This is a genomic window from Snodgrassella sp. B3088, assembly GCF_026535815.1.
GTDB classification, from domain to species: domain Bacteria; phylum Pseudomonadota; class Gammaproteobacteria; order Burkholderiales; family Neisseriaceae; genus Snodgrassella; species Snodgrassella alvi_E.
Window position 1 is genome coordinate 1 of sequence record NZ_JAFNPG010000038.1, and the last position, 57,671, is coordinate 57,671.

Sequence of the window (57,671 nt, forward strand, 5' to 3'; positions counted from 1 at the left end):
ACGGATGCGGATGTTTGCGGCAAAGTATTTTGTCGTCATCTCTGGGTTCTGCTCTGGGATCGGGTGAGGCGACTGTTGGCCTTACCATTTCTTTGACAGTATGCCATAGTCCGCCTAAGAAGCCAGCCGCAACATCTACAAAACTTTTAGGTTGTTGTGGTTTATCACTGTTTGAAGTTTGCTGTGGTTCCGGTTTGATTATCCCTGCTGCTCTAGCGGAAGGTTTTGTATTGGTGCGGGTATTGGGCGATCCTGTTTTAATTTTGCCATCTTCAGATGGCGGAAATAAACCGCTAACCGAGTCTGCTAACTCTGAAATTTTGTTGCTACCTCCTGATACACCCATTACGACACCCACTACAACACCTAAAGCAAAGCCAGCAAGTCCGCCAGTGGCTAATGTTCCGAATACAGCAAGACTAGCTGCAGCTGTAATAGCAGCATAACAGGCCATTTCAACAGCTGCACCTGCTATATCTGCCAGTAATGAAGTATGCAGAAGTATATCTCCCTCTCGGGCAGCCCAATATGCCTGTCCCATGGTTGCTCCTCTCTCAAGTCATTATTTTTTAAATTCAAAATTTTGTTTAATTAATTCCCAATGGGCTAATTCCGCTTCGCCCAGATTGGTATTTTTTACATAACTCATCGCAAACATAGTTCGAGTACCGGGAATAAGACATACCAACTGATACTGGAAAACTTTTTCTGCACCCTTAATAAACTGGTTACTTAACTCAAATGCCTCAATATTCTGATTTTTTCCGAAACTGATTTTGTTTTTCTGATGAAATTTCAATCCTTTTACAGAGCTTTCAAGTCGTTTTAACTGGTCATCCAGACTGGATTCGAGTGTTTCTTCTTCTCCAAGTTCGCTGCGACTCAAAACCAATGATGTACCTAAATTTTTGAATTTGATAATATTTAATGAAACATCTTTAATGTCAGGGTCTGGAATCTGAAATTCGGTATCATTTGTTTGGTATTGCATTAAGTTGCCCTTTATGTTTTTTTATTTTATGCCGGTGGTGAAAATATCTGATTTACTGCACTATCAATATTGCCTTTATCTCCATCAGAACCAGGTTGAGCCGCAGCACTTCCCCCGTCCATATTCAAATCCAGTAGTTTACCAAGTGTATTAATCTGGCCACTTTGTGCTGCCGTGATATTGAAATTTTCACAGGTAATATTAAATTGCCCATCGGCATGGAGCTCAAGTACAGTTTTTCCGCATGACAAGCGTATGGTTGTCCCTGCAGCAAGTACAAAATCATTACTGACACTAGTCGATTTGTTTTCTCCAATCAAAACTGTGTCATTGGCTTTAACAGCACGAAGACAATCATTACTGATCAAAGTTGTACGGTCGTTGCCTACGCTAATGACTTCATCATTACCAATTGATTTTGTACGATTATTTGCTACTGAATGACTTTCATCATTATTAACTTCAATACGCTGGTCTTTTTCAGCATGCAACCAGAGCTCCTCTTGCCCCGGTTTATCTTCAAATCGCAAAGCATTGGCATTATCAGGCCCGCCTCCGATCGAATGACTGAACATTCCGCTTTGAGTTTTGTTGTCAGGTAAACCCCATGCTGGCATGGTATCAGCGTTGTACACTCGGCCAGTGATAATTGGTAAATCCGGATCACCATTTTTAAAATCAACAATGACTTCCTGACCTATTCGCGGTATCTGCATACCGCCGAACCCCTTACCTGCCCACGGCTGTGTAACACGTACCCAACACGAGCTGTTTTCATCCCACTGGCCGTAACGATCCCAGAGAAATTGCACTTTCACTCGGCCATATTTGTCTGTCCAGATTTCCTCTCCTGCCGGACCTGTCACAATGGCACTTTGCGGGCCATGGGTATGTGGTTTTTTTATAGTACGCTGCGGACGGAAAACTTCACTGGTTGGTAATAGTTCAAAACTTGTGTTGTATCCGAAATGTTGTCCCTGACCACTGTATTCCCCCATATCCTCAATCACAAGCACACTTTCAACAACCAGATATTCTTGATTTGCTTCAACTGTAGGGCAGTTTTCTAAATTGAAAGTACAGCCTGTCACCAGGGTACGTATATTGCCACTGCCATAAACTCGGCTGCCTAAAGATTTCTGCGCTTCCATACGTACTTTAGTCAGGAATTCGCCTTCGTCTTTTTCAAAATAATCACCAGGCCATTCATAATGCTCATAATCAGGATGCCCAGTCTCACGTGGTTTAGCTACTGTACTTGTAAGTTTGGCTTTTGGTTTCTGAAAATCGAAATCATCTAATACCCATTTACCGGTACGCAGGGATTCTTTCGCTGCAATAGTATGGATAAACTCTTCATCCAGCTTTAAACCCTGCTGATGAAAACTTACAGATGCAGCTCCGGGACAAGGTTGATGAGAACCAATAGCATCGACTAACACCAGTTTATGACTACCAGCACTATGTTCAAAGAAATAATATATACCGAATTCTTGCATCAAGCGTTGCAGGAAATCATAATCGGTTTCACCATACTGAACCTGAAAATTGCGCTTCGGATAAGTTTCAGTAAGTCGTTTTTCCATCTCAAATGGATACTCACTTAAAACTTCATCGATAATCTCTACTACGCTTTTATTCTGAAATATCTTGTAATCACTGGTACGGGTAGCCAGCTCTAGCCATGGCTCAAGACGCAGCTCATAAACCACACCCCGTCCCTGATGCCCCACAACGCGAGCAGCCGTAACCAACCCGCTGATATAGCGTTTACTACCGTTTTCAAGCTCTATATCAACAGTCAGATCCTTACCTACCATTGATTTTAATGGCAAATTAGAACCAGGCGCGAAGTAGCCAATATTCAGCTTATCAGGAGTCTTAAGTTGAATGGTGTAGCTAAATAACTCACTTAAAGTTTCTTGTCCGTTCATACTGGCAAAAGTAAGCATACCGGCAGGGACGGCAGCACCACTGACATTCACTGTACGTGTACCACCACTGCTTCCACCAGTTACAGCATCCACAATATCCTGTGCACTAACAGGTACCGAACTACCTGCTACTGCTGCCTGTGCTGCTTTCATCAGTGGAGATGCTGTCCCTATGCTTCCTATAGCCTCCATTGCGTCTGTAGCTGTATCTATGGCTTTTTTAGTTTGAGCGATAGTCGTATTAGCTTTTTCTGCCAATTTGTCCGCCACCTGTTCAACACCATTTTGCACCAGCTCTCCAATATCTGGAGATACTGTTTGGTTGCTTACAAACCCAGGTGTACGGGTAAGTGAACTCACCGGCAGAAGCTGTTCATCTGACTCTGGTTTTATACTCATGGTTTTTCCCCATCATTATTGCGCCATAGATTTAATTACATGCAATATCGGCGCATGTTTCAGTATTGATTACTTATTCAGCGGACGGTATTTTTCCAACATGATATGCAAACCCATTCTAAATGGTTTAAATCAAATAATTATTTAGAAAATGACTTTCTGAACCAGATTATTTCTTCCAGCAAGTGCGATTATTGACGTTTCTTGAATAGCAAACTAAACCGGTGCATAAAAGACAAAAATATTTTTATCTGGACGCGTCTACCGTTAACTTATGTACTATCTCCATCTCTCCAATATTGACTGATTAACCCGCCTGAATACAATTTACATCTGGCTATAATTTTGGCTATTTCATATTGCAAATAAGTTTGTACTACTCTATTCAATATTCACACCGCACTTTAATCTCCCAACAATAAAACCTTTATTGAAGAAAAAAAGATGCAAAAAATGTTTAATCATTCAGCATTAATTTAGCATAAATATTTGAAACACCTTTTAACCAAATAAAACCTTATTATATATAATATTTACACAATATAAGACATTATTTTTGAAATAAAGCGAATTTATAGATTTCTAAATTAATCTTTTACAACAACTTAACTATCTGCAAATCTGGTTGATTTAGAAAATGATAAGCACAGGCATCTATGATTTAATTTAGTTTTCAATTTACAGCAAACAGAATAATAAGATTTTGACATAATTATTAATATCTAGTCATAATGACAAATTCAAAATTCTGTATTTTTTACTAGTGGCAATAGCTATAAATCATATATCTTTGAATGCCAGTATATGAGGTATTCTCCAGACTTATTTCTTGGGCGACAGTTTTAATACATCATATTTTCACTTTATAGGAAAATTATCCGAACCATCACAAAACAAATTTCTATTTTGATTGTAATGGTTATTAATATAAGGCTAATGTTTAGAATTAATCATAATTGTTTCTTCATAGTACTCTGAAAGCAAACGATTACATCTACCGCTGTAACCAACCCGTAAATATTAGATATAATACAATTTTCTAAGACAATGCCATTTTAATAAGATTACTTTACCTTTTTTGGTTCTCAAAATTGCTTTTTGCTGAAAATAATAATTGCAATTTAAAATCATGATTATTTTAATTTATTTTCGTTTAATTATATTTTTTTTCTCTCATATTCCATTTAGTAAAAATTTAGCTAGATTATCTATATTTAGATTTGTCTTGGTTCGAACATCTTTTGTTCTAATTTATTTGATATATTTGGATTTTTCTCCCGTGGACAGCCTATATAAAATTATTGAATAAACAAAAGCTTTTAAAATTGAACTCAACCCTCAAACATACTGCTGAGTGAACATAATATATTTCAATTAGGCAGAATACTACTCGAAATGTATTTGCTTAAATATTAATTATAATTCTTAATTAAAGAGCCAAATTCATTTGATAGTATAGAAATATGGTTTTTATTTATTTATTTTTTTCTAGCACTAGAATCTAACCATAATTCAACATTACCATAATTATCTTTGAAAATACGAAATTCTCTTGCCCATGTTTTTTGCGTCATATCCTTTGATTCATCGTTTCCTCTGATACTTGATTCAAAATTGATTGAATACACAATATTGTTCTGAAAATGATAGTCAAAGCGTATACACTCTCCTTTCACAACATAATATTTTTTTGGTAAGCTAAAATTTAGCGGATCAAAATAATCTTTCATCCATAATTGCCCGACACCTTCTTGAAATACCTCTGTCGTTATTATGTCAAACTGTTTTTACGATCAAAATTTACCAGTGGCGCCGGTATACTAATGCATGGCAGTCCATTATTTTTTAAAATAATATCTGGTTTAGAAACCATCGGGCGATGAAAATAACACCCAGTTATGTACAATAATATGAAACTAACCAACAGGTACATATTCAATCTTAGTTTCATTTGAATAACACTTTTCTATCTATTGGATATTCCAAAGGAGCTAGACTAAATTAAAGATGCAGATAAAATAAAACTATCTGTAAAACTCTTCAATTGCAGATAAATTTTCTATTAGATATTTGATTTATATAATTTTTTTACAAGAAAAGCAAAAATTCAAAACATACTATTTGTAGATTATTTTTATTTAATTATTTTCTCTAGCTTCAATATCTAATAAAAGTTTTGCCGAGCCATCAGTATTAGTTGTAATTCGCAAATCTCTAGCCCATATTTTTTGGTCGCCATTTTCAAACTCCTTGCTTCCACTGGCTGCAGATATAAAACCAATAGAATAAACGATATTTTTTTGAAAATGGTATTCAAAACCTATGCACTTACCTGCTTGAATTTTATAAGGTTTTGATGAGTCATAATATTTTTTTTCCCAAAGCGTGCCAACACCTACTTGAAATACGTCTGCTGTTATTAAATCAAACTGCTTGTTTTTATTTAAAAAATTAACTTCGTGCAAGGGTATACTGATACATGGCTGACCATCTTTTTTTAGAGTAATATCAGGCGTATACATCATTTTTCGATGACAACTAAATCCTGTGACTAAAGGTAATATGCTCACTACCAATATCCAGTTTTTCAATTTGCTTTTCACTCGAATAACGCCTTTTGATCTTTCGGATTTTTTAGAAATAGTGACAGCGTGTTGCTATATATTTTCATCCAAAAATCTTTTCCATATTGTTTATTTGTAAAACGGTCACCTTTATGCTTTTGTCTTGTTCGGTCATACCAAGAATCAAACCCAAATCGATCCAAAATATAATAATCAGACAAAATGCATGCCTGTTGTTCCATTCTATATCCAGACAATAAATTTCCTTTTTCTAAATCATAATTGTACTCTATCGCAAAACTAAACAAACCGCGAATTTTAACTGACATTCCCATTTGATATTGCCAAACATGTGTCATTTCATGCATAAACCAGTGAATATAATCAACTGTTTCAATTGAATAATCCTCTCTAAAATGTGTTTGTGGCCAATATAATTCTCCATTGGGTGTCATAGCTGTATTTTCGTCCTGAAATCGTAAATATTTATCGTTATGAATTCTGACAGCGCTTGTCGTGATTGCCGTTTTAAATAACGATGTCACCATAGATATTTCTCCTGTTGTCAATAACCGGGACGCTCCTTTTTTAGTTGGCATTTTTATTCCTTCCAAACACTATTGCCTAGGCTTCTTGCATCTAGAAATCCGCCCCTTCCATCTTGCTGCCAGAACCACCCTTCTGCGGACAATGACTCCCAAACCACGTGCGGCCAATTAGCCCAAGGCAAATAATGTACACCGCAAAATTCGGTATCTTCCTCTTTTGTCTTACCTGTCAGTTCGCGACAGGCCGTCTGATTTCCTACTTGTGCTCTGGCAAACCAGCCACCCCATTTTGGACTATGAATTTCCCACAATTTATCTAATTGACTAGCTAGATCTTTTGTATTTTTTTTGGTTGGTTTGACATATCCTGCCACTAACTGTGCCAGCCAATATAGCCAGCCCAATGGTGTGTTCAGATATCGTTGCAGCCATGACTGATTGACTGTCTGATAAATCACCAAAGGATAAGAACGACCAATGCTGTCTGCAGAAGGACTCATCACCCCGATTACCCAGGATCGTCCTGAAAATGGCAATATTCCGGGAGCTAACACAAAACTCCATGGTAAAGCATGCAGTACGGGACTTTCCTGCCCAAAATCGGGCGTCAGGTACAGCCAATCATGTTTATCCTTAATATTATCTTTTTGAGGCTGCAGCCATTCCTGCTTATTCAACCATATCCGCCATTCATCAATTTCCTGTCCTTGTGCTCTATAGCGAACATAATCGCCCCTGTCGGGTAATTTTCCCCAAATAGCAGGTGACGAGATGCGCGGTATACCTATCATGGCGTACTACCTCCTACTGGGCAGGTAAATCCACGTAATGGGTTGTTTGCACTCTGTAGATTAAAATCTACACTGGAAGATATTTCGAGCACTACACGGCGACCATCAAATTTAAACTCAACCAAATGGCGGCTGTCACTCATACTGCTGATGATTCGGCCTTTGTTTAGCAGCCGGAAAAGCGCCCATGGCCCGCTGGTGATAATTGTTGAGCTATCCTGACGTATGCGCGGATTGGCCGTTATTTCAGCCATGGAACCATTTCTCGGACCTGGCCAGGTAATGTGTAGTGGACGCACCGGTCCATGCATATAACGTTGTGATTGTCCGTCAATATCTATAATCAAGTCTGTAATTGTGGGATCCAGTTCAACAACTTTAATATCCATACTCCAAGACATTTTCCGAGCTCCCTGCTCCTGAAAAAATGCTTCCCGAATGCGTTTTGCCTGCTGGAACGGTGCCAAACTTGGTCCCGGTAAAGGTGTGTTGCTTCCTTCAGATTGTTTGTAACGCCATGGATTAGAAGTGATGTCTACTTGTGATGCGAGCTGTTTATTGAAAAAATCGTCAAGCAGTCCGCCACTGGCAAATATACGGTTAAAATCGTCCGCACTTACTTCCTGATTACTGGCCGCAAAGGGATAACGGCCATCAATTACATTGCGACAATTTCCGCCTATCATGGCCTCCATTTGCCGGCTAAGTACCTCTCCTGATGCCAGATTCAGTTTACGGGCCCCTTGATTGGTTAGATCGAGCAAGATATTTTGTAAAGGTGCTGGCATTTTGACTGCTTCAAGCCGTAATTTTTCTGCAGCATCAATTTTGGGAGGTAAAGTGTTAGCAGCTAAAGCATTATCTGCTATCATTAATTGATTGTAATATTCATTGAGCAGACTCAGTACGTTGTCTAATTTCTGCGGCCTGCTGCCTGCATTACTGTTTTGCATATCGGCAGCGCCGGTGACAACTTCGCGTAATGCAGCAAATCGATTATCGACTAGTGTTTTTTCTAACTGCTCTTCAGGACGTACATTTTTCAACAATTTGGCTGTCTGTACGGCTTCACGGGTATTGCCTGATAATCGTTGCTCGGCTCGTTCAGCCAGAATTTTTTGACTGGTATTTTTGTCCATAGGTGGTACCAGCGTTGTTTGTTCTACAACTGCTTTGGAAAGCCGCATCAGTGGCGAATCGGGAGCAGCAAATGTACGCAATGTCTGTAAGTCAAAAGCCAGACTGGGACTATTGTCAGCACCGGTACTATTCACGCTGTGAATATCTTCAAGAAAAGCCTGCCAGCGCGAAGTGTATTCTGTTAAATAAAGCCGCCGCACCTCTTTGATTAAAGGGTCATCATCTCCGTTAACCTTCTGAACCAGCTGCTGGGCACGTTCAGCAGTTTTTTTTTGAGAAGCAGCAGTTTCCCTGCCCATAACCCATTCGTCATCTGCATAAGCGGCAGCAACAAATTCAGAGATGCGTTTATCAAATAAATCCCTATAACCCTGTACAGTAAACAGGCCAGGAATACCGCGATCAAGCGGTTCGCCACTGGCACGAACAAAAACCATACCGGCATCAGCACCTACTGCACGTACAATCGTAAAGTCTTCTGGTGCCTCATCACTCATGGCAACTTTGGCTCGGTCGTAGATTCGCTCGGTACTGGTACTACCTTCCAACAACTCCCTTGCACTACGAATCAAGGCATCATTTTTGGCAAATGGCGAATGTATGACACGGCTACCATCAAAAAGTGCACCCAGATGCTCATAAATACTGGCACTTCCACCAAAAGCTGCAGCGGTATCGTTTTGTTGCCAGTCTTTCAATATCCATGCCTGAATTTCAGCAGCGTTAAACTTATCCTGATGATCTGCATCCAGATTAAGTAGCAGATAGACACGTAAGGCATCATAGGTTGCTTTAGTATCTTTCTGTGCAATAGCATTGGAAAGGGTACTTTCAACACCACGAACCACAGGTGGCAGTAGCAGCTGATCCAGTAGCTGGTCATAAGTGGAGGCGGCGCTACTGATTACCGGCGGTACGCTATACAAACCATATCGGAAACTGGTTGGTGGTTTATCCGGATCTAGTCCGGGGTATGCAGCCAGCTCACGGGCTGAATTCAAAATATCTGGTACAGCTGTTGTAGTAGGCTTACGGGAATAAACGCGCACTTTTTCAGCAAGCGCAGCTGCTTTAACATTAACTGCTGCAAGATAATTACTATTTTTACCATAACTGGTATACATACCCTGTACTAGCCAAAGGAATATAATCAGTACCAATAAATGACCGGTAAATCGCATTACGCGATAACGCATTTCCCATTGTAGATTGGGTTGAACCAGGTTTGGCTCCTGAAAAATGAGTTTGGTCAGCAAATCATGTAGAAAATAGCTGCGATTGCCTGTAGGCGGTACTGTATTTGCATAAAGGCTGTTTTTTTCAGTATATGCTGGGTCACGCTTGATAGCCCGCCATAAACGTTGCATTAGGGATAGGCGATCAGCTGTAGCATGAGCTGGCGCTTGAGCTGCACTAGTAAAATACACACCTCTGAGCGTATTGTGCAATTGGGTTGCATCAAATTTAGAATCAAGAAATACGCGTTCTATAATATCTAGTAATGGTTCAGCAAGCGCAGCAAATTCCTGTGGCAGAGCATAAAGATTACATCTGCGCTGTACATCGTATTCTTCCTGTAAACGATTATCTACACCCTGATCTAGTCTTTGCGTTAGTAGCTTCAGCTCACTTTCACAATTTGAACGCAGCTTATCAAAATCATTTTTTTGCTGTTTCTGATCATACGGTAAAGTGAAACCCCATATTTGTGCACGCCCCTCAGTAGTTAGGGAGTTAAAGTAATCGGTGAAACCAGGCAGAAGATCCATTTTGGTTACCACCAAATATACCGGAAACTGAATACCTAATTCGGTTCGGAGCTCTCCCAGACGCGCTCTTAATGCTGCCGCAGCAGTGATACGCTCAGCTTCAGATTTACCGGCCAGATCAGCTACATTGACTGTTAAAAGTACACCATTAATTGGTGCGCGCGGACGATATTTGCGCAGAAGACCGAGAAACCCAAGCCATTCCTCAGCATTACGGGAAGTAGTATCAGCAGAACCGCCATCATCATGGCGAACATAACGTCCAGCAGTATCAATTAACACGGCTTCATTGGTAAACCACCAGTCACAATGTACCGTGCCGCCTTTGCCGGGCACCGCAAAGGCTTCCGCTGATTGTCCCATTTGCTCTGCCAGTGGAAATTGCAGGCCAGCATTCATTAAAGCTGTTGTTTTACCATCACCGGGCGCACCAATAATCATGTACCACGGCAGCTCATATAAATAGCGTTTACCTTCAAAAATACGGCGTATACCAAGTCCCGGCTTACCAATACGCAATTGCTTAAGCTGCTCAACGGCACGTGAGACAATATTGGTAACCGCACGCTGATCTTCACGAGCTTCAGAAACAACAGGTTTATCGCCACGCGGACGCAGAATTTTTTGCAGCAACTGCTCATCTACACGTAAAGCCAACCATAGTCGGTACAAACCATACAGCGCATAACAAAACAAAACGATGCCAATCAACATGGCTCGAGTCCATGCTGGTGCAAATGGTTTGGTCTGACCATATGCAAGCAGAGGCGCTGCTTTCCATATCAGTACACATAAAGCTGCAACCCAGATAGCCGATAACGACCAGTTCTTAAACCATAGAAACAGAAATGCGAACAGAATCAGAATGGTGACAATGCGCGTAGACATTGATGCAAAAGGATGCAATCCACCAAACGTCAGCAAAGGTCCCACAAACCAGACTATCAGTGCTAATAAAATAATACCGATAATTGCCAGCATGCGGCGGGAAAAAAGAAAATCTAAAATTTTTTGCATGTTATTTGCTTTAGCTATCTATCTAGGCGGGTTGATAATAAATTTTTACTGAGGTATATGACCTCTGCACAAATTCAGTTGCTACCACCTATGGGTTTATGCCCTACAACCTTTTTAAATTAATACTATTTTTTAACTGGAAGTTTCCAAGTTCTTGTCTTAATACTTCGAAAATTTATCAATAATTGCTTGTGCGCGACGGCTTCCGGCGTTTTCAGTAAATAAAATCTGTAATTTACTTCCTATCATGACTACAGAAAATGGAACCAGAATTTTGCTGTGCTTAAAAAAACGAGTTTTGCCCAGTGATTTTATAGCTTGTGCAGCGGCTGTTTCGTCTGAATAGCTGAGTTCTAAAAATCCCACTTGTATAGGTGCAAGTGCATTATCTGATGAAATGCTTTGTAAATTAATGCCATAGGCATTATGCAGTGATGTTCCAAGCCTGCTATCAAGATTATGACGAATAATATCTTTTACCTGAGCATCCGAAATTCTTGCTGCATTTACTGGTTCAGCCAACTGCTGCCTGATTTGTTCAACGATAATTGGTTCATCATTATCCAAAACAGATGCAAAAGATATAACACTAAACAAGCCTAACCAAATACATAAAGAAAGCTTGACAATATTATTCAGTAACCGCATTTTCATACCTTTTTTAACGGCGAATGTAATTAATACAAAATTTGGTTCACTCAGTTACCAAAATATCTACACGACGATTTTTTGCACGGCCTTCTGCTGTATTGTTATCTTCTACTGGTGCACTATCACCCAAACCGACAATTTTCAATCGTGATTCCGCTACCCCTTTGTTTACTAACAAAGCGGCCACTTCTGCTGCCCTTTTTTCAGATAAAACCTGATTAGAAGGAAATTCAGCAGTATGAATAGGTTGATTGTCAGTATGTCCAGTTACAGTCACAGTACCTGATACTTTGTTTATTTCACTGGCTACTTTATCCAGTACTGGCATTATTTTGGGATTTACTGTTTTCTTGCCCGGAACAAACATGAAATCACCAAGAAATGTTACCTGACTTTGCTGAGCATTTTCATTAACGCTGACTACACCACGTTCAATTTCATCTTTAAGTAAAGCTTTCAGCCGCAATACACCAGTCGTTACTGGTGGTGGCACCGCTTTACCTATAGCAGCAATTCGTTGTTGTAATCTTGTATCAGTATCCACAATCTGAAATTTAAACCAGACAAAAATGGCCAATAACAGACAGCAAAAAAATACAGCACTGATCCATACTGGCAACGAACGCAGTCGACGAAACTTACCAGATGCATCTGCATACCAGTGTGGAGATAAATCCCGGGCAACCGGATCCCGGCCACTGCTGATGATGGATAGCAATTGCTGACGAATCAAATCAAGCTGTTTACGCCCATCCGGACGAACACTATACCGCCCTTCAAACCCCAAACTTAAAATTCGGTAGATGACTTCTAATACGTCTCCGTATTCAATTGGATTTGGAGAAAGACGGCCAATTAATAGAAATATTTTTTCGCCACCATAGCTTTCGTTATGAAAAACAATGAGCAGGCTTTTTCTAGCCCATGCTCCTCCACCTCCCCATGATGTTTTATTGGCAGCCTCATCCAGAGCTGTGCAAACACAATAACGTACCGCCAGTACGTGTTCACGCCTCAAATTTGCCCGATCACATAAAGTTTGATAAATGTGCACTTCGCGTATAAGCAGTTCACGCAGACTTTCAATGCCATTATCGTATGAATCAAGTTGAGCCGGCATATTGGCCAGTGCGAGCAACAAGGGCTGTGCTGCTTCCAGCAGAGGATTATCGGCCGCTTCAATTGCTGCCAGACGTAATTTACTGTCTGGTCCTGCATCGATATTGTCTGCCAATTTGGCTGATTGTTGTTCTCCGAACCAAGATGTATCCGCAAGACGCTCAAACTCATAACCATGTTGTGATTGTGATAAAGACTCTGTAGCTGAAGCATCAGGTATTTGCTCTTTCTTAGCGCCTGTACCATTGAGAATGGTATCGAACTCATTCATTGATCACGCACTCCCCAAAGTTCAATTAGTAAGCCAGGAAATTCACCGGCAATGTGCATGGCCAATCCACCGTAATGAGCAATATGTTCCCATAACGGACCATCACGTAATAGCTCAAAATAAACATAGCCGGCATTAAAAGGAATCTGACGGGGAGGTACAGGTAATGCCTGCAATGCCATCCCCGGTAGATGAGAACGAATCAGCTCCGGCAAACGATCTGAAGGACCTATTTTGGTCTGTGCAGCAAATTGATGTACCAAAATATCTGGAGGGATCTGAGCCTTAACGGCCAATACCAGAGCATTAAAGCCACGCAGTTCTGTGGGTTCAACCACTGCATTCTTGACTCCGTAAGCCGCATCCTCTAGTCGAATATGCTGCGCACTACGAATCAATACTGCATTTAACAAATGCTGAACATCATCGACAACTGGTTTCAGACAATAATAAGGTGCATCATGACGATATGGTAAATGCTCAATTGGGCGCCGTGTATGTGGTCTAACGAAAGTCGATAGCTCACCTGCCATGCAAATCAACTGCCGATAGATAAATTCCGGTGAAGTGGCGCCAACTTTCTGCACATGGTGTAGTAAAGGTTCATAACGGTTTAGAATTTGCAAAAGCAAATAGTCGGATACCTCAGCCGCCTCTGAGCCTTTACCTTGTCTGCCTGTAAGTCTATCAGCAAGTGAATCGGCTCGCAGATGTGTCAAATCATGGATCTGTGAAAGCCAGGTCTGTAGCAAGGTACTGGCGGTATAGTGAGTAACAGGTGGGATGACAGTGCTGTCTATCTCAACCCCACCGTCTGCCCGTAAAGTACTGATACGGGCAATTGGCAATCCTATCCAGGCATCTGTCAACGCTTTCTGCGGCATCAGCCTTAATCGCAAATGGCTGAGCTGAACTGTTTTTGCGCCAAGTCCGATAGAGTTTGCATCTCGCACATCGCTTTCAAATACAGCAAAACGAGCAAGCGACTCCGAATTATCTTCAAAACTGGTCTCTTCAGCATTTGGTGTGCGGATAGGCAAAGCAAGATAAATTAGTTGTTCAAGATGCTCTGGCTGAATAGTCAACGGCGGAGGCAGCAATGTGTGCCCAGGCGCTTCAAAAGGCGTACCGTCGGGAAATACACCAGCCACATCTTTTAATACCAGTTTACCTAAATTCAACGCTTCGTGATCTATATCGTAGCGACTGAAACCCCAGAAAAAAGGCGATAACGGCACACTGCGACTATGTGCAAAATGTTCCAGATAGCGTTCTTGTTGCTGGAAAATCTGTGGCAGCAGAAATTGCCCTTCACTCCAGACTACACGGTTATACCAACTCATTTAGAGAAATTCCTCTGCTTTAATCCACTTCAGTGACCACTATGGCCCTCTGTCCGATATTTATATCCAGCTTTGCTTTTTTCAGTGGCCACCATTCCCGATACCAAGTTGCATATGGAGCATCGGCCAGTCTGTAGGTTTCACGCCACTGAGAACGCGTAAGACTGCGGTAACCAGCCAATACGCCAATAACTGTCGTTTCAGGATTGGTTCTGCGCCGGATGGTTTTGATTTCTCCCGGCCGCAAGATAAATTCATCGCTTACGAGCAGATCATTACCTAGTACTGATTTATCATTATCCTGTAGTGTGTAAAAATCTGCAGATGTAAATGCGTTGTCATTTTTTAATTCGTATATGCGTACTTGAATAGGCGCAGCACGACCTTTTTCATCAGGATTAACATTGTCAGCAGCTTCAATATGCAATTCCAGACGTGTTTGTTCTTTTACATCCTGCACAGACCGGCAACCAACTACACTCAAAAACAAAATGCAGATTAAGATAAAGCGGCCAGTTCGATATAGTTCCCGATAACACTGATATATTTTATTCAAATTCCATCACCATTTATGGTAATGCCAGATAGCTATTTTCCGACCAAATTAGTCAATATCATCAGAGAATTTTTAGGCTCTCTGATGATCCTTATTGCATTGAAAAACAATTTGCCTTCAAACACATGACAGATGAGGCATTACTTAATCTTAGGCTTCTTTATTGGCCTTGATGTCGTATTGAGCAGTTACAGTACCGCCACTGCCGCCCTGCTGATTCTGTACAACATATTCCTGCTTCACTTTAGAGAAAGATAAACGCACCATTTCACGCGGATTCTGCTCATCAGTGCTGCTACCGGAAGGCATTACACTTGATACAATCAGGTCATTCATTGTGATTTTCAGGTATTCTAAAGGTGTTCCACCTGCTTTACGCATCACTAGTTTTGCTTCTGGAATATGCTTACCAGTTAAACAGTATTTCATTAGATTAGGACTGGAACGATCAATGTAATGTTCAAATTGCAGGTCATGAACCGTCGCCCGACCGGTACCCAAACCACTACCAGACTGCATAGAAGATTCCTGAGTGATTCCCCAGTTCCAGTTTAATACCTGAATTTCATTTTTATGTTGTGCATCCGGAGATTCTCCGTCAATGCCATCAATTTTCAAGAAAATGTCGTGTGCCATATTGGCTCCTTTGTTGTTTACTATTAAAGAAGTACTACATCATCCGCTTAGCGTCATACACGACTATCGCGGAAAAATTATTTATTGAAAAACTGAATTACTGACATTTTAGTTTTGCAAGTAATCCGCCCTGAGAATCTTTAGAATAAACTGCCCAGCAAACTTTCATAGTTGAATCAATGCTTCTAGTCAGTTGCACCTGATTATGGTTATATGAGCAGCTTAGCCAAGAATCTGCATCATCTAAATCAAGCTTACTGTCTACTTCCCAAGCCGGATAATGCTTTTTACCCTTTACGACAATAGGTTGTGGTTTTAACTGAGCTAAATCAACAGGTTTTCCACATTAGACTCCTGCACCATCCAGTCTTAATAATGTGTCTTTGTATTTAGATACCACCCAATTAAGAGGCACTGACTCCAACTCCGGAATACCAGCTTTTACCTTAACAGACTCTGGACAAACCAGTTCGTAAGCAGACGCTGTTTGCACAATACCAAAACCGAATACAAACAACATATTGTTCAAGATTTTGCTTTTCATTTTCATTATTACTTTTCAATAATGCTGAAAATCTTCACGACTTTGCTGGCATCCGGATATCTGGAATCAACCTGAACTCATTTAATGTGGGCTCAGAAATAAATAGCTTTTATCTTATCTGGGTATTGATCAAAATCATGCTATTCAGTCGCTGTCTGTTTCACAGATGGCAACTTAGCAACCAGACGTAAAGAACCGGTTAAGCCTTCTAGCTGAAAGTGAGGCCGCAGGAAAAATTTAGCATCGTAATAACCAGGATTTCCTTCCACTTCTTCTACCACCACTTCAGCAGCAGCCAGCGGACGACGCGCTTTGGTTTCCTGTGAAGAATTTACCGGATCGGCATCAACATAATTCATAATCCATTCATTCAGCCAGCGCTGCATATCCTCACGCTCTTTAAATGAGCCGATTTTGTCACGTACAATACATTTCAAAAAATGCGCAAAGCGTGAGCAGGCAAATAGATAGGGTAAGCGTGCGGATAGATTGGCGTTGGCTGTTGCATCAGGATCGTAGTATTCCTGAGGTTTTTGCAAAGACTGAGCACCGATGAAAGCAGCATAATCTGTGTTTTTACGGTGAATCAGAGGAATAAAACCATTTTTAGATAATTCAGCTTCACGACGGTCTGAGATAGCAATTTCAGTCGGACATTTCATATCTACGCCACCGTCATCAGTAGGAAATGTATGACAAGGCAGATTTTCCACAGCACCACCAGACTCTACGCCGCGAATCATGGTACACCAACCGAAATTTTTAAATGACCGGTTGATATTGACACCCATTGCGTAAGCTGCATTGCTCCACACATATTTACGGTGATCAGACCCGTCTGTATCTTCTTCAAAATCGAATTCATCGACTGGATTGGTGTTAATACCGTATGGTAAGCGAGCAAGAAAGCGCGGCATCGCCAGACCAAGATAACGCGAATCTTCACTGGCACGTAAAGAGTTCCACGGAGCATATTCCAAATTCTGGGTAACAATTTTAGTTAAATCACGTGGATTAGCTAGTTCCTGCCATGAATCCATTTGCAGCACAGAAGGTGAAGCACCTGCAATAAACGGCATATGTGAAGCAGAAGCCACTTTGGCTACCGAGCCCAATAAATCAACATCCGGTGGGGTATGATCGAAATAATAGTCTGCAATCATGCAACCATAGGGTTCACCACCCAATTGTCCATATTCTTCTTCATAAATCTGTTTGAATAACGGACTTTGATCCCAAGCAATACCTTTAAACCGTTTCATGCTGCGTCGTAAATCATTTTTAGACAAATTCATGAAACGTATTTTCAGATGTTCATCCACTTCGGTATTAGAAACCAGATGAAACAAGCCACGCCAAGATGATTCCAGTTTCTGGAAAGCTTCATGATGCAGGATGAGATTAATTTGTTCGGAAAGCTTATGGTCGATTTCAGCGATAATAGCCTCGATACTTTTGTAGGCGTCATCACTGATGGTAACTGAGTGTGACAAAGCCTGTTCGGCTAATGTTTTCACTGCCTGTTCAACTGCTTTAGCTGCCTGATCAGTTTTCGGTTTGAATTCTTTGGTCAGTAAATTACTAAATTCGGATTGTGCAACTGGGCGCTCTGCCAGTGCAACATCTGATTGTTGTTGGGACTGCGTAGCCATGAATGCTCCTCAATCAATACGTACAAATAGACTTTGAACTTGGGTTATTATTCGGTATCAGCAGATGCTGAAGCTTGGTTATCTCCTGCTGCAGGCTGGGGTTTAGGTGCTTTGGCTAATGCCTGTAGAAGACTAGGATTCTGTAACAGCTGGTTGACCAGATTCTCTGCTCCGGATTTACCATCCATATAAGTCTGTAGGTTTGCCAGCTGAGTACGTGCATCCAGTAATTGTTTGAGTGCATCAACTTTCTGAGCCACTCTTGCTGGAGAAAAATCTTCCATACTTTCAAAAGTGATATCTACCATCAGCTGCCCTTCACCAGATAGGGTATTCGGTACAGCAAAAGCGACACGTGGTTGAATGGCTTTCATTCGCTCATCAAAATTATCAATATCAATGGTTAGGAATTTACGCTCCCCAATCGGCGGCAAGTCTTCTGCTGGTTTACCGGATAAATCAGCAAGCACTGCCATTACAAATGGCAATTCAATTTTTTTCTCAGAACCATAAATCTCTACGTCATATTCTATTTGTACCCTTGGTGCACGATTACGCTGAATAAATTTCTGGGCACTGTTGTTAAATACCGCCATTTCTGCTTCCTTTTCTTTTATCAATCACTACCGGTCTGCACCGGTCATTAAGGTTACTGCTTTACGATGTTTGACTAGACAGGTACAACCGAAAAAATAATTGGATTTTCAGTATGGCTAGGGTCAATACTTATATTGATAGATTCCACAGCTTTTTTTTCTGTTAAAGCCTGAAGCCAGTAGCGTGAAAGGGCTGGCAAAATATGCTGTTCGATATATCCAATGAGTAATCTAGCACCTGTTTCATGCATGGGGCAGTGCTGTACAATATGCTCTACCAATGCCTCGTCATAATTTAATGCAATACCGTGCTGTTCACGCATTCTTAGTACGATACGGTTGAGGTGCAGGCGAGCAATACTACTCAGTGCTTCATCTGCTAATGGCAAATAAGGAATAATGGTTAGCCGACCAATAAATGCTGCCGGAAAATGTTTACGTAACTCCGGCATCAGCACTTCTTTCAGCGTTGACCAATCCGGGGCGAGTGCTGGGTCATCATATAATTGAGAAACCAGATCAGAGCCTACGTTACTGGTCATCAGAATGACGGTGTTTTTAAAGTCAATATTTAAGCCCTCGCCATCCTCCATCATGCCTTTATCAAAGACTTGATAAAAAATTTCATGTACATCGCGATGGGCTTTTTCTATCTCATCCAGCAATACCACACTATATGGCCGTCGACGTACCGCTTCGGTAAGGACGCCACCTTCACCATAGCCAACATAGCCTGGAGGTGCACCTTTAAGAGTAGAGACAGTGTGTGCTTCCTGAAACTCACTCATATTGATGGTGATCAGGTTTTGCTCACCACCGTACATGGCTTCAGAGAGTGCCAGCGCCGTTTCGGTTTTACCAACACCAGAAGGGCCTACCAGCAAAAAGACGCCAACCGGCTTATTAGGATCTGTTAAACCACAGCGTGCGGTCTGGATACGTTCTCCGATCTGGTCAAGCGCATCATCCTGCCCCACTACACGCTGCGCCAGATTAACAGAAAGATTCAGTACGGCTCCTATCTCATCCTTGACCATCCTACCAACCGGAATACCAGTCCAGTCAGAGACAATTGCAGCTACAACACTTTCACTAACTTCTGGAAAAACTACTGGGACATCACCTTGTAACGCTCGTAAAGCTGTTTCAATTTCTGACAGTTGCTCCAAAAGAGCCTTATCATCATTGTTCTGACAGCATGCACGTGCAGCTATTAATTTATCTACAGTTTGCAGCTCCTGTTGCCAACGTGCTTCTTCGGTTTCCAGCTCAACTGAAAGTGCTTCTATACGCAGTTCTACTTCAGTCAACTCTCCTGTAAACAAACCAATACGTTGTTGTTTACTTAATAGTTCCAGTTCAGTTTGTGCAGCACTTAGCTGCTGACGCAGGTATTGCACAGTACTGGGTGGCGTGTGCAACGACAGGCCAACCCTTGCACACGCTGTATCCAGAAGGCTAATGGCTTTGTCTGGCAATTGGCGTGATGGAATATAACGATGGGATAATTTAACTGCAGCTCTCACTGCCTCATCCATCACAATTACGCCATGATGGTTTTCAAATGTTGAAACCAGACCGCGGACCATATTAATGGCCGCAGCTTCTTCCGGTTCGGCTACTTGTAAAACCTGAAACCGGCGCGTTAGAGCTGGATCCTTTTCAATATGCCGTTTATATTCACTCCATGTTGTAGCACCAATGGTACGTAAAGTACCCCTTGCCAGAGCAGGTTTTAGCAGATTTGCTGCATCACCGGTACCAGAAGCTCCTCCTGCGCCCACCAGAGTGTGGACTTCGTCAACAAATATTATGATTGGGTTTGCTGAATGGCTAGCCTCTTCCAATACTGATTTTAAACGTGATTCAAATTCACCCTTCATACTGGCACCAGCCAGTAATGCACCCACATCTAAGGACAATAATCTTACTTCTGAAAGACTCGGTGGCACTTCCCCGTGGGCAATAGCCAAAGCAAATCCTTCTACTACAGCGGTTTTGCCTACACCTGCTTCTCCCGTTAATAAAGGATTATTCTGACGACGGCGCAACAAAATATCTATCATGGTGCGTATTTCATGCTCACGACCGATAACTGGATCTATCCGACCCTGTTTTGCTTCTTCTGTCAGGTCTGTACAATATCTTGCCAGAGCAGATTTACTATCTTGACTATTATCCATTAACGACTGACTGGCTTCACCAGGAATGGCAGCTGCATAGCCAGCATCATCGTAAGGACGATCCTGAGATTCAGGGGACTGTTTAATTATTTCAGGTAATGATTCTGCTAATTCTTCCTGAGGAATTTTGGTAAATTCGCCAGAAACTCCTGTCAATACACGACGCAATTCAGGCGTCTGTACCAAAGCGGCAAATAACCAAGCTCCTCGAATTTTATAATCTTTAAACGTGAGAGTAGCGCAAACCCACGCCCGCTCAATTGCTAAATCTATATGGTGGGAAAAATCACTGATTGAACTTGCTCCAGATGGCAGCAAAAGCAGGTTACGTGAAATATCCTGCTCAATTTTGGCGATATCCGCTTCATAATGCCGCAATATTCGAATAACATCGCCATCATTTTCTTGCATGAGCTGGTGTACCCAATGCACGAGCTCAACATAAGGATTTCCACGTAATTTACAAAATGTTGTAGCCGATTCAATAGAGCGGAACAGTGTTGTATTAAGTTTACCAAATAGAGCTTGGCGGGAAATGTCCATATTTGTTTACCAGTATCCTTTATTTTGCTTTTAAAAGGAGAAAACAAACAACATACCTAAAATTTCATTAAAATTATAACATTTCTTAAACATTATGAAGTTAATTTAAAATTTAACATGTAAAACTTAAGGATGCAAGAATAATTCTTGATTTTGTTTTTATAAACAAGGATAATTCATGCATACATCCCGAATTACTGTAATATTGCTTAACACATTTATACAGAAATACAATATTATTAATAAATATTAGTGCAGAGATTACCAATAGCTTTTGTAGAAAGTTAACTCATGGTCTCAGGTCTAGCAGAGAACAAACAATTACTACCTGAAAGACGTTATGGAAAATTCACTTCTATTAAGTCTTGATTACTGCCGTGGAATTAAAGTTGGTCAGGTTTATGAAATAAAAAAATTTGCATTTTTTTCCGAAACCTCGATTTATAGTATTCAAACAGAATCACCTGCAACAGAAAATCTAGCATTAAGTATTCGTCAGTCAGCAAGCGGCTGGCAACTACTTAACCTTTCTCAAAATGTTCACTGCGCAGTAAATGGAATGCCGATTGCATCAAATAATTGGTGTCTTTTGCATGATGGCGATATTTTTGAATGGGGATTATCAATCTGGCAAATCAATCCCGCTCAACAGTTTACTTCAGAGATCGAAACTGAAACACTCAACAAAAACAATGCCAATTACAAAATTATGCCATTAGATTTAAAATGGTTTGACTCGCATTTGCTTTCTCAGCAGAAAGATGAAAATCCATTTAGTCTGGTGATGCCAAGCCTGCCTTATGAACTATTGGAAAGTACTGAATATCAGACAAAAGATTCGACATTAGAAGAATCTCCTGCTGAGGCCATTTTTCTGGATTTATTACACGAATATCGTCAGGCACTTGACACACCACAGCTATCAGTAAATGAGCATTTCTGGCAGGAAAGATTACTAAAAAATGATGTCAGTAGTTCTGCATCCACTGTTAATCTAACCGATCTCTCAGGCAATTTGGACCCATTAATGACCTTACAGGACATTGTTTCTGGGCCACTAAACATTGATGATGTCTTTAACGGCCTTGACAGCCTCAGAGAAGCTGAGCTGTTCAAAACAGAAGAAATACCCGAAATTTTGCATTTATTCGCTCCGGGCTGGCAACAGCAGAATAGTCATGCACATATGCCACCCACATTAACCAGAAAAGAGCATCATGCCGTTAGCGTAGACAGTCATTATCGCATGTCACAATTTGCTGACAGTCACCAAAAGGATTTTGAGGATGAGCAACACACACCGAAATGATGAACATTTTTCAACGCTGCAAGCATGGTTAGCCAACCGATCTCTGACTGATGTCATACATGAAACTGAACAACAAATCAAAATTAAACCTACAGACCATGTTCAGCGTTGGTTGTTATTTCAATTACTTTGTCTGAAGGGAGACTGGCAGCGGGCGCTGAAGCAATTACAAACATGTGCTCAGATGCAATCTGATTTTGACCAACAAGCCCAAGCTTTCAGAGGATTAATTGCATGTGAAATATATCGCAAGGAGTGTTTTTCTGGTCAAAAACGTCCGGGATTCATCCAGCAGCAACCCGAATGGGTAGATTTATTAATTGATGCAATTGCTTTAAATCAGGCTGACAATGAGACAAAAGCGGATGAAATGAGAGAAGCAGCATTGGGTTCAGCTAAAGATGTTTCCGGTACTATCGACCCAGGTGGTAAATTCTCATGGATTGCAGATAGTGATACATGGCTTGGTCCAACCATTGAGCTCGTAATCGGTAGTATCTATACATGGCTTCCATTCGAACAGATCAGCTCTATTTCTTCCACACGTCCCCACTCTATTCTGGATTTAATTTGGAAACCCGCCTCAATAACACTTACAGATGGTTCAGAACATCACGCGCTTCTGCTTGGTCGCTGCTGTGGTTCGGAATCAGAAAGTGAATCGCTGATGTTATGCCGTGAAACTATCTGGAAGGAGCATGGGGAAACCTCTGTAAGGGCTTTAGGGCAAAAAACCTGGCAAACAGATCACGGAGATATCGGTATTCTTGACATCACTTCATGTGAATTTGTGACTGATAAAGGGTAATAAATGGCTGAACAATTCCCCCCTTTACGCCCGAAGGCACATCTCTTACCTACATTGTTTGATCGCCTACGGGATGATGCACCCACTCGTAAGACTGAAACATCTGAAAATTACACAGTTTCTTCTGAACGGTTACGGGAAATAGTTCAGCGAGATCTGATGTATCTACTCAATACCACTAATCTGGAAGACGAGATTGATTTACGTTTGTATCCACAGGTGGCTGCTTCTGTAGTCAACTATGGTGTGCCTCCTATTGCTGGTCAATATATGCATGAGCACAAATGGATTGATATTGAGAAAGCTATTCGGCGTGCAATTCTGCGTTTTGAACCAAGATTGGAGGCTTCTTCATTAGGTGTTGCTCCATTAATGAAAGATGAATCCAAATTAAATTACAATGTCTTATTATTTGAAATACGCGGACGCATTCTCACTGAACCATACCCTACTTCATTTGTTGTCCAAAGTGCATTTGATCTTGAAACCAACAGAATAAGTATTATCTGATAGAAAAATCATGGATCCGTTATTACTAGACTATTACAACAAAGAACTCACTTTCATGCGTGAAATGGCCGCTGAGTTTTCGCGGCAACACCCCAAAATTGCAAAACGTCTGGGTATGCAGGGTATTGAAATAGCGGATCCCTATGTAGAAAGGATGATAGAGGCTTTCTGTTTTCTCACAGCACGCACACAATTAAAAATAGACGCTGAATTTCCCCGATTTACCCAACGTCTGCTGGAAGTCATTTATCCGAATTATGTCACACCCACCCCATCAATGGCGGTAGCACAGCTTCATCCTAGCCATTCGGAAGGTGATTTCCACCAAGGATTTAAGGTACCCAGACATTCTACTTTTCGTGCCGGTATTCCAGTAGGAGAAAACACAGTTTGTGAATTTCGCAATAGTCAGGAAGTTACATTATGGCCAATCCAGATCATTGAAGCCAGATTAACCGGGGCACCGCCTGACATGCCGATGCTCAACCGTTATCTGCCGGCTCACACTAAAGTAGCCGGTGCCTTACGTCTGACCTTACGCACATTTGGTGAAATCAACTTTAATCAGATTAAAGGTTTGGATCGCTTACCTATTTATCTGTGTGGTGAAGACAGAATTGCATCTCATCTGTTTGAATTATTGCATACCAGTGCCGTTGCAACGGTAGCCGGTTATCCGGGAAGTTTCACGGGAGCATTAGACATTAATGTAAAAAATGCGGTCGTGCATGAAGGGTTAGAACCGGGAGAAGGGTTACTACCGCTTACATGGGATGTTTTCCATGGACATAATTTGTTGCATGAATATTTTAGCTGTCCAGAACGGTTTTATTTTTTTACACCGACAGGTCTATCCAATGGTCTGAGCAAAATCAATGCTAATGTAGCTGAAATTATCATTCTGCTGGATCGCATTCCGGATAGCTGGCTAATTAATCAAACCAGTACAGAACAATTTGCTTTGTTTTGTACACCACTAATTAATCTTTTCCGTAAACGTACAGACAGGATAGAACTGGATACAGCCCGCACTGAGTTACATCTGGTTGCGGACAGATCTCGGCCACTTGATTATGAAATTTATACAATTGAAACTGTCCACGGACTGAAACCACAGACTACAGAAGAACTAAATTTTCGCCCGCTTTATAACTCTCTTAATAACGACGAAGGTAATTACGGCCGATATTTCTCCCTACGTCGTGAACAACGCAAACTATCCGACAATGCCCGAAAATATGGTACCCGTACTAGTTATATTGGGACAGAAATTTTTCTGTCTTTGGTAGACCAGAATGAAGCACCTTATCCTGAATATCTGCGTTATCTTTCGGCTACCGCATGGTTAACCAATCGTGATCTGGCAACATTGGTTCCACGCAATGGTATTGATGATCTTTCCATTGATGATTCCGTACCAGTTGAAAGTATCGGACTCATCCGTGCACCACGCCCACCGCTGGCGCCATTTGCAGAACGGGAGCTGGCATGGCGTCTTATAAGGCAACTGTCTTTCAATTATTTACCATTGTCTGATATGGCTCATCGCCCAGGGGGTCAGGCATTACGGGATATGCTAAGACTGTTTGTACCAACACATGACAGCCCACAACTGCGCCAAATACAAAGTTTGATAGGAGTCAAAACTGAACCAGTAACCCGACGTTTACCTGGTGCAGGTCCTTTGGTATACGGAAGAGGTGTCAAATGCGAGCTGACAATTGACGAAGACGGATTTTCCGGCATTAGTCCTTATCTGTTTGGATTAGTAATGGAGCACTACTTATCGCGTCATGTTGCCATCAATACGTTCACACAAACTGCTTTGCATAGTATCCAGCGTGGTCAGATTGCGCTTTGGCCAGTACGGATGGGCGGTAGGGGTGCAATCTAATGAAAGAGATGGACAGTTCGCCCAATACAGATAAAAAAAAATGGCAAGACATTCTGCATAAGGCTAGCGAGAAGCCATGGCGTTATGGGTATTTAAGTCTGATGCGTTTTTTTGGTGCTCAATATCCGCTTCAGCTACCAATAGGTGATGCTGTACGACCACAGCAAGAACCGCTTCGGCTGGGACAATCACCATCACTGATTTTTGCTCCACGCGAAATTGCTTCAACTTCTTTAACATCAGAAGGAAAATTTCGTATTCAATTATTCGGATTGGGATTGTGGGGAGCCAATGGTCCTTTGCCGATGCATTATACTGAAATTGCCCTGAGCCGACGCGACAGTAACCGTGACAGCACATTAGTAGATTTTGCTGATCTATTTCACCATCGCTACCTGACCCAATTCTATAGTGCGTGGCAAAGCGCTCAGTCTGCTGGCGGTGGACTGGATAGACAGGACGCTGAAGAATTTTCTTTTTTTATAGCCAGCCTTAGTGGTCAGAGTCTGGAAGAATTTGCTGAAAGCCCCTTGCCATCTCATCCCAGATTAGCGGCAGGAGCACATTTAGTGCGCGAAGCCCGTAATCCAGATGGAATGACATCAACACTGTCTCATTATTTTGGCGTACCCTTTACCCTTGAAGAATACGTATTACACTGGATTGCCGTTGCGCCCGAAGAACGTACCCGTCTGGGTATACCCGGACCCGCATCAGTGATAGGAGAAGGCGCATTAGTAGGACAGATGGTGCCAGATCGACAGCATAAATTCCGCTTAACTATTGGCCCATTGAATTTGGATAATTACTTACATTTTTTACCTAACGGACGCGACTTACCACGCTTAATCGAATGGGTCAGGGCGTTTATCGGATATGAATATGAGTGGGAAATACAACTACAACTGAATCCGCGTTCAGCCCCTCCAGCGCAAATGAGTTCTGACCAGCGTTTAGGATGGACTACCTGGCTGGGTCAGTCTATGAATGATCTTCCAGTGGCGGGTATGACGTATGAACCAGAACAATATTCCAGCATCAGACAGTTGTGAGAAAAAGATGAGCAATAAAAATATAAAACAGAAACACCAATATGCAGACTTGCTTGCTCCCGTTTTTGCAGAACAGCCATGTGGCAGTAATCTCGAATATGACCCAGAATTTCTGCTGTTACTTTCTAAATCTACCGAACAACCTGAAGCTCAATATGGTGATTTCGTTAACAAACCGGAAGGAATTAACTGGAATGAAGTTGAACGCGATGCACTAAGATTGTTGCTACGGACTAAAGACATCCGAATTTATATTATCTTTCTGCGCAGCAGAATCCAGTTAAACGGAGCCAAAGGTCTTCTTGAAGGATTAAGTTTACTTGAAGAGGCCTGCACCACTTATTCACAGGAAATATATCCACAGATTGAATCAGATGAAAATGGTGATGAAGAGGATGCGGCACTGGTTCGCAGTAATGCGCTTGCCGGTCTGACAGACCCGCAAGGTGTTATGGCAGATATTCGCGGGATTGTCCTGTCTAGTAATGCGGCATTGCGATTACAAATTCGGGATGTAGAGCGCTCTTTATCAATTCCCCGTCCGGCTGATGCTCTGGCTCCAGACTCCGTACGACGGCAATTGCTTGATTTGCGTCTGCGAAATACACCGGCGCTGATAGCACTAGATGAAGTGCTACCAATTGTAGAAAAATTGCAAACATGGGCCGATGAGAATTTAAAACTCAATGCACCGGATTTTAGTTCGCTGAAAAAAATATTGAGCTATTTTCAGGATAATGAGAACCGATCTGCCCCCAAAAGAGAAACACCCGAAGAAAATAACCTACCAAAACAAAACAACACCCATATTGATAACGCACCTGAAATTATAAAAGAAGATGTAGATTCTTCTCTTAATCACGAATCCCTTACAAATGATGTTTTACAAGAACTGATGCCTGTAGCTATTGCCGACCGTTATGACGCCCTTCAGCGCATTGAGGATATACGTCACTGGTTTGAAGCCAACGAGCCCAGCAGCCCTACTATCCCCCTCCTGCGTCAAGCAGAACGCATGGTAGGTAAACGCTTTTCCGAAGTAATCAATGCCATACCACTCGAGTTATTGCAAAAATGGGATGAAGAAGAAACGTAAATTTTATATTTTCTTTACCGATTGACGTTTAAAGCTACATACTTAATTTTAATTAAATTTTATCGCATAAATTCATTAGTAACGGGATTCATACCTTCGATATATGCCGTATAGGTGTTAAAAAATTATTATCAACCTGAATTACCAAAAATATTGTTTAACAGTAGTATTATTCAAGCCTATATTGTTATGATACTTTATTAATTAAATTATCAAAAAAATCATAGAATAGAAAAAGGACTGAATCAATCTGCGATTCAGTCCTACTCACTTCATGTACTTAAATCAATGATAGTTACCAGTTTACCCTCAGTCCCACTGAACCATTAACCGGTGACTTCACATGTGCATCATTACCATTAGACCAGGTATGGCCGATTTCGCCATATGCTTTTACTTTATCAGTAATTTCATAGCTTCCTCCGATGGCCATTTCAGTATTAGCATGAGAAGCACCAGTACGCAATGTTGTAGAGGCAGCTTTAGTTGCAAAACTGCTGGTATCTGCACCATTAGGAGAATAGAAGAAATTTAAACGCGCATAAGGTCGTAGTACACCTTTATTTACCGGATAGTTTCCTTCTAAACGTCCACCCAAACGGAATAACCATGCATTGTCATGATCCTGCTTAACTTTGGTATTACCACTGATATCAATATCATTCAGATCTAACCATTGATGCATAATTTGTGCCTGAGGTTCGAACTTCCAGCTACTGCTGCCAAGTGCAAATGGCTGGCCTACTTCTACAGAAGCCGTGATACCGTGGCCTTTCTGTTTACTGTCTGATGCATTATCCGGCTTGATATCAGCATTGTGGCGTGCGCCCTGCAGCACTACATCCAGATAGGTTCCACTATCTCGGGTATAGTTACCATATGCGCCTAGGAAATAGGACTTGGTGCTGTTTTTACCAACTTTGCCATCTACTCCACTGGCAAAACCATCTACATCCAGATTACCGTGCAAATAGCCCAGATAGCCACCAACTCTCAGGCCATTACTGGTCCAAACATCACTGCCTAGTTGTAAACCGGCGTAATTACCCTTGCTGCGAACATGAGCTACACCGCTCTGACGAATATCGCTGCGATTCGCAATCACTCGGCCCCATGCCTTGCGTTCATCTGGAGCAGGTGTCGCACCAATCCGCTTATGCATATCCGCTAGCATCAGACTATCAGCCTGACGCAGTTGAGCCCCTACAGCACTTAATAATGGTACTTCCTTACGATATGCAGTTTGGGGTTTTGTTTTGTTTCCAGTATCAGGAATTTTTTCAGATAACAAATTCCATTTATTATCTTCACTTTTTTTCAGTCGGTATTCATAAGCACCCGCATCAACATGATCACGAAGCAAGGTAAACACTTCACCATCAGCTTTGCCATCTGCTGAAACGATTTCAACCCCTTTTGTACCGGCAGTATTGGCTCCCAGCCCACTTACATCAGTGAAATCAATCGCAGTCCTACCCGTGGCATCTCCCGTAATATGTAATTTATCAGCCTGATTCTGTTTTGGCGTCACTTCCATAAGCAGCTTACTGCCTTTATTACCGTGATAGTTACCCTGAATAGTGAGGCGGTCACCCCCATTACCGTTCACCATATTAATGCTACCAGAATTTTTAACATTACCTTTTACGGCCACTTCGTGCGGTGAATCTTCCGTAGCACTATTTGAAACATTATCAAGCTTTAATTCGGATCCAGAACCAATATTGAGGTTTTGGGTATTCAGATTGCCTGTTAATGTCAGTTTAGCTGATTCTCCCAGATTAATATCTTCCCAGTTAATAATGCCTACCTCTCCATTTCGAGAAGTTTCTGAAGAACCACGCAGACTGGTATTGAGATACAGTTTATCAGTACTGCTATCTGGCCCGGTATCATTATCGTTGCCACCATCCAGCACAGTCACTCCAGAAATATCTGAGCCATTATTGATAGTGAGCGTATCGTTGCCTTTACCAAGATTAATTTGGCCAGCTACTTTAGAACCACCATTTAAAATAACATTAGCATCATTATCACCATCTATAATCGCTACCCCTGACACAGCAAAAACATCTGCACCACGGTTCAGAGTAATATTACTAATCCCTGCAGTTTTTTCGGTTGTATAAGAAACAATACCATTTGGAATATTAGTAGCAATACCTGCACCACTACCCCCCGTCACCTTACCGGCAACACCAACTGTAATATTGCCACCAGTTGCATTAACAGCAGTGATACCGTCTGTACCACCAGTAATATTTCCGGCAGTTTGATCTACTTTGATATCTGTCTTAGCACCCGTGTCACTCCAGTTTATATTGTTTGCTTGAATACCAGCGCCTTTGGTTCCTATTACATTTGCTGCAGTTGTAATTACTGTTGAACCTTTGCCTGTATTGGTTGCCAATATTCCGTTCTGGTCTCCTTTAATCTCACCTCTGGTCTGGGTAATAGTGATGGCATTGGCCATTTCACCATTGAAAGCAGAAATACCACTTCCATATTCTCCCGGTCCAGTAGCTATCACTGTTCCTACTGTGGTGATGGAGGTTGAACCTATGCCAAAATTATTTGCACTGATGCCGCCTGCTGTGCCCAGAATTTTACTGCTTTCCGCCAACTGACTTATATTTAGGTCAGTGGTATTTTCTCCATCATTTAATGCATTAATACCTATACCAGTACCATATTCAGTTTCTGGTTTGTCAGCTTCCTGAAATTGAGTGCCTGTTGCACTCACATTGCCACTCACCTGAATATTAACCGCACCCGATTCGTAGTTGTTGGCATCTATACCACTAGCAACACCTTTGATTTCACCACTTTGCTGAACAATATTGATACCGCCTAAATATGCTTTTCCATTTTCATCACCGGCTTTTGTTGCGACTTTTTTATTTAAAGCAAATGCTGAACTTGTATCTTCACCGCTTTCATCAATATCTGAAACTGGTGCTGTACCTGATACAACCTGAATTCCGGCTCCAGTTTTACCTTCTACTTTACCGGCTGTAGTCACCGAAACTTTTCCACCAGTTTCATTAACAGCAGTAATACCATCTGTACCACCAATAATGCTTCCGGCAGTTTGATTAATAATGATATCGGTCTTCGATTTGGTTTCTGCTCTTGTTTCAGTATCAGGATAATCAAAGTTCATATTAGTAACATCGATACCGGCGTCTTTATTACCAGTAACATTTCCTGCAGTAGTGATTTCGGTATTGCCTTGGCCGAAATTACTTGCAGATATGCCTTTTTCTTTACCTTTAATATTTCCTGAAGTCTGGTTTATATGGATTGCTTTGGCTGTTTGAGTATTGGAAGCGGCAATACCAATACCATTTTCTGCTATGCCATCAGCAATTACCGTGCCAGCAGTAGTTATCGTGGTAGAACCAACACCTGAATTGGATGCCGTAATTCCTGTTGCTCCACCTTGAATTAAACTGGCGGCTGAAGACTGAGTTATATTCAGGTCCGTAGCGTTTTTATTATTTATGGCAATAATACCACTACCAGAATTATATCGTTCACTGTCTGGATTTTCAGGATCTTCCGGAATGGTTGCATTACCAGTTGAGCTTACATTACCGGCTATATCAATATTTGTTGCTCCCTTACCCTGATTATTTACTACAATTCCGTTAACTGAACCTTCAATTTTACTGGGAGCTGACTGCGTGATAGTCACATCTTGAGTTTTTTCACCACTATCTGCGTAGACGGCTGTTGTTGCTGCTATTGTTCCTGCAATATTAATTTTGGTAGAACCAGTACCATTATTAGATGCCACAATACCGGTGTTTTTAGCTTTAATGATGCTACTTTCTTCCTGATTGACTGTAAGATTAGTTGCTTGTTCAGAGTTAGTCATGCTAACCGCATCATCAAATAGAAAATTTTCATCTGTTGATTCAGCAGGATCCTCGGAAGAAGGAAAAAATAAATTTCCTGAAGAAATAACATCTCCTTTTATATTAACAGTGGTTTCTCCAGTTCCGTTATTCAACCCCCAAATACTGCCCAAATCCCCTTTTCTCTCAAGTTCTACTCTAATATTCTGGCCATCTTTCAAATTAAAGACTTCAAAAGGGAGGGCTGGAGAGCCTATACCATTATCCGAATCAATATTGCCAATAAACACAATATCTTTTCCGTTGGCTTTATCTTTATCTGAAATTACCAAGTCTTCTGCTGCGGAAGCAACATTTGCACTTAATGCGAGTGCACCTAGCAAGGTAAGTACTTTAACTCCTACAACTTTTCCACTTTTGCGAGCCAATTCTGAAGTCACCACATAAGCATGTTCTCTGGCATTCCAGATAAGTTTATATATTTTATTCATAAATCAATCTATCTATAATTGTAAGTTGGTCTTTGTTAACACTATATAAATATAATGCAATTTATATTAACATTTAATTACATTATAAATCAAACATATATTTTGGCTTAAAAAATACATCTATTGATACATATCAATTAAATTTTAATTGATATTTAAGTTTATTTTTAAAGTATAAGTTATTTATTAGAATTTATATTTGTGATAATTAGAGGAAAACTTTTTAATTACAACTTAGTTTAATAGATAAAAAAGATGAATTAATCCCATAAACACGATTCAATTACGCATTTAATTGAGATGATTTAGCTAGTATTTACCAACCACTCTAAATTAATAAGATATTTGAATAATAAACTACGAGAAAAGTTTATATTTAAAATAGTCTAATCTGGGTAGTAAACATCTTTATTCGTTTATATGAATAAAAATGAATTTTTTTAAATTAATCAAAGTTCAATCTATTACTGACATTTATAAATAAAAATAAAACATAAGCATATTAGTATCTAAATTTTGCATTCATTACAGACCTTAAAAATTTTTAAAAGATATACACAAGCAAGCTCGAAACGCTAGACCAGTTTTAACCTACATAAATAGCATGTAGCATATAAAAATAGTCAAACTTCAACTAATTATGTTGAATGATATCGTTTTGTTTTATACCCAAGCACTGATTCTTGCTGCTAAAGAAAGACGAGTAATTATGTAGGAATAATATTAAAAATCTTCAGGTCTTAATGGATGTCAATTATCTTTATAAATTCACTAACTGCTTCCAGAATATAACCACCTACTCTGATGCCTTGTTTTCTACACACTTTCCAGACTAGATGAAAACTTCAAATTATGCATTAATAAAATCATTAAACAACAGCATAGTCATAAGTCCAAGCTTTATATCTGGCCTAATGCGCATCACTGATTAATGAATTTTATTCATAGGTGTAATAAATCCAAGTATCTAGTTTTACTCTTTATAATTCAGCATATTACAAATTATCCAGCCATCAATGCTCATCAACAAATATATGATGAGAATAGCTGAATATTAATATTATATTTGTATATTATTTTATACCTAAAAATCACGTTTTTAAAACTTAAGAACGATAAATTGGAATCTTAAAAACAAAGGATGGTTACGAATCAACCTGCATATTAAAACCCATACTTTTAAAGAGTTATTTACAACAATTAGTCACATCTTTAAATCTTAACCGGAGAAATAAATATGAATTATTCCTTTGATAATAAAGTTGCTTTAGTGACCGGTGCTGCTTCAGGTATAGGCCTCGCTACTGCTCGTGCTTTTGCAGAATCAGGTGCAACTGTCGTCCTTGCCGACATCAATGCAGAGGCAGTAAACAAAGCTGCTCAGGATCTTGTTGCGAATGGATTTCAAGCAGAGGCAGTTATCTGCAATGTAGCCAATTTGGATGATATAGAAGCAATGGTAAAGCATATTGTTTCTACCTATGGCCATCTCGATATTGCGTTTAATAATGCTGGTATACAAAATGTTTTAGCAGAAACTGCCGATGCCACAGCAGAGGATTTTGATCGTGTAATGAGTGTAAATCTGCGCGGAGTATGGGGATGTATGAAATATGAACTGATACAAATGCGCCAGCAGGGCAATGGTGTGATTGTAAATTGCTCATCCTTAGGCGGAATTCTCGGTGGGGCAGAACGTGCTAATTATCATGCTGCTAAACACGGTGTAGTAGGATTAACCAAAAGTGCGGCATTAGAATACGCTACACGCAATATTCGCATCAATGCTGTCTGTCCCGGATTAATTCGCACGCCTATGTCCGAAAAAATGGCAGCATCTGGACAAAAGGAAGCATTAGATGCAATGGTTAAAACCGTACCGATGCAACGCCAAGGTCGACCCGAAGAAATTGCCGATGCCGTGCTATGGCTAGCTAGTGACTGTTCTTCTTTTGTTACAGGACAATCCATCTCAGTCGATGGTGGCTTAACCATGCGCTGATACGATTAACAAAAAAAAGCCGAATAACAGTATCAAGTATGCCAAAATCTAATCTGATTTTTGTGTTCGGTTAACATTCAGTGCGGTTATATTGTTATTTTTCTGCAAACTATGGTACAGGAATCAGCAACTAACATAGATTCCTGTATCAATTTAAAAAAAATTGGTATTTGTTTCTGATATTAAATATGCATTCAGAGTGAATAAGATATTTTTTTATATTTTTTATAACTTTAAACAACATTGAGGAGTATCTAATAACAATCCAATACTCTATCCGTCTAATTCTCCTACCTTACCGTGATAACCTAACCAGCATGCTTCATCTTCCAATATAGCATCCTTATTGCAACGACTTATATATTTTGCGATGAAAATATTAGGTATTAGATTACAAGTAATATAACACTCAATTTCTGTTCAAATTTCAGCTTAATCGAAAATCCAGAACATAACTGCAATTCTTTTATTGGTACAAAACAAAACTCTGTATTTGATAGTCAGTATGCATACCCTACAAAAAACATTTATACAAAATAATGTCTAACTCCTGCTTAGAAAGACTACTAATAATGGGTATAAAGCTTAAATTATATATATTTTATTCAGAAAAACATGCAGTTTATTCCTTAGTTAAACACTCAAAAACTAAAAAACATGTTTGTTAGCAACTAAACAACGCATGTTGGTAAATTAATATTACATTAACATACAGACTAAATCACGATTACAAACAAAAATGAAAACAGTGCCTGCAACCAAAAGGCTATTAAAATAACAGAAAAGAAAATGAAGATGTGATCGAGGATAACACTTTAATTGTGTAAAAAATATAAACAACAATACAGAATCGAAACAACCCTATTAGTGCAATAACAATTTGTAATTTAACTACTTAATGACAAAATATAGACACACAGGCCAAGTTAGAAGAAAAATGGCAATAGCCATTTAAGAAATATTATAGAGAATATAGAAGAAAGATGGTGGGTCGTGAGCGATTCGAACGCTCGACCAACGGATTAAAAGTCCGCTGCTCTACCGACTGAGCTAACGACCCGAGAGCGCGCATTTTAGGCAGGAGTGTCGCTGCTGTCAAGTCCTTTGCTGATTTCCATCTGTGGCAGAACGGCACTAAACGTACTGCCTTTTCCCACCACACTTTCAATTTCCAATTTACCGCCATGTTCTGCCAAAGCATGTTTAGCAATTGCCAGCCCCAGGCCAGTGCCACCACTCTGGCGGGAACGGCCAGAATCGACCCGATAAAAACGCTCGGTTAGATGGGGAATGTGTTCCGCGGCAATACCACCTCCAGTATCGCTCACCTGAAAAGTGGCCTGTTTAGCATCTGGTGCAACATCCTGACTCCATAGCCGGATGCTGATGGTTCCTTGAGGCGGCGTATAACGTACAGCATTAAACAGCAAATTACTGAAAGCATTATACAAATCCTGCTGAATACCATTCACCCATATATCCGACGCCAACTCAGAGATAAAAGAATGCTTCTCTGCCGATAAAAGCATTGCTTCATGCACCACTTGCTCAGCCAAAGCCGTCAGGCAGACAGGCTGTCTACGCGAAGAAATATCGGTCTGGCTTTCTAGACGTGATAAGGTTAATAAATCAGCCAGCAGGTTGCGCATACGCGCACCCTCTTTACTCATCAGTTCGATAAATGACTGCCGCTGCTCCTGTGGTAATTCGGGCATATCCGTCAGTGTTTCCAGAAAACCATTAATAACTGTCAAAGGAGTGCGCAGTTCATGTGAAACATTAGCCACAAAAGCGGTACGTGTCGCATTTAGCTGCTCTGCCGCTGTAATGTCCTGCGTGATAATCAGAGTTGCCTGCTCGTCAAATGGTGTGCGAATAATATTCAGTATTCTTGGTAAGCCGCTGCCATTTGCGTCAAAAGTAAGCTTGATATTGGCAAACTCAGTATCCTGCTCATGGAGAAACTGTTGAAAATCAGTTTTAGCGATTAATTCAGCCAAATTGCCATCAATATCCCGCTCGGTATCAAGATTTAAATGAATGGCTGCCATATGATTCAGCCACTGAATACGGCCATCCAGCCCCAGTATAAGCACCCCTTCGGGTATGGTTTCAGCAATACGATTAAACCGTAGTAAAGCCACTCCCAGCTTCTGCTTGCGTTTTTTACGGCTTTTGGCCTGTAGCATTAAAGTATTGAAAATAGTATTCCAAATACCAATACCTTGTGGCACATTACGAAGCTTTGGCCGTTCCAGCCAGCGTACGAGTTTAATTAGATGATACCAGTACCCCACCAGCCACAAGAAAAAAAGAATACACAGACTGATCACTACAGACTGCACACCACCAGTTAGCAGTGACAGCATAACAACCACAATCAGTGTAATCAGTATTAAATAAAGGTGACGACGCAGTTCTGGCATAAATAAATTCCATCCTGCCTGAAGAAAGATTCAGTATGAATGACTACAAGGAAAACCGATAGCCACTGCCACGTACTGTCTGTATCAGGTGCTCATAGCCTACGGTCTCGAGTCCACGCCTTAAGCGACGGATGTGCACATCTACCGTACGTTCCTCAACAAAAACATGGTCTCCCCATACTTGATCTAAAAGCTGGCTACGGGTATAGATTCTGTCTGGATGAGTCATAAAAAAATGCAATAATTTAAATTCACTGGGACCAAAAGCAACTGCCTGACCATTAACCCGCACCCGCTGCTGTACCGGATCCAGCTCCAGCCCTTGTATAGACAATGGGGTACTGGTTTTTTGTGGAGCCCGGCGGCGTAACAATGCATTGATACGCGCTATCAGCTCCCGCGGTGAAAAAGGTTTGGTAATATAATCATCAGCGCCCAGATTCAGCCCCTGCTCCTTATCCGTTTCTTCACCGCGTGCAGTAAGCAAAATAATCGGTAAATCACGGCTTCTGGAATCGCGGCGCAGCTGGCGGATAAAATCGATACCGGAAATACCCGGCAGCATCCAATCCAGCAGCAGCACATCTGGTAGTCTGGATTGTAAAAATGGCTGTGCTTCTTCCACACTAGGCACACATTGCACGGCAAATCCGGCCTGCTCCAGCGTAAATTGAATCAGAGTGGCAATGGCTGCCTCATCTTCTACTACTAGAACCATTACATCTGCCATATATTTTCCTGAGCGGATAAATTGTTACCGTGTCAGATTAGCAAATTAATCAGAAAATACAACCTATCAGCAAGAAAAAACCTGTGCCAGAAAAGATTCTGCTGCACAGGTTAATAATTGGAGTAACCTTTTTCATGCTAACACAATATCAGCGGATATTGCAGCAAAAATGCATAATTAAAATGACAATCCCCGCAAATGATTGCCGTCAAGCAGCTAAATTACATTTTAATATTTAATTATCAATCAGTTGATAAATTTGACAGAATGTTGTGAAACTGTCAGATAAATGCATTGCAGGCTGCCACTTGAGATTGAAAAACTTAGAAACCTTTACATGAAAGCAATAATATTTCAATTTTTTAGCTTAGTCAGAAAAATATTTTAAGACGTAAAAAGCCAGTATGGCGGATTTATACTACCCCATGGCAGAGTAGAGAGATTAGTTCCTGATAAATTATCCAAGCTGAGATTTGTATTTCAATAGCCGGTATCACAAATAACTAACCTATGCTTTAAGCTCCCAATAAATTAATACCCATAATCATCCCCTCGTCACTAAAAATTAAAATATGCTCAATAAAATCCATCATTCACACTAATATAATTAGCTATAATTTATTCAACTTGAATGATAAAAAGAGAAGCTAAGTGAAACTAATTTGCAACAGGTCTAAAATAAATAAATATTCAAAATTTTCTTATTTTGTATATATTTAGACATTCTTTACCTAATCAAACCAGAAATATTTTATTTTATTATTTCAGCATAAATAAAATACACATCTAAAAATCAGATACGCATATATTAAATTATTTAGCTAATTTCTTTTTCACCGGCATGTAGCATTTTCCAGTCACCGTACAGCTTCTGACCAATCAAAATTATCTCTAACACTATTTTTTACATCGTATAACAATACTTATATTAATCATAAAGTTAATTTTTTGACTTAGGTAATATTTTATAGTCGAATGAAATCCGAACTATATCTTATTCATTTTAAAGCCAGTTCTTAAGATATATGTCGTTAATACGAAATTATTATTAACCTGATTAAAGTTAATCAAAATGAATAAAATCTACAAGCTTATCTGGAGTGCGCAAGTACAGGCATATATAGTTACCTCAGAATTAGCCCACAAAGGAGGCAAAACAGCTACAGTCAAACTACTAAGCATCTTAGGTATTACTTTGGCCGCACCCACTATAGCTCATGCTCAGTGCCTTATTACTTCTCCTGACCACAAAGCATGTACGATTTCACAGCAAAGCCTTTCGCATAACACCGCCTTTGCGGACACAACTATTACCAATAATCTGATTGAAAATCGCGATCCGGCCAGCCAAACCATCAATACTTCTAATGATGAACTGAACCAAACCCTAACCATACGCAATCAGACCGGCGCCGGTGATTTAACTGTCAATGCAAATAATAAAAATATCACTAATATCGATGCCAGAAACGATAGCACAGGTGCCGCCTTTACCCTGACAACTACACAGGACATGTCCGGTTCCGATGTACGAGGCATTTATATAGAACATAACGGTACCGATGTACATCTTTCCACAGCATCCATCCATAGCCGGCAATTGAAAGGCATTAGTATCAACAACAGAGGCACTGGTGCCACTATCATCAACTCCGGCAATACCATAACCTCTGATAACGATGATGCCATCTACGCAGTCAATGATCCGACCGCCACCGATGTGCAAATTACTGCCGGAGCCGTGACTGGACATGGCAAAGGAATTTACGTAGCAAATAATGGTACAGGTTCAACAACCATTACCGTTAGTCAGGGTGTTGTGTCTGAAACAACAGATGGCATCTATGCACACAATTCAGCCACAGCAAAAAATCTGACAACATACACAAATTCAACCGTTCATGGATACACCAACGGTATCTATGCTGAAAACAACGGCAACGGCATTACATCAATAACCACTATTGGAGACGTAGAATCCCAAAATGGTGATGGTGTACATATCAACCACAACGGCCAGAAATTAACCCTCAACAGTAAAAATGTACAGGGCACCAGCAACGGCATTTATGCCATCAATTCAGGAAACGATTCCACCGAAATTACGTCCAGTGCAACCGTCAAATCCACTTCCGGTAATGGTATCTTTGTTAATAATGGCAGTAACACACGAGACCTAACCATCAGCACCAATGTCGTTTCTGGCTCTGACAACGGCATTTATGCAAGCAACAATGGTAGCGGTTCAACAGTTATCAAGAACAGTGCAACCATCACAGCAACCGAAAATACCGGCATCCGGATTGAAAACAACAATCAAACCACTGGATTACGCATCGAATCTCAACTTATTCATGCCGGAAATAACGGTATTTACGCCATAAATAATGGCAGCAATGCCACAGATATTATTTCGCAGGGAGAAGTGACCGCTACGAAAGGCTACGGTATCTGGGCTGAGAATGGCAATAAAACCACCGATATCAATATTATACAGTCAGGTGGCAAAATCACCGGAGGTATCAGTGGCATCGAAGCACGCAATTCCGGTACCGGCAATACCTTAATCACCTTAGCAAACCAGATAACCGGTGGCTACGGCGCAGGTATTATCAGCCATGACAAAGCCGGTAGTACCACTACTATCACGCTTAATACTGGTAGCCGCGTTTCCGCTACATCTGGGCTAGCAATCAGCGATGAGGAAGGTAATGCCAACGTGACACTAAAAAGTGGTTCTACTGTCAGTGGCCGAATTGAATTGGGTAATGGCAGTGATATCCTCAACGTAAACCGTGGCACCAACGTCAGTGAAATAACGGTTATGGATGGTGGCGATGATACCAGCAGCAATGATGGCATGATTGATACATTAAATATTAGTCAGACATTAACCGGTTCAACAACAGGCACCAATAATGGTGTAGCCGGGAATATTGCCATTCGAAACTGGGAGAAAATCAATCTGGCACAGAATAGTACACTCAATCTAAGTGGTGATTTGAACACAAATCAGCTCAATATCGGTGACGGCACAACCATCAGACTCATTCCTGACCTTAAACAAGCACGCATTGAAGGTGATGTATTAAATTCAGGCTACATCAACCTGAACAGCACCTACACCGGAGACAATCTTACTATTGGCGGAAATTATCAGGGTAATAACGGCAAACTTATTCTCGATCTAAAACTTAATTCTGCCCAAAGAGATAGCAATACTCCAGACAATACTGCCGACAAACTCATCATTCAGGGCAATGCCTCAGGTAACACCACCATCAGATTTGACAAAGTCGAAGGATTGGGTGGAGATACCGGCAACACCAATGGTATTGAAGTTGTCGAAGTAAAAGGAAGCAGCACACAAGACGCTTTTGTACTGAACGGTAATCGCCTGAGTGCAGGAGCTTATGAATACCATTTATTCAAAGGCGATTTACAACAAAACGGCAACAACTGGTATCTGCGTTCGCAAAAACAAACCAATCCTTCAGATGGTGGTGGCACTGGTGGTGGTACTGGCGGCGGCGGTACTGGTGGTGGCGGTACTGGTGGTGGCGGTACTGGCGGTGGTGGTACTGGCGGTGGTGGCACTGGAGATGGCGGTACTGGCGGTAGTGGCACTGGGGATGGTGGTACTGGTGGTGGCGGTACTGGTGGTGGCGGTACTGGTGGTGGCGGTACTGGTGGTGGCGGTACTGGTGGTGGCGGTACTGGCGGTGGCGGTACTGGTGGTGGCGGCACTGGTGGCGGCACTGGTGGCGGCACAACCGTTAAACCATCTAAACTCAAACCACTGTATCGCAAAGAAGTGCCATTACTGGCTACAGTAGCTACACAGTTACGACAAGCAGATAACCTAATGCTGGCTAATATGCATCAGCGTATTGGTGCCACACCCATACCTGAAGAACGCATGAGCTGGGGTAGAGTTCTTGCAAACCGTACTGATATTCAGCAAAACGGTCCGGCCGAAGGCCGCAGTACCGGCAATTATGCTGGTTTACAACTTGGCAGTGATGTCTGGACAGGCAATGGCTGGCGTATCGGTGGCTATATAGGCTATCTACATGGCAATCTGGATGTAGATGGCTTTGCCAGCGGCGTAGATGACAAAGTAGGCAAAAACACCACCAAATCCTATTTTATCGGTGCTTATAGCAACTATACCCGTACCGACGGAGCTTACGCTGATTTTGTATTACAGGCAGCACGTCATCGTGCAGACATCAAACCAGATTACAATCCTATTAGTAAACAGAAAGGACACGGTATCACCGCTTCAATAGAAATAGGCAAACCATTTACACTGGCCAACAGCAACTGGAAAATTGAGCCGCAAGCACAGATTATTCATCAGTGGCTGGATCTAAATGATAGCAATATCAGTGGTCACACTTCAGTAAGTCAGGAGCATAATAATGCGTGGTTATTCCGTCTGGGTGGACGTTTAGCAGCAACATATCAGCTCAATAAAGGCTTAATACATCCATATGCACGGGTTAATTTCTACTACTCACCTGATGGCTCAGACAAGACCAGCTACCGAACCATATCCACAACAACCACACTTAATGCCGGTGCCTCACATCGGAGTACAGAGCTCGCCCTGGGTGGCACGTATGACATCAACAATACTGTAAAAATTTATGGAGAAATCGGCCATACTTGGTCAAATGGAGGCAATGCCAAAGTAAAAGTACCCGTCAATGCTTCAGCCGGCTTAAAAATTGACTGGTAACCCCAACGCTCCAGCATTACTTTTAGCATTATATAAACAACCACCTTAATCTATGATTAAGGTGGTTTCTATTAAATATAAAATAATTATTCAATAAAAAATATCTGATAAATAAATCCCTTTATTTTTTATTATTCTTGTGAAGAATCCTCCACAGACAAAATCATCCAATTCATATAACAAATATTCTTTACATTCATTGATAAAGTGTTGTTTTTAGGTAATATTAGTTTGTTTTAAACTTTTATTATATATTTTTGTTAATTCAATGGATTACAATAGATTACTTTTTATTTGGGAACCAGAGCAATGAAAAGTAAACACCATCCCATCTGGAATAATCAGATCCCCTCCTCAACAATAACAACATATCTAAAATCCGCACTTGGACAAAAAACCATCGCTGAATTAACTATTCTATCCTTTTTACTGATCTGTCCCGAAATCAGTTACGCTGCCTGTCAGATTCAAAATTTAGAAACAATGACATGCGCAACAAAAACCATTGCAAACCAATCACCTTTTACATTTCGTCTTCAGAATACAGATACCGACGTTTCTGAATCTGATAGCAATGATAATCAAAAGAAAGCAATCAATAAAACCTTCAGTGGAATCGTAAGCGGCGCAACTTACGCAGAAAACAATCAGGCAAAACGCACGGAACGAATTGTCATCAACAACCGCTTTAACTCGTTAATTATTGACGAATCCAGAGATATGGATATCGGTCAGTATGACAGCGGCCCTGCTGTACAAGCAAACAATTACGATACAGCAACTAACATAGATATCAAAACCCAAAATATTACCAATCAAGGTGATGGCTTAATCGTCAATAATGAAGGTAATGGTTTCACACATATCAAAACAGGAAACATTAACGCAACTGGCACCGCTATTGCCGTCACAACAGGCGAATTAGCACAGGACATATCCATTGATACACAGAATATTCAGTCCAGTGAAAGTAGTAATGTCGTCACAGTACAAAACAGAGGTAAAAATAGCTCCATCAGTATCAAAAGTGGCAACATATATTCCAGTGACCAAAGCAGCATCGGTATAACCGCTGAAAATCAGGAAAATACAAAAAATATTCTCATTCAAGCCAAAGACATTAATACCGGCGTAGGTATAAATGCATTTAATAACGGAACAGGTTTTACCACCATCAATACAGGAAACATCACAGCTGAGCAAAATGGCATCAACGCCACAAACGGCGACAACACACAGCAATTAACAATCAATACCAAAAATATAAGCGCAAGTACTGCCATCAGTGCTATGAATAGTGGTAAAAATTCAATTTTTATCAATACAAATGGCAATGTAACCGGTAATCAGATGGATGGCATTAATGCCATCAACATCGGTACTGCAAAAAATATTAATATTAATCATTCAGGCGGTACCCTCACTGGAGCAAACAATGGCATCAATACCGTCAATATCGGTACTGGAGACATTAATATTGAAATTGCTGGCAATGTTAAAGGCGGCAACGACGCCATCATAGCTCAAAACAGCGGCAGCGCTAAAGACATCAATATCGATCAGATTAATGGCAACATATCTGGTGACCTGAATGGTATCAACATCATCAATAATGGACTTGGAAACATCCGAATAAAAGCAAATGGCCAAATTCAAGGTGATATAGGATCCGCAATCAATATCAGCGGAAAATCAAGTACAACAACCAACATCTTTTTAGATAAAAATGCTGTAATAAAGTCAAATTCAGGTATTGCCATACAAGACGATAACACCAATACAAACATTATCCTGAATAATGGAGCCAAAGTCAGCGGACAAATACTACTTGGCGACGGCAATGACACCTTCACCATAAATCAGGGCGACACCAGCACTATTACAGTTCTCGATGCGGGTAACAAAGATACCAATGGGCTAAACGGTAATGGAGTGAAAGATATAGATATACTGAATATCAACGGATGGCTTACTGGTTCCTCAAGCAGCGAAGGAAAAGAAAACGATACAGCCCTTCGTAACTGGAGCATCATCAACATCGGAGGGAAATCCCAGTCACAAACAGACAGCACACTAAATCTTACTGGCGACCTAACAACCAATCAGCTGAATATCAATCGCAGCGGACAACTAACATTTAACGGATTTTCCGCAGAAGCATCCTCAGACCATAGCCTGTCTGAACCTCATTCCATCATCATCAACGGCAATGTTACCAATGCTGGCATCATCAGCCTAGGTAACAAGCATACTGGAGATAATCTTACAATCACTGGTGACTATAACGGCGCCAAAGGCACACTCATCCTCGACACCGAGCTGAATGATGATAAAAGTATTACCGATAAACTAGCCATCAGCGGCAATGCCTCAGGCACAACCACTATACGGATTAACAATATCAAAGGCCTCGGCGCCGACACAGGTAACAGCAAAGGTATTGAAATTATCAGTGTAGCCGGCACCAACATTACGGATGCAGAAAATGAGCCTGTATTCACACTGACTGGCAGCCATGTCGATGCCGGTGCCTACGAATACCGATTATTTAGTGGCGATCAGACCAGAGAAGATAGCAACTGGTATCTGCGCTCACGCATTAAAGACACACCTAAGCAAGACGACAAAACCACCATAGTAAGTAATCACCCTGATAACAAACCAGTCATCACCAAACCAACCTACCGCAAAGAAACACCGCTTAACTCTTCAACCGCTGCACAACTTCTTCAAGCTGACAGCCTTATGTTGGCAAACCTACATCGCCGTACAGGCACCACACCAACAGCAGAACAACGCAGAAGCTGGGGACGAGTAATAACAAGCCGTACTAATATTCGACAGAATGGAACCACCAGTCCACATACCAGCGGTCACTATAATGGTTTACAAATGGGCAGCGATATTTGGAACAATCCTCACTGGCATACAGGGGGATACCTCGGGTATCTGAACGGTCATCTGAATGTAGCCGGTTTTGCCAGCGGTATAAATGGGAATGTAGGTAAAAACGATATTCAATCTTATTTCCTGGGCGCCTACAGCACCTACACCAGCAATACTGGCAGCTATCTAGACATCGTTTTACAGGGCGCACAGCATCAGGCAGATATCAGGCCTACTGGTAATCAGGCCAGCAAACAAAAAGGACATGGCATCACAGCATCAGTTGAAATAGGTAAACCTTTTACAATCGGCCACAGCGCATGGAAACTGGAGCCCCAGACACAGATTATGCGCCAGTGGTTGCACCTGAATGACAGCCAGATAAGCGGAAACACAACCGTCAGCCAGAACGGCAATAATGTTTGGCTGTTTCGTATCGGTGGCCGCATGCATGGTGATTTTCAGTTTAATAAAGGCATATTCCATCCCTATGCACGAATCAATTTTATCTATTCACCGGATGGCGACGATTACACTACTTACACTACTCGTACAGCATCAACCACATTAAATACCAGTCTGGCGCATAGCAGTACTGAAATGGCGATTGGAGGCAGCTACGAAATTTCCAATAAAATGAGACTTTACGGAGAATTTGGCCATACAAAATCTAACGGCGGAGATGCACAGATAAAAGCCCCTTTTAACGGGTCTTTGGGATTCGAAGCTGAATGGTAATATTTATAATGATATTATCATTAATAATGAATAATCTGTTTAAATAATCATTCAGCATAACAAGTCTAAGAAATCCAAAATAAAAATTAAATTCCATCTGAAAAACAGACATTAATGGACGATAATATTGCAAATAATCAATATTATATTAATCAATCGAAATAAATAAAACACAACACCTCTAATCAAATATTTCGATATAAAACTTTAGAGCTTAATACTTACAACATTAATACAAACCGGAGAAATCACCATGAATACACAACCGAAATCCACTTTGCGCCCATTGATATTACAAATAAGCCTATCCGCTTTATTATGCCTATCAAATAATATTTTTGCTGCAATCGGAGATACAGCAGCTGCAATAGATGCTTGTGAAAACAATGTCACCCCTGCCAAAAACCATACCTTACCAACAGAAGTAGGCAATATTGCAATAGGATGCGCAAGTTTAGCGGCAAACGGCTCAGATAAAGAATCTAAATTAGTGAAGGGGTGGGCCATGGCAGAGAGAAACAATCCTTACAACAAAATCAGTGGCAAAGATTATGGAAGCAGTGCAGCAATAGGATTTGGCGCATACGCCTACTCTCCTTTTACATTAGCACTGGGAAGTCACGCCAAAGCGTCTGCAAGCTCTGCAACAGCCATAGGTCCAGAAGCATTATCATCAGGTAATACATCGCTGGCTATCGGCCGTCAAGCCGCAGCCATTGCAGACTTTGCGCAGGCTATTGGAAATGTAGCCGCAGCCACAAATAAAGGAACATTGGCTATCGGACATTCCGCAACAGCAACCGGCTTTCGCTCCATAGCCATCGGTTCAGCCAATATCAAAAATGTTTCGACAATTGATCAAGATGTAAAGTTTCAGTCCGAAGACAACACCCTATCTTCAGGTGAGGACGCCATTGCTATGGGTAGCGGAGCACAAGCCGCAAAAGATTACACCTTGGCACTGGGTGCATTTTCTAAAGCCTTAGCATTGGATTCAATGGCAATAGGAAAAAATGCTCAGGCAATAGCAGATAATGCCATTGCCATCGGCAATGGTGCCTCTGCAACCAAAACAGGTGGCACTGCGCTAGGCATGAACGCCAGAGTCTTAACAGAAAACAGCATCGCCTTAGGTATAAATTCCGTTACCAGTGGTGCATTAGGCGATGCATATCTAACCAAACAACCCCTTTCATCAGTCAGGGGAGTAGTCTCCATTGGCACACCAGAACAACTACGCCGCATCCAAAACGTAGCCGATGGCGCTCAAGACAGCGATGCAGCCACCGTTGCTCAGCTTAAAGCAGCAACTAGCTCCGTCATAAACACAGGACAATTAGATCACATATTGTCTTTAGCAAAAGATTATACTGATCATAAAATTAGTCAGGTCACAACTGTATCCAATCAAAATCCAGCTAACATCAGCAATGATATTAACAAACTGAATAATGGCAGCGCGGGTATGTTTCAGGTAAACCAAAACGAGACAACTACCGCACCACAACCATCTGCTCCAGGTTCTGTAGCTGGTGGCTCAGGAGCCGTAGCCTCTGGCAACCACAGCACAGCAATCGGCAATCATGCACAGGCCAGAGCAGAAAATTCTGTGGCACTGGGCGAAAGTTCAGTGGCCACCCGCAATAACAGTGTCTCAATTGGCAGCGTCGGCCACGAGAGACAAATCAGCAATGTAGCAGCCGGAGTTGCAGACACAGATGCCGTTAATGTAAGTCAGATGAATCATGCACTCAATAAAATCGGCCACAATATCAGTCACCTGAATCGTAAAATCAATGATATTGAAGATAACTCAAATGCAGCTATTGCTTCTGCCATCGCTATGGCTAATCTGCCGCAGCCGATGAATGCCGGTGATGGTGGCCTCACAATGGGCTTCGGCACACATCGTGGTGAATCCGGCTATGCTGTCGGTTATTCTGTGGCCAGCAATAAAGGAAGCTGGGTTTTTAAAGCAGCGGCTACAGGCAACACTCAAGGCAAATTTGGAGCAGGTGCGGGCGTATTTATAAAGCTGCACTGATAAATAAAAATTATCGTGCAGACGGCACTTTATACTCAAAGTGCCGTTTTTTTTATTAATTAAATCCATCGCAGCATGAAAACGCCTCAAAACAAAGTAGGAAATAGCTGAATATTATTAAGTTATACTAAAAATAAAAACAAAGAGTAAACAGGGTAAACAACGCATAGACGTAAATTACTTCAGTAATGATTCATTTTAAATAATGATAATATTCTGTTTTATAACAAAATTTTTTGATCAGCAACAAAATATCATCTGTATTTGAATATAAAATCTCATCACCCCAAAACACTTAAATATTACTGCTTGCTTGAGCGAACCATTTCATATAGACAGCAACAACTATTCTCTTCAACTGCGTCTTAACACCATATTATCGCGATGAATCAATTCTTCTTCCGCCACATAGCCTAATATTTCCTCAATTGCTTGTGACGGCTGCCGCAACAACCGACTGATTTCATGATCGCTATAATTTACTAATCCTCGAGCAATTTCTTGGCCTGTTTGATTACAAACCGCCACCAAAGCTCCGCGTTCAAAATGGCCATTTACCGCCATACAGCCAATGGGTAACAAACTAGAATGCTGTACAGTCAGCGCCTTGACTGCGCCATCATCTACCACAACACTTCCTGCTAGCTGCACCTGACCCAACAGCCATTGCTGACGTGCACTTAGACGATTTGCAGCTGGCGTAAATAAAGTACCTATCTGTTCTCCATCCACTACCCGCACTAAGACATTGTCCGCATGTCCATTTGCTATCAGGGTGGCCGCACCGCTCAGAGCAGCACGTCTGGCTGCCACTACCTTGGTAAACATGCCGCCGGTTCCTACACTGCTGCCGGCACCGCCGGCCATACTTTCCAGCTCAGGATGGTCAGCAGCAATTTGATGGATAAAACTGGCATCGGTATGCTGGCGTGGGTCGCGGTCATACAAACCATTCTGATCAGTCAGAATAATCAGCATGTCTGCTTCAATCAGATTGGTCACCAGCGCCCCGAGCGTATCATTATCCCCGAGCTTAATTTCATCTATGGTGACAGAATCGTTTTCATTAATAATGGGTACCACCCCTTGCTCCAGTAGGGTACGGATGGTACTGCGGGCATTCAGATAGCGAGTACGGTGACTCATATCATCATGCGTCAACAATATCTGAGCGGTCTGAATCTGCAGTGACACAAATGCCTCTTCATAGGCTTGAGCCAGTCCCATCTGCCCCACTGCAGCCGCAGCCTGTAGTTCGTTGAGTGCTTTAGGTCGTACTGTCCAGCCCAGACGCTTCATACCTTCAGCAATGGCCCCACTGGAAACCAGCACCACCTGCATGCCACGCGCACGCAAGTGCGCAATTTGCTGTGCCCAGTTATTCAACATCGTCTGGTCTACACCCTGTCCACCGTTAGTTACCAGACTGGAGCCCACTTTTACCACCACACATTGTGTCTGGCGAATATCAAAACCTGAAAGATTCATACTGACCATGCCATTATTATTTTCATATTTGAATGAACCATTTTACCTGCTCTTATCTACTTTAATAAATGCTCATGCAACAGCAAAAACAGCAGCCATAAAAGGCTGCTGTCAAATAGATAAAAGACCTTAGCTATGCATCAAAGCCTGTACACACCATGCCATCACGCCATCCGGCACTACACCCCATAGCAACAAAAGCAAACCGTTGATGGATAACACCACTTTACCCAGCAGGGACATATTAAATACAGGTGCAGCCACAGAATCCGCAGTGTCGAAATACATGGTTTTCACCACACGCAGATAGTAGAACGCCCCAATTAATGACATCACCACTGCATACACAGAAACCCACACATAGCCACTAGAAAGCAATGCTTTGATGACTGCCAGTTTGGCATAGAAGCCCATTAAGGGTGGAATACCAGCCATAGAGAACATAGCCAGCAACATTAGGAATGCATACCAGGCATTTTTCTGATTCAGACCGGCAAGATCACTGATATTCTGGCATTCAATATCTTTGTTAGATAACAACATCAAAATGGCAAAGGCCACAGAAGCCATTAAAGCGTAGGTGATGGCATAGTAAATGGCGGCAGTACAGCCAACTTCACCAGCCAACAGCGCCAGCAGGATAAAACCCATATGTGCAACGGTTGAGAAACCGAGCATACGCTTGATACTGGTTTGCATAATCGCAGCAAGATTACCAATAAACAAAGAAGCAATCCCCAATAACAGCAACAAATCGCGCCAGCTTTCCCATTGTGTCAGTAGACCATACACCAGAATACGGAAAGCAAACACCGTGGCAGCGATTTTTGGCGCCGTACCGACCAGAGCAGTTACAGCAGTTGGCGCGCCCTGATACACATCTGGTACCCACATATGGAAAGGCACAGCACCCAGCTTAAATACGATACCGGCTACAATAAATACTACGCCTAGTTTCAGCAACCATGGATTGGTGCCTTCCTGACTGGCAGCCAGTACTTGCTGCAACTGCAGAGTACCTGTTGCACCATATACCAGAGAAATGCCATACAACAGCAAACCGGAAGCCAGAGCACCGAGCACAAAATATTTCAGCGCTGCTTCAGCTGCACGGCCACTATCGCGCTGCAGAGCAATCAATGCATACAATGCCAGTGACAGTAATTCCAACCCAACATATAAGGTTAAGAAATGGCATGCAGAAACCATGATGTTCATGCCCAACAGAGCAAACAAAGTCAAAGTGTAAAATTCACCCTGATAAATATTTCTGGCACGAAGATAAGCCTGACTGTAGATAAAAATGGCTATCACCAATCCATACATACATAATTTGGCCAATTGAGCCATGCCATCAAGCACAAACATATCGTGGAAGGCATATTGAGGTTGCTGTTTCCACACCAGACACTGCACAGCAGCGGTCAAAATCAGGCCGATAACAGATAAGGTACAGGTTATCCAGCGTTGCCGGTCATTCAGCCATAAATCCACCAGCAGTACGGCAAACAGTACGCCAGTTAGCACCAGTTCCGGTACAGCGGGAAATATTGTTAAATCTGTCCAGTTCATTCACATTTCCTTACAGTTTGCTTTGTGCCGCTTGGACAATTAAATCATTAGCTGCCTGATGCACAACGGCGATAAAGGGTTCGGGATACAAACCAAAACCAAGTACCGCTACGGCCAAAATCACCAGAATAAGCAGTTCGCGTTTATTCACATCTTTTAATTGCGCCACTTCGGGGTTTTTAATAGCACCAAAAATCACCCGTTTAAACATCCACAGAGTATAGGCAGCACCATAAATCAGAGTTAGTGCCGCTAGTGCGCCAATCCAGAAATTGGTTTTTACCGCACCGACAATCACCATGAATTCACCCACAAAACCGGAAGTACCGGGTAGACCAGCATTTGCCATGGCAAACAGCAGCATGAATGAGGCAAATATCGGCATACTGTTAACCACACCACCGTAAGCTGAGATCTCACGGGTATGCATGCGGTCATACATCACGCCAATGCTCATAAACATGGCTGCTGAAACAAATCCATGCGACAGCATCTGCATGATGGCACCTTTAAACGCCCAGTCATTCAGGTAACCGCCAGTAAACAGGAAAAAGCCTAAGGTCACAAAACCCATGTGGCTAATGGAAGAATATGCCACCAGTTTTTTCATATCGGTTTGCACCAGAGCCACCATACCGATATAAATCACGGCAACCAAACTCAGCACAATAATCGCTGGAGCAAAATAGCGTGCTGCATCCGGCAGAATTGGCAGCATAAAACGCAGAAAACCATATCCACCAATTTTCAGGGTAATAGCCGCCAGCACCATGGAACCACCAGTTGGTGCTTCCACATGGGCATCAGGCAACCATGTATGTACCGGCCACATAGGTACTTTCACTGCAAAAGACAGGAAAAAACCGATAAACAGCAGCACCTGTGCAGTCATGGCCAAATGTTTAATGTTGTGCCATGTTTCGATAGCAAAGCCGCCAGTCTGATTAGACAGGTAAACAAAACCCACCAGCATCAGCAATGAACCCATCAGGGTATAGAGGAAGAATTTGATGGAGGCGTAGACACGTCGCGGACCTCCCCAGATACCGATAATCAGATACATCGGTATCAGCATGCCTTCGAAGAACACATAAAACAGAATGGCATCCATGGCTGCAAAAGCACCATTGATCAAACCAGACATAATTAAAAACGCGGCCATATACTGTGCCGGTCGTTTCTGAATCACCTGCCAGCCAGCGAGCACCACCAGTAAGGTAGTGAAGCTATTCAGAATCACAAACAGTACAGACAGACCATCCACGCCCAAGGCATAGTTGATGTTGAGGCTGTCTATCCAGACATGAAATTCTGTAAATTGAAAGCCACCATTCAAGCGATCAAATTTGCAAAACAGCGGTATGGTGATGAGAAAGGATAGCAGCGCACCTATTAAGGCCAGCACTCTGGCTATCCCAGCGTGCTTGTCTGAGCCGGTGGCCAGCACAACGATACCGGCCAACACGGGCAGCCAAATCGCCAAACTGAGTAAGTAATCGTACATATTTATAGCCTAAAAATACTAAGTTGAATGCCTTGAATTAACCGCCGAACATGGTTTTCAGCAACGGCCAGAATGTCCATGCCACCAGCACAAACACGCCCAGCACCATAGCAGTGGCATAAGTATAGAGGTAGCCTGTTTGAATCCGTCGCACCAGTGCAGCCACTGTGGCCACAACGCGCGCAGCACCGTTAACAATTAATTTATCAATGATGAGCACATCACCTACTTTCCAGAACAGCGTTCCGAGCAGCCGGCTGCCTTTGGCAAAAACGTTGTAGTAAAGTGCATCCAGATAGTATTTGTTGTCCAGCAAGGTATATATCGGACGGATGGAAGACACAATCCGCGCCGGAATCTGTGGTTTTTTCATGTAGAAAAACCATGCCAGAACTACGCCGGCAATGACCAGCCATAACACTGGTGTAGTCAGACTATGCAGAGCCATGGCAAAAATACCGTGATATTCTTCTGCCACGGTGGCCAATGCAGGGTGGGCGGCGCTGTTGATGAAAATTACATTATGGTAAAAATCGCTGAAGAGCATGGGTTTGATTGCCCACATACCGACAAACACTGATGGAATAGCCAGTAAAATCAGCGGAATAGTCACCACCAGCGGGCTTTCATGTGGATTATCCTGCGGACGCAGACCATGGTGTTCCTCGCCATGATGATGTTCGCCCTGCCCGCTCTGGCGCCATTTTTCCTCACCGTGGAACACCAGAAAATACAGACGGAAGGAATAGAAAGCGGTTACAAATACACTGGCTACCAGTGCCACATAAGCGAGGCTGCTGAAAGGCAGTGTTGAAGCTTTCACCGCATCGATGATGGAATCTTTGGAATAGAAACCGGAGAAGAATGGTGTACCAATCAGAGACAAAGAACCAATCAACATACAAATCCACGTTACTGGCATGTATTTACGCAGTCCACCCATGTGGCGCATATCTTGATCATGATGCATACCCATAATCACACTACCGGCTGCCAGAAATAACAGCGCTTTAAAGAAAGCATGTGTCATCACATGGAAGACAGCAATATTGTAGGCAGAGGCACCCAGTGCTACGGTCATATAGCCTAACTGCGACAGGGTGGAATAAGCAATCACACGTTTGATGTCGTGCTGAATCATGCCTAAAAAGCCCATAAACAGTGCGGTTATGGTACCGGAAACCATGATGACACCAAGTGCTGTATCAGACAATTCATACAATGGTGACATGCGCGACACCATGAAAATACCAGCAGTCACCATAGTAGCGGCATGAATCAAAGCAGATATCGGTGTCGGGCCTTCCATTGAATCCGGCAACCATACATGTAATGGAAACTGGGCTGATTTACCCATGGCACCAACAAAAAGCAGAATACAGGTCACGGTAATCAGTGACCATGGATGGCCGGGAATCAATTCAATGGTAGCGTTTTTTACTTGATCGATGTGCTGGAATACGTCGGCATAGCGCAAACTGCCGCCAAAATAAGCCAAAATCAGGCCAATACCCAGCACAAAACCAAAGTCACCAACACGGTTGACCAGAAAGGCTTTCAAATTGGCAAAGATGGCACTATCGCGTTTGTAGTAAAAACCAATCAGCAGATAAGACACCAGACCTACGGCTTCCCAGCCAAAAAACAACTGGATGAAATTATTACTCATCACCAGCATCAGCATGGAAAAAGTAAACAGGGAAATATAGCTGAAGAAACGCTGGTAACCATCGTCGTCACTCATGTAGCCGATGGTATAAATATGCACCATCAGAGAGACACTGGTTACGATGACAAGCATGGTAGCAGTGAGCGTATCAATCAGAAAACCCACCGAAAAATCCAGCCCGCCCATGGTCAGCCATGTATAGACGTTTTCATCAAATGGCTGACGGCCGCCTGTCATAAACCCGTATAGTACCCACGCCGATAATACGGCGGATAAGGCAACACCGGCAATGGTGACACTGTGCGCCCCTTTTCGACCTATCAGCTTACCGCACAATCCAGCCAGCAGGGAACCGATGAGCGGAGCCAAAGCAATAATCAGATAAACACTCATAATTTTCTCTCGTTCCTCTCAACCATCAGCCTTTCAGGCTGTCCAGATCCTGTACGTTAATGCTCTGGCGGTTGCGGAAAATCAGCACCATAATCGCCAGCCCGATAGCGGATTCAGCCGCGGCAACAGTCAGAATAAAAAACACGAAAATCTGTCCGGCGCTATCACCGAGATAACGGGAAAAGGCGACAAAGTTAAAATTCACCGCCAGCAGCATCAGTTCGATGGACATCAGAAGAACCAACACGTTTTTGCGGTTCATGAAAATGCCCATGGCCGAAATGGCAAATAAGATGGCGCTGAGTACCAAATAATGAGTTAAGGTAATCATGCTTTCTGCTCCCCTTCTGATGCTTCTTCTTCATTATCGTCAGCTAATGCAGCAACTTCAGGCTGCATTTTCACCATACGGAAGCGGTCTTTAGCCTGTACCTTAACCTGCTCGGCCGGATTGGTACGACGTGGGTTGTGTGTTTGCCGGTGCACCAGAGCAATAGCAGCCACCATACCCAATACCAGCAATATGGCTGCTAGCTCAAACGGCAGCAGATAAGTGGTGTAAATCTGCATACCCAGATCGCGTACATTACTGTAGTCAGCAGGCAGTGGATTGTCGCTACCGAGATGTGCCAGATCAAGTTGTGGATTGACCAGAATGACAATGAGCAGTGCGGCGGTCAGTATCCCCACCAATGCAGCAATCGGCGCATGACGCCAGAAACCGGCGCGCATTTGTTCGATATCGATGTTCAGCATCATGATAACAAACAGGAATAGCACCATCACGGCACCTACATACACCACCACCAGCACGATGCCGAGGAACTCAGCCTGCATCAAAATCCACATCATGGCACTGGCACAGAAGGTCAGCACCAGAAACAGCACTGCATGTACTGGATTTTTAGCAATTACAGTATTAATGGCACCAAGCAGTATAACCGCTGCAAATACATAAAACAGAATTAAGGGTAAATTCATGATCACCTCTTAACGATAGGGTGCATCAGCGGCTTTGCATTTGGCGATGTCTTCTTCATAGCGATCGCCAATGGCCAGCAACATAGGTTTAGTGAAATATAAGTCACCGCGTTTTTCGCCGTGATATTCGAAAATACGGGTTTCGACAATGGCGTCTACCGGACAGGCTTCCTCACAGAAACCGCAGAAGATGCATTTGGTCAGATCGATATCGTAGCGGGTGGTACGGCGTGTACCATCCTCACGTTTTTCTGACTCAATATTAATTGCCATAGCCGGACACACAGCCTCGCAGAGTTTGCAGGCAATGCAGCGTTCTTCGCCGTTGGGATAGCGCCGCTGTGCATGCAGCCCACGAAAGCGAACTGATTGCGGAGTTTTTTCTTCCGGAAAATAAATGGTTTCTTTACGTGCAAAAAAGTTTTTTAACGTCACTTTCATGCCCGCAAGCAACTCGGTCATCAGAAAAGTTTTAATTATATTTGCCATATTCAGTGCCTCTCCCTGTTTAACGCCATAAAGACAGGGGTGAAATCATCCACAATCCTAAAACAATCACGGCGACAATGGTGACCGGAATCAATACTTTCCAGCCCAGACGCATAATCTGGTCATAGCGGTAACGCGGAAACGTTGCCCGTATCCACAGATAGAAATACAGCACCAGTGCCATTTTCAGGAACATCCACAATACACTCGGAGTACCAATGAAGCCCCAGCTTTGCGGAAAGGGTGATAACCAGCCGCCAAAGAACAACAAAGCTGTTAACGCAGCCACCAGAATCATAAAAATATATTCCGCCAGAAAGAATAAGGCGAAAGCGAAACCGGAATATTCAACATGGAAACCGGCAACAATTTCTGATTCACCTTCGGCCACGTCAAACGGGGCGCGGTTGGTTTCGGCCACGGCCGAAATCAGATACACCACAAATAACGGAAATAGTGGCAGCCAGTTCCACGAGAAAATGGAACCACCAGCTATACCTTTGGCTTGCGCCATGACGATATCGTGAAAATCCATACTGCCAGACACCATAATCACCCCAATCAGGGCAAATCCCATGGCTATTTCATAGGAAATGGTCTGAGCAGAAGCACGCATGGCGCCAAGAAAGGCATATTTGGAGTTGGATGCCCAGCCCGCAATGATGACACCATATACCGACAATGACGTAATCATCAGAATATAGAGCAGACCGGCATTGATGCGGGTCAAAAACCAAGTTTCACTAAACGGAATCACTGCCCAAGCGGCAAAAGCCGGCATCAGCGACATCATCGGGCCGATATAAAACAAAGCTTTATTGGCCTGTGACGGGCGGGTCACTTCTTTAAATAAGAGTTTTAATACATCGGCAAAAGGCTGGATTAAACCATAAGGTCCGGTCACATTCGGACCGACGCGCAACTGCATGTAACCGATGACTTTACGTTCAAAATAAGTCAGGTAGGCAACGGTGATAATCAGCGGCAACATGATGATGACAATCTTGACGATTACAGACACCAGTAAACCGAAGTCGTTGCCTAATAATTGTTGAAACCACGCTTGCATGATTATCCTTTACTCAATTCCACAGTGGTCAATAAAGCACCCAGCTGCCAGTTACTCTGATGCAATGGCAGCAGCAGTACGTTTTCAGGCAGGGTATCGTCCGCGGCTACGCTGACCGCTACCGCATCATTGTTCTGTTTCGCCCATGCCGTATCGCCATTTGTCAGCCCCAGTGCACTAAGCGTATGGCTGTGTGCTCGCGCAGCAGGAACGGCAGCATGTACTGTGTTCTGCAAAGGAGCTGAACGGCGCACGATGCCATCGGTGGCATACAGGCTGACACCACCTACTCGTACCAGACTGATAGCAGGATTGCTAGTGGCAACCGGCTGAATCTGATTATTCAGCAAAGCAGATAACTGGTCTTTGTCCAGTGCATCAGCCAGAATCTGCTGCGTGTTTTCATACTCAAAACCCTGCAGTTCAAGGACGTTGCCAAGTACCCGCAGTACTTTCCATAATGGTCTGGCTTCTCCATACGCCTGTACCACACCATGGAACGATTGCAGCCGGCCTTCCATATTGATAAAGCTGCCAGAAGTTTCGGTAAATGGGGTGATCGGCAGCATCACATCGGCCACTTCGCGCAATACGGCACTATCATATGCGGTGAATGCCATGACTGTCTGTGCTTGCTTCAGCGCAGCAATAGCGGCAGCACCATTGGCC

The 57,671-nt window shown here is 42.1% G+C and carries 40 protein-coding genes, 1 tRNA gene and 1 pseudogene (1 of these 42 running past the window's edge); 10 read left to right on the plus strand and 32 right to left on the minus strand.

Features of this window, described 5'->3' with window-relative positions; genetic code table 11:
* The 18 genes and pseudogenes from J3U75_RS10490 to tssH form a co-directional block, all read right to left on the minus strand.
* Nucleotides 1-541: hypothetical protein (locus J3U75_RS10490; RefSeq protein ID WP_267392047.1), on the minus strand; the 541-nt coding region annotated here is incomplete at its 3' end.
* 21 nt (nt 542-562) lie between these two features.
* Nucleotides 563-991: a DcrB-related protein gene (locus J3U75_RS10495; protein ID WP_267392048.1), complete on the minus strand. Its 429-nt coding sequence runs from the start codon at nt 989-991 to the stop codon at nt 563-565.
* A gap of 26 nt (nt 992-1,017) precedes the next feature.
* Complete coding sequence (locus J3U75_RS10500) at nt 1,018-3,324, minus strand: type VI secretion system Vgr family protein (protein ID WP_267392050.1); 2,307 nt, start codon at nt 3,322-3,324, stop codon at nt 1,018-1,020.
* Nucleotides 3,325-4,802: 1,478 nt separating this feature from the next.
* The gene (locus tag J3U75_RS10505) at nt 4,803-5,054 is read right to left on the minus strand and encodes a putative T6SS immunity periplasmic lipoprotein (protein ID WP_267392051.1); all 252 of its coding nucleotides are present in this window, start codon (nt 5,052-5,054) and stop codon (nt 4,803-4,805) included.
* 408 nt (nt 5,055-5,462) lie between these two features.
* The gene (locus J3U75_RS10510) at nt 5,463-5,894 is read right to left on the minus strand and encodes a putative T6SS immunity periplasmic lipoprotein (protein ID WP_267392053.1); all 432 of its coding nucleotides are present in this window, start codon (nt 5,892-5,894) and stop codon (nt 5,463-5,465) included.
* Between the two features lie 29 nt (nt 5,895-5,923).
* Nucleotides 5,924-6,487 carry a hypothetical protein gene (locus J3U75_RS10515; RefSeq protein WP_100141412.1) on the minus strand — a complete coding sequence of 188 codons (564 nt, stop codon included), beginning with the start codon at nt 6,485-6,487 and terminating at the stop codon, nt 5,924-5,926.
* Nucleotides 6,488-6,489: 2 nt separating this feature from the next.
* Nucleotides 6,490-7,227 carry a type VI secretion system-associated protein TagF gene (gene tagF, locus J3U75_RS10520; RefSeq protein WP_267392055.1) on the minus strand — a complete coding sequence of 246 codons (738 nt, stop codon included), beginning with the start codon at nt 7,225-7,227 and terminating at the stop codon, nt 6,490-6,492.
* Nucleotides 7,224-11,153, minus strand: coding sequence for a type VI secretion system membrane subunit TssM (gene tssM / locus J3U75_RS10525; protein ID WP_267392057.1), 3,930 nt, complete (start codon nt 11,151-11,153; stop codon nt 7,224-7,226). The genes tagF and tssM overlap by 4 nt, the downstream gene beginning before the upstream one ends.
* A 159-nt stretch (nt 11,154-11,312) precedes the next feature.
* Complete coding sequence (locus J3U75_RS10530; RefSeq protein WP_267392059.1) at nt 11,313-11,801, minus strand: hypothetical protein; 489 nt, start codon at nt 11,799-11,801, stop codon at nt 11,313-11,315.
* 46 nt (nt 11,802-11,847) lie between these two features.
* Nucleotides 11,848-13,194, minus strand: a complete 1,347-nt coding sequence (gene tssL / locus J3U75_RS10535; RefSeq protein WP_267392061.1) for a type VI secretion system protein TssL, long form — start codon at nt 13,192-13,194, stop codon at nt 11,848-11,850.
* On the minus strand, nt 13,191-14,537 hold the full coding sequence (gene tssK, locus J3U75_RS10540) for a type VI secretion system baseplate subunit TssK (protein ID WP_100141417.1): 1,347 nt from the start codon (nt 14,535-14,537) through the stop codon (nt 13,191-13,193). Before tssK ends, tssL begins: the two co-directional genes overlap by 4 nt.
* 19 nt (nt 14,538-14,556) lie before the next feature.
* On the minus strand, nt 14,557-15,093 hold the full coding sequence (tssJ, locus tag J3U75_RS10545; protein ID WP_100141418.1) for a type VI secretion system lipoprotein TssJ: 537 nt from the start codon (nt 15,091-15,093) through the stop codon (nt 14,557-14,559).
* Nucleotides 15,094-15,243: 150 nt separating this feature from the next.
* Nucleotides 15,244-15,729 carry an Hcp family type VI secretion system effector gene (locus J3U75_RS10550; protein WP_100141419.1) on the minus strand — a complete coding sequence of 162 codons (486 nt, stop codon included), beginning with the start codon at nt 15,727-15,729 and terminating at the stop codon, nt 15,244-15,246.
* 97 nt (nt 15,730-15,826) lie between these two features.
* Nucleotides 15,827-16,060: pseudogene (locus tag J3U75_RS11440) on the minus strand (STY0301 family protein); the annotation flags it as partial.
* Between the two features lie 15 nt (nt 16,061-16,075).
* Nucleotides 16,076-16,273 carry a hypothetical protein gene (locus J3U75_RS10555; protein ID WP_267392064.1) on the minus strand — a complete coding sequence of 66 codons (198 nt, stop codon included), beginning with the start codon at nt 16,271-16,273 and terminating at the stop codon, nt 16,076-16,078.
* Between the two features lie 140 nt (nt 16,274-16,413).
* Nucleotides 16,414-17,925, minus strand: a complete 1,512-nt coding sequence (gene tssC, locus J3U75_RS10560) for a type VI secretion system contractile sheath large subunit (RefSeq protein WP_100141421.1) — start codon at nt 17,923-17,925, stop codon at nt 16,414-16,416.
* Between the two features lie 47 nt (nt 17,926-17,972).
* Complete coding sequence (gene tssB / locus J3U75_RS10565; protein ID WP_267392065.1) at nt 17,973-18,521, minus strand: type VI secretion system contractile sheath small subunit; 549 nt, start codon at nt 18,519-18,521, stop codon at nt 17,973-17,975.
* 74 nt (nt 18,522-18,595) lie between these two features.
* On the minus strand, nt 18,596-21,247 hold the full coding sequence (gene tssH, locus J3U75_RS10570; protein WP_267392066.1) for a type VI secretion system ATPase TssH: 2,652 nt from the start codon (nt 21,245-21,247) through the stop codon (nt 18,596-18,598).
* A 340-nt stretch (nt 21,248-21,587) separates the two neighbouring features.
* Between tssH and tagK the strand changes: the two genes are divergently transcribed.
* Genes tagK through J3U75_RS10600 form a run of 6 tightly spaced genes read left to right on the plus strand, consistent with a single transcriptional unit; the run spans nt 21,588 to nt 27,916 of the window.
* A complete protein-coding gene (gene tagK / locus J3U75_RS10575; protein ID WP_267392067.1) occupies nt 21,588-22,556 on the plus strand; it encodes a type VI secretion system-associated protein TagK in 969 nt (322 codons plus the stop codon).
* The gene (locus tag J3U75_RS10580) at nt 22,534-23,364 is read left to right on the plus strand and encodes a type VI secretion system accessory protein TagJ (RefSeq protein ID WP_267392068.1); all 831 of its coding nucleotides are present in this window, start codon (nt 22,534-22,536) and stop codon (nt 23,362-23,364) included. Before tagK ends, J3U75_RS10580 begins: the two co-directional genes overlap by 23 nt.
* A gap of 3 nt (nt 23,365-23,367) precedes the next feature.
* On the plus strand, nt 23,368-23,874 hold the full coding sequence (gene tssE, locus J3U75_RS10585; protein ID WP_100141426.1) for a type VI secretion system baseplate subunit TssE: 507 nt from the start codon (nt 23,368-23,370) through the stop codon (nt 23,872-23,874).
* Nucleotides 23,875-23,884: 10 nt separating this feature from the next.
* On the plus strand, nt 23,885-25,768 hold the full coding sequence (gene tssF / locus J3U75_RS10590; protein ID WP_267392069.1) for a type VI secretion system baseplate subunit TssF: 1,884 nt from the start codon (nt 23,885-23,887) through the stop codon (nt 25,766-25,768).
* Nucleotides 25,768-26,820 carry a type VI secretion system baseplate subunit TssG gene (tssG, locus tag J3U75_RS10595; RefSeq protein ID WP_267392070.1) on the plus strand — a complete coding sequence of 351 codons (1,053 nt, stop codon included), beginning with the start codon at nt 25,768-25,770 and terminating at the stop codon, nt 26,818-26,820. Before tssF ends, tssG begins: the two co-directional genes overlap by 1 nt.
* Entirely contained in the window at nt 26,783-27,916 is a 1,134-nt protein-coding gene (locus J3U75_RS10600; RefSeq protein WP_267392071.1) for an ImpA family type VI secretion system protein, read from the plus strand. The genes tssG and J3U75_RS10600 overlap by 38 nt, the downstream gene beginning before the upstream one ends.
* A 295-nt stretch (nt 27,917-28,211) precedes the next feature.
* On the opposite strand, the gene J3U75_RS10605 is transcribed toward J3U75_RS10600, so the two are convergent.
* Nucleotides 28,212-32,267, minus strand: a complete 4,056-nt coding sequence (locus J3U75_RS10605) for an autotransporter outer membrane beta-barrel domain-containing protein (protein WP_267392074.1) — start codon at nt 32,265-32,267, stop codon at nt 28,212-28,214.
* Nucleotides 32,268-33,504: 1,237 nt separating this feature from the next.
* On the opposite strand from J3U75_RS10605, the gene J3U75_RS10610 reads away from it, so the two are divergent.
* The gene (locus J3U75_RS10610; RefSeq protein WP_267392076.1) at nt 33,505-34,269 is read left to right on the plus strand and encodes an SDR family NAD(P)-dependent oxidoreductase; all 765 of its coding nucleotides are present in this window, start codon (nt 33,505-33,507) and stop codon (nt 34,267-34,269) included.
* A gap of 984 nt (nt 34,270-35,253) precedes the next feature.
* On the opposite strand, the gene J3U75_RS10615 is transcribed toward J3U75_RS10610, so the two are convergent.
* From J3U75_RS10615 to phoB, 3 genes are all read right to left on the minus strand, one after another.
* Nucleotides 35,254-35,329 (minus strand) — tRNA-Lys (locus J3U75_RS10615).
* Between the two features lie 13 nt (nt 35,330-35,342).
* Nucleotides 35,343-36,695 (minus strand): phosphate regulon sensor histidine kinase PhoR, encoded by a 1,353-nt coding sequence (gene phoR, locus J3U75_RS10620; protein WP_267392077.1) that lies wholly within the window; start codon nt 36,693-36,695, stop codon nt 35,343-35,345.
* Between the two features lie 43 nt (nt 36,696-36,738).
* Nucleotides 36,739-37,425: a phosphate regulon transcriptional regulator PhoB gene (phoB, locus tag J3U75_RS10625; protein ID WP_100141432.1), complete on the minus strand. Its 687-nt coding sequence runs from the start codon at nt 37,423-37,425 to the stop codon at nt 36,739-36,741.
* A 1,072-nt stretch (nt 37,426-38,497) separates the two neighbouring features.
* Between phoB and J3U75_RS10630 the strand changes: the two genes are divergently transcribed.
* Both J3U75_RS10630 and J3U75_RS10635 read left to right on the plus strand, forming a co-directional pair.
* Nucleotides 38,498-42,169 carry an autotransporter outer membrane beta-barrel domain-containing protein gene (locus J3U75_RS10630; protein ID WP_267392078.1) on the plus strand — a complete coding sequence of 1,224 codons (3,672 nt, stop codon included), beginning with the start codon at nt 38,498-38,500 and terminating at the stop codon, nt 42,167-42,169.
* Nucleotides 42,170-42,478: 309 nt separating this feature from the next.
* Nucleotides 42,479-45,793: an autotransporter outer membrane beta-barrel domain-containing protein gene (locus tag J3U75_RS10635; RefSeq protein ID WP_267392079.1), complete on the plus strand. Its 3,315-nt coding sequence runs from the start codon at nt 42,479-42,481 to the stop codon at nt 45,791-45,793.
* A gap of 207 nt (nt 45,794-46,000) precedes the next feature.
* On the opposite strand, the gene J3U75_RS10640 is transcribed toward J3U75_RS10635, so the two are convergent.
* The gene (locus tag J3U75_RS10640) at nt 46,001-46,300 is read right to left on the minus strand and encodes a hypothetical protein (protein ID WP_267392080.1); all 300 of its coding nucleotides are present in this window, start codon (nt 46,298-46,300) and stop codon (nt 46,001-46,003) included.
* Between J3U75_RS10640 and J3U75_RS10645 the strand changes: the two genes are divergently transcribed.
* Nucleotides 46,299-47,837, plus strand: coding sequence for a YadA-like family protein (locus J3U75_RS10645; protein ID WP_267392081.1), 1,539 nt, complete (start codon nt 46,299-46,301; stop codon nt 47,835-47,837). The genes J3U75_RS10640 and J3U75_RS10645 overlap by 2 nt on opposite strands.
* Before the next feature lie 354 nt (nt 47,838-48,191).
* Here the strand turns inward: J3U75_RS10645 and proB are convergent, their stop codons facing one another.
* The 9 genes from proB to nuoG form a co-directional block, all read right to left on the minus strand.
* On the minus strand, nt 48,192-49,325 hold the full coding sequence (gene proB / locus J3U75_RS10650) for a glutamate 5-kinase (protein ID WP_267392082.1): 1,134 nt from the start codon (nt 49,323-49,325) through the stop codon (nt 48,192-48,194).
* Between the two features lie 129 nt (nt 49,326-49,454).
* On the minus strand, nt 49,455-50,897 hold the full coding sequence (gene nuoN / locus J3U75_RS10655; protein WP_267392083.1) for an NADH-quinone oxidoreductase subunit NuoN: 1,443 nt from the start codon (nt 50,895-50,897) through the stop codon (nt 49,455-49,457).
* A gap of 10 nt (nt 50,898-50,907) precedes the next feature.
* Nucleotides 50,908-52,401, minus strand: coding sequence for an NADH-quinone oxidoreductase subunit M (locus tag J3U75_RS10660; protein ID WP_100156496.1), 1,494 nt, complete (start codon nt 52,399-52,401; stop codon nt 50,908-50,910).
* Nucleotides 52,402-52,438: 37 nt separating this feature from the next.
* Complete coding sequence (gene nuoL, locus J3U75_RS10665) at nt 52,439-54,463, minus strand: NADH-quinone oxidoreductase subunit L (protein WP_267392084.1); 2,025 nt, start codon at nt 54,461-54,463, stop codon at nt 52,439-52,441.
* Nucleotides 54,464-54,488: 25 nt separating this feature from the next.
* Nucleotides 54,489-54,794, minus strand: a complete 306-nt coding sequence (gene nuoK, locus J3U75_RS10670) for an NADH-quinone oxidoreductase subunit NuoK (protein WP_100141439.1) — start codon at nt 54,792-54,794, stop codon at nt 54,489-54,491.
* Entirely contained in the window at nt 54,791-55,444 is a 654-nt protein-coding gene (locus J3U75_RS10675) for an NADH-quinone oxidoreductase subunit J (protein ID WP_267392085.1), read from the minus strand. Before J3U75_RS10675 ends, nuoK begins: the two co-directional genes overlap by 4 nt.
* Before the next feature lie 9 nt (nt 55,445-55,453).
* Nucleotides 55,454-55,933: an NADH-quinone oxidoreductase subunit NuoI gene (gene nuoI / locus J3U75_RS10680; protein ID WP_100141441.1), complete on the minus strand. Its 480-nt coding sequence runs from the start codon at nt 55,931-55,933 to the stop codon at nt 55,454-55,456.
* Nucleotides 55,934-55,952: 19 nt separating this feature from the next.
* Nucleotides 55,953-57,002 carry an NADH-quinone oxidoreductase subunit NuoH gene (gene nuoH / locus J3U75_RS10685; RefSeq protein WP_100151423.1) on the minus strand — a complete coding sequence of 350 codons (1,050 nt, stop codon included), beginning with the start codon at nt 57,000-57,002 and terminating at the stop codon, nt 55,953-55,955.
* A gap of 2 nt (nt 57,003-57,004) precedes the next feature.
* A protein-coding gene (gene nuoG, locus J3U75_RS10690) for an NADH-quinone oxidoreductase subunit NuoG (RefSeq protein ID WP_267392087.1) crosses the window boundary here: on the minus strand, nt 57,005-57,671 show its final stretch. It continues 1,586 nt past the right edge of the window; only the last 667 of its 2,253 coding nucleotides appear in the window; its start codon lies beyond the right edge, outside the window; the stop codon is at nt 57,005-57,007.

Coding starts and splice junctions, on each gene's coding strand:
- J3U75_RS10495 (WP_267392048.1), bottom strand. CDS start 991: ATGCAATACCAAACAAATGATACCGAATTTCAGATTCCAGACCCTGAC.
- J3U75_RS10500 (WP_267392050.1), bottom strand. CDS start 3,324: ATGAGTATAAAACCAGAGTCAGATGAACAGCTTCTGCCGGTGAGTTCA.
- J3U75_RS10505 (WP_267392051.1), bottom strand. CDS start 5,054: ATGAAAGATTATTTTGATCCGCTAAATTTTAGCTTACCAAAAAAATAT.
- J3U75_RS10515 (WP_100141412.1), bottom strand. CDS start 6,487: ATGCCAACTAAAAAAGGAGCGTCCCGGTTATTGACAACAGGAGAAATA.
- tagF (WP_267392055.1), bottom strand. CDS start 7,227: ATGATAGGTATACCGCGCATCTCGTCACCTGCTATTTGGGGAAAATTA.
- tssM (WP_267392057.1), bottom strand. CDS start 11,153: ATGCAAAAAATTTTAGATTTTCTTTTTTCCCGCCGCATGCTGGCAATT.
- J3U75_RS10530 (WP_267392059.1), bottom strand. CDS start 11,801: ATGCGGTTACTGAATAATATTGTCAAGCTTTCTTTATGTATTTGGTTA.
- tssL (WP_267392061.1), bottom strand. CDS start 13,194: ATGAATGAGTTCGATACCATTCTCAATGGTACAGGCGCTAAGAAAGAG.
- tssK (WP_100141417.1), bottom strand. CDS start 14,537: ATGAGTTGGTATAACCGTGTAGTCTGGAGTGAAGGGCAATTTCTGCTG.
- J3U75_RS10550 (WP_100141419.1), bottom strand. CDS start 15,729: ATGGCACACGACATTTTCTTGAAAATTGATGGCATTGACGGAGAATCT.
- J3U75_RS10555 (WP_267392064.1), bottom strand. CDS start 16,273: ATGAAAAGCAAAATCTTGAACAATATGTTGTTTGTATTCGGTTTTGGT.
- tssC (WP_100141421.1), bottom strand. CDS start 17,925: ATGGCTACGCAGTCCCAACAACAATCAGATGTTGCACTGGCAGAGCGC.
- tssB (WP_267392065.1), bottom strand. CDS start 18,521: ATGGCGGTATTTAACAACAGTGCCCAGAAATTTATTCAGCGTAATCGT.
- tssH (WP_267392066.1), bottom strand. CDS start 21,247: ATGGACATTTCCCGCCAAGCTCTATTTGGTAAACTTAATACAACACTG.
- tagK (WP_267392067.1), top strand. CDS start 21,588: ATGGAAAATTCACTTCTATTAAGTCTTGATTACTGCCGTGGAATTAAA.
- J3U75_RS10580 (WP_267392068.1), top strand. CDS start 22,534: ATGAGCAACACACACCGAAATGATGAACATTTTTCAACGCTGCAAGCA.
- tssE (WP_100141426.1), top strand. CDS start 23,368: ATGGCTGAACAATTCCCCCCTTTACGCCCGAAGGCACATCTCTTACCT.
- tssF (WP_267392069.1), top strand. CDS start 23,885: ATGGATCCGTTATTACTAGACTATTACAACAAAGAACTCACTTTCATG.
- tssG (WP_267392070.1), top strand. CDS start 25,768: ATGAAAGAGATGGACAGTTCGCCCAATACAGATAAAAAAAAATGGCAA.
- J3U75_RS10600 (WP_267392071.1), top strand. CDS start 26,783: ATGAACCAGAACAATATTCCAGCATCAGACAGTTGTGAGAAAAAGATG.
- J3U75_RS10605 (WP_267392074.1), bottom strand. CDS start 32,267: ATGAATAAAATATATAAACTTATCTGGAATGCCAGAGAACATGCTTAT.
- J3U75_RS10610 (WP_267392076.1), top strand. CDS start 33,505: ATGAATTATTCCTTTGATAATAAAGTTGCTTTAGTGACCGGTGCTGCT.
- phoR (WP_267392077.1), bottom strand. CDS start 36,695: ATGCCAGAACTGCGTCGTCACCTTTATTTAATACTGATTACACTGATT.
- phoB (WP_100141432.1), bottom strand. CDS start 37,425: ATGGCAGATGTAATGGTTCTAGTAGTAGAAGATGAGGCAGCCATTGCC.
- J3U75_RS10630 (WP_267392078.1), top strand. CDS start 38,498: ATGAATAAAATCTACAAGCTTATCTGGAGTGCGCAAGTACAGGCATAT.
- J3U75_RS10635 (WP_267392079.1), top strand. CDS start 42,479: ATGAAAAGTAAACACCATCCCATCTGGAATAATCAGATCCCCTCCTCA.
- J3U75_RS10645 (WP_267392081.1), top strand. CDS start 46,299: ATGGCAGAGAGAAACAATCCTTACAACAAAATCAGTGGCAAAGATTAT.
- J3U75_RS10640 (WP_267392080.1), bottom strand. CDS start 46,300: ATGGCCCACCCCTTCACTAATTTAGATTCTTTATCTGAGCCGTTTGCC.
- proB (WP_267392082.1), bottom strand. CDS start 49,325: ATGAATCTTTCAGGTTTTGATATTCGCCAGACACAATGTGTGGTGGTA.
- nuoN (WP_267392083.1), bottom strand. CDS start 50,897: ATGAACTGGACAGATTTAACAATATTTCCCGCTGTACCGGAACTGGTG.
- J3U75_RS10660 (WP_100156496.1), bottom strand. CDS start 52,401: ATGTACGATTACTTACTCAGTTTGGCGATTTGGCTGCCCGTGTTGGCC.
- nuoL (WP_267392084.1), bottom strand. CDS start 54,463: ATGAGTGTTTATCTGATTATTGCTTTGGCTCCGCTCATCGGTTCCCTG.
- nuoK (WP_100141439.1), bottom strand. CDS start 54,794: ATGATTACCTTAACTCATTATTTGGTACTCAGCGCCATCTTATTTGCC.
- J3U75_RS10675 (WP_267392085.1), bottom strand. CDS start 55,444: ATGAATTTACCCTTAATTCTGTTTTATGTATTTGCAGCGGTTATACTG.
- nuoI (WP_100141441.1), bottom strand. CDS start 55,933: ATGGCAAATATAATTAAAACTTTTCTGATGACCGAGTTGCTTGCGGGC.
- nuoH (WP_100151423.1), bottom strand. CDS start 57,002: ATGCAAGCGTGGTTTCAACAATTATTAGGCAACGACTTCGGTTTACTG.